The 57248-nt window shown below is 68.3% G+C and carries 47 protein-coding genes (1 of these 47 running past the window's edge); 27 read left to right on the top strand and 20 right to left on the bottom strand.

What is annotated here, in order from left to right; all coding sequences use genetic code 11:
• On the bottom strand, positions 1–1015 hold the beginning of the coding sequence (locus tag BW39_RS11140) for a nitrate reductase (protein WP_043821755.1). 1823 nt of this gene lie to the left of the window's left edge; the window shows 1015 of its 2838 coding nt (coding positions 1–1015); its start codon is at positions 1013–1015; the stop codon falls past the left edge of the window.
• Positions 1016–1065: 50 nt separating this feature from the next.
• Positions 1066–2328 carry an NAD(P)/FAD-dependent oxidoreductase gene (locus tag BW39_RS11135; RefSeq protein ID WP_081816182.1) on the bottom strand — a complete coding sequence of 421 codons (1263 nt, stop codon included), beginning with the start codon at positions 2326–2328 and terminating at the stop codon, positions 1066–1068.
• Positions 2329–2741: 413 nt separating this feature from the next.
• Between BW39_RS11135 and BW39_RS11130 the strand changes: the two genes are divergently transcribed.
• The 3 genes from BW39_RS11130 (at position 2742) to BW39_RS11120 (ending at position 5816) form a co-directional block, all read left to right on the top strand.
• On the top strand, positions 2742–4469 hold the full coding sequence (locus tag BW39_RS11130) for a methyl-accepting chemotaxis protein (RefSeq protein ID WP_043821746.1): 1728 nt from the start codon (positions 2742–2744) through the stop codon (positions 4467–4469).
• A 130-nt stretch (positions 4470–4599) separates the two neighbouring features.
• Positions 4600–5253: a DUF937 domain-containing protein gene (locus tag BW39_RS11125; protein ID WP_012204293.1), complete on the top strand. Its 654-nt coding sequence runs from the start codon at positions 4600–4602 to the stop codon at positions 5251–5253.
• 122 nt (positions 5254–5375) lie between these two features.
• A complete protein-coding gene (locus tag BW39_RS11120; protein ID WP_012204294.1) occupies positions 5376–5816 on the top strand; it encodes a CBS domain-containing protein in 441 nt (146 codons plus the stop codon).
• Between the two features lie 60 nt (positions 5817–5876).
• On the opposite strand, the gene BW39_RS11115 is transcribed toward BW39_RS11120, so the two are convergent.
• The 4 genes from BW39_RS11115 to BW39_RS11100 all read right to left on the bottom strand — a co-directional run bounded on the left by BW39_RS11115 (position 5877) and on the right by BW39_RS11100 (position 10511).
• Positions 5877–6683: an ABC transporter ATP-binding protein gene (locus BW39_RS11115; protein ID WP_013803472.1), complete on the bottom strand. Its 807-nt coding sequence runs from the start codon at positions 6681–6683 to the stop codon at positions 5877–5879.
• Entirely contained in the window at positions 6680–7615 is a 936-nt protein-coding gene (gene ntrB, locus BW39_RS11110; RefSeq protein ID WP_043821747.1) for a nitrate ABC transporter permease, read from the bottom strand. The genes BW39_RS11115 and ntrB (BW39_RS11110) overlap by 4 nt, the downstream gene beginning before the upstream one ends.
• Positions 7616–7655: 40 nt before the next feature.
• Positions 7656–8936: a CmpA/NrtA family ABC transporter substrate-binding protein gene (locus tag BW39_RS11105; RefSeq protein WP_043821748.1), complete on the bottom strand. Its 1281-nt coding sequence runs from the start codon at positions 8934–8936 to the stop codon at positions 7656–7658.
• A gap of 309 nt (positions 8937–9245) precedes the next feature.
• Positions 9246–10511, bottom strand: coding sequence for a nitrate regulatory protein (locus BW39_RS11100; protein WP_043821750.1), 1266 nt, complete (start codon positions 10509–10511; stop codon positions 9246–9248).
• Positions 10512–10841: 330 nt separating this feature from the next.
• Between BW39_RS11100 and BW39_RS11095 the strand changes: the two genes are divergently transcribed.
• Both BW39_RS11095 and tsaD (BW39_RS11090) read left to right on the top strand, forming a co-directional pair.
• The gene (locus BW39_RS11095) at positions 10842–12539 is read left to right on the top strand and encodes a putative bifunctional diguanylate cyclase/phosphodiesterase (protein ID WP_043821752.1); all 1698 of its coding nucleotides are present in this window, start codon (positions 10842–10844) and stop codon (positions 12537–12539) included.
• Between the two features lie 90 nt (positions 12540–12629).
• Complete coding sequence (gene tsaD, locus BW39_RS11090; RefSeq protein WP_012204300.1) at positions 12630–13670, top strand: tRNA (adenosine(37)-N6)-threonylcarbamoyltransferase complex transferase subunit TsaD; 1041 nt, start codon at positions 12630–12632, stop codon at positions 13668–13670.
• Positions 13671–13850: 180 nt separating this feature from the next.
• Here tsaD (BW39_RS11090) and BW39_RS11085 read toward each other — a convergent pair whose 3' ends face one another.
• On the bottom strand, positions 13851–14231 hold the full coding sequence (locus BW39_RS11085) for an Hsp20/alpha crystallin family protein (RefSeq protein WP_034391459.1): 381 nt from the start codon (positions 14229–14231) through the stop codon (positions 13851–13853).
• Positions 14232–14329: 98 nt separating this feature from the next.
• Between BW39_RS11085 and BW39_RS11080 the strand changes: the two genes are divergently transcribed.
• On the top strand, positions 14330–15640 hold the full coding sequence (locus BW39_RS11080) for a branched-chain amino acid ABC transporter substrate-binding protein (RefSeq protein ID WP_043821753.1): 1311 nt from the start codon (positions 14330–14332) through the stop codon (positions 15638–15640).
• 27 nt (positions 15641–15667) lie between these two features.
• Here the strand turns inward: BW39_RS11080 and mltB (BW39_RS11075) are convergent, their stop codons facing one another.
• A complete protein-coding gene (gene mltB / locus BW39_RS11075) occupies positions 15668–16600 on the bottom strand; it encodes a lytic murein transglycosylase B (RefSeq protein ID WP_052155319.1) in 933 nt (310 codons plus the stop codon).
• A gap of 114 nt (positions 16601–16714) precedes the next feature.
• Here mltB (BW39_RS11075) and mltB (BW39_RS11070) point away from each other — a divergent pair, with 114 nt between their 5' ends.
• The gene (gene mltB, locus BW39_RS11070) at positions 16715–17647 is read left to right on the top strand and encodes a lytic murein transglycosylase B (protein ID WP_052155319.1); all 933 of its coding nucleotides are present in this window, start codon (positions 16715–16717) and stop codon (positions 17645–17647) included.
• Positions 17648–17674: 27 nt separating this feature from the next.
• Here the strand turns inward: mltB (BW39_RS11070) and BW39_RS11065 are convergent, their stop codons facing one another.
• Positions 17675–18985: a branched-chain amino acid ABC transporter substrate-binding protein gene (locus tag BW39_RS11065; RefSeq protein ID WP_043821753.1), complete on the bottom strand. Its 1311-nt coding sequence runs from the start codon at positions 18983–18985 to the stop codon at positions 17675–17677.
• Positions 18986–19083: 98 nt separating this feature from the next.
• Between BW39_RS11065 and BW39_RS11060 the strand changes: the two genes are divergently transcribed.
• On the top strand, positions 19084–19464 hold the full coding sequence (locus BW39_RS11060) for an Hsp20/alpha crystallin family protein (RefSeq protein WP_034391459.1): 381 nt from the start codon (positions 19084–19086) through the stop codon (positions 19462–19464).
• 180 nt (positions 19465–19644) lie between these two features.
• Here the strand turns inward: BW39_RS11060 and tsaD (BW39_RS11055) are convergent, their stop codons facing one another.
• On the bottom strand, positions 19645–20685 hold the full coding sequence (gene tsaD / locus BW39_RS11055; protein WP_012204300.1) for a tRNA (adenosine(37)-N6)-threonylcarbamoyltransferase complex transferase subunit TsaD: 1041 nt from the start codon (positions 20683–20685) through the stop codon (positions 19645–19647).
• Positions 20686–20775: 90 nt separating this feature from the next.
• Positions 20776–22473, bottom strand: coding sequence for a putative bifunctional diguanylate cyclase/phosphodiesterase (locus BW39_RS11050; RefSeq protein ID WP_043821752.1), 1698 nt, complete (start codon positions 22471–22473; stop codon positions 20776–20778).
• Positions 22474–22803: 330 nt separating this feature from the next.
• Here BW39_RS11050 and BW39_RS11045 point away from each other — a divergent pair, with 330 nt between their 5' ends.
• From BW39_RS11045 to BW39_RS11030, 4 genes are all read left to right on the top strand, one after another.
• Entirely contained in the window at positions 22804–24069 is a 1266-nt protein-coding gene (locus BW39_RS11045; RefSeq protein WP_043821750.1) for a nitrate regulatory protein, read from the top strand.
• 309 nt (positions 24070–24378) lie between these two features.
• The gene (locus BW39_RS11040; RefSeq protein ID WP_043821748.1) at positions 24379–25659 is read left to right on the top strand and encodes a CmpA/NrtA family ABC transporter substrate-binding protein; all 1281 of its coding nucleotides are present in this window, start codon (positions 24379–24381) and stop codon (positions 25657–25659) included.
• A 40-nt stretch (positions 25660–25699) separates the two neighbouring features.
• Positions 25700–26635, top strand: a complete 936-nt coding sequence (gene ntrB, locus BW39_RS11035; protein ID WP_043821747.1) for a nitrate ABC transporter permease — start codon at positions 25700–25702, stop codon at positions 26633–26635.
• On the top strand, positions 26632–27438 hold the full coding sequence (locus tag BW39_RS11030; RefSeq protein WP_013803472.1) for an ABC transporter ATP-binding protein: 807 nt from the start codon (positions 26632–26634) through the stop codon (positions 27436–27438). Before ntrB (BW39_RS11035) ends, BW39_RS11030 begins: the two co-directional genes overlap by 4 nt.
• Positions 27439–27498: 60 nt before the next feature.
• Here BW39_RS11030 and BW39_RS11025 read toward each other — a convergent pair whose 3' ends face one another.
• From BW39_RS11025 to BW39_RS11015, 3 genes are all read right to left on the bottom strand, one after another.
• A complete protein-coding gene (locus tag BW39_RS11025; protein ID WP_012204294.1) occupies positions 27499–27939 on the bottom strand; it encodes a CBS domain-containing protein in 441 nt (146 codons plus the stop codon).
• Between the two features lie 122 nt (positions 27940–28061).
• Positions 28062–28715 carry a DUF937 domain-containing protein gene (locus BW39_RS11020; RefSeq protein ID WP_012204293.1) on the bottom strand — a complete coding sequence of 218 codons (654 nt, stop codon included), beginning with the start codon at positions 28713–28715 and terminating at the stop codon, positions 28062–28064.
• A gap of 130 nt (positions 28716–28845) precedes the next feature.
• Positions 28846–30573, bottom strand: coding sequence for a methyl-accepting chemotaxis protein (locus BW39_RS11015; RefSeq protein ID WP_043821746.1), 1728 nt, complete (start codon positions 30571–30573; stop codon positions 28846–28848).
• Between the two features lie 413 nt (positions 30574–30986).
• Between BW39_RS11015 and BW39_RS11010 the strand changes: the two genes are divergently transcribed.
• From BW39_RS11010 to BW39_RS10990, 5 genes are all read left to right on the top strand, one after another.
• A complete protein-coding gene (locus BW39_RS11010) occupies positions 30987–32249 on the top strand; it encodes an NAD(P)/FAD-dependent oxidoreductase (protein ID WP_081816182.1) in 1263 nt (420 codons plus the stop codon).
• 50 nt (positions 32250–32299) lie between these two features.
• Positions 32300–35137 carry a nitrate reductase gene (locus BW39_RS11005; RefSeq protein WP_043821744.1) on the top strand — a complete coding sequence of 946 codons (2838 nt, stop codon included), beginning with the start codon at positions 32300–32302 and terminating at the stop codon, positions 35135–35137.
• A gap of 98 nt (positions 35138–35235) precedes the next feature.
• Positions 35236–36150, top strand: a complete 915-nt coding sequence (gene ybiB, locus BW39_RS11000; protein ID WP_043821742.1) for a DNA-binding protein YbiB — start codon at positions 35236–35238, stop codon at positions 36148–36150.
• A gap of 27 nt (positions 36151–36177) precedes the next feature.
• Positions 36178–36990 carry a uroporphyrinogen-III C-methyltransferase gene (gene cobA / locus BW39_RS10995; RefSeq protein WP_013803477.1) on the top strand — a complete coding sequence of 271 codons (813 nt, stop codon included), beginning with the start codon at positions 36178–36180 and terminating at the stop codon, positions 36988–36990.
• A 149-nt stretch (positions 36991–37139) separates the two neighbouring features.
• On the top strand, positions 37140–40181 hold the full coding sequence (locus BW39_RS10990; protein WP_235264192.1) for an ATP-binding protein: 3042 nt from the start codon (positions 37140–37142) through the stop codon (positions 40179–40181).
• On the opposite strand, the gene BW39_RS10985 is transcribed toward BW39_RS10990, so the two are convergent.
• Positions 40168–40671 carry an acyl-CoA thioesterase gene (locus BW39_RS10985; protein WP_013803479.1) on the bottom strand — a complete coding sequence of 168 codons (504 nt, stop codon included), beginning with the start codon at positions 40669–40671 and terminating at the stop codon, positions 40168–40170. The two genes, BW39_RS10990 and BW39_RS10985, sit on opposite strands and share 14 nt — an antisense overlap.
• Positions 40672–40856: 185 nt before the next feature.
• Between BW39_RS10985 and BW39_RS10980 the strand changes: the two genes are divergently transcribed.
• From BW39_RS10980 to BW39_RS10970, 3 genes are all read left to right on the top strand, one after another.
• A complete protein-coding gene (locus tag BW39_RS10980; protein ID WP_034391433.1) occupies positions 40857–42077 on the top strand; it encodes an NAD(P)/FAD-dependent oxidoreductase in 1221 nt (406 codons plus the stop codon).
• Between the two features lie 165 nt (positions 42078–42242).
• A complete protein-coding gene (gene rpsU / locus BW39_RS10975) occupies positions 42243–42455 on the top strand; it encodes a 30S ribosomal protein S21 (RefSeq protein ID WP_012204283.1) in 213 nt (70 codons plus the stop codon).
• Between the two features lie 122 nt (positions 42456–42577).
• Positions 42578–43024 (top strand): GatB/YqeY domain-containing protein, encoded by a 447-nt coding sequence (locus tag BW39_RS10970; protein WP_012204282.1) that lies wholly within the window; start codon positions 42578–42580, stop codon positions 43022–43024.
• Between the two features lie 25 nt (positions 43025–43049).
• Here the strand turns inward: BW39_RS10970 and BW39_RS10965 are convergent, their stop codons facing one another.
• Entirely contained in the window at positions 43050–43964 is a 915-nt protein-coding gene (locus BW39_RS10965; RefSeq protein ID WP_170962064.1) for a LysR substrate-binding domain-containing protein, read from the bottom strand.
• 130 nt (positions 43965–44094) lie between these two features.
• Here BW39_RS10965 and BW39_RS10960 point away from each other — a divergent pair, with 130 nt between their 5' ends.
• A complete protein-coding gene (locus BW39_RS10960; RefSeq protein WP_043821738.1) occupies positions 44095–45183 on the top strand; it encodes a tartrate dehydrogenase in 1089 nt (362 codons plus the stop codon).
• A 3-nt stretch (positions 45184–45186) separates the two neighbouring features.
• On the opposite strand, the gene BW39_RS10955 is transcribed toward BW39_RS10960, so the two are convergent.
• Entirely contained in the window at positions 45187–45843 is a 657-nt protein-coding gene (locus tag BW39_RS10955) for a Vgb family protein (RefSeq protein WP_043821735.1), read from the bottom strand.
• 32 nt (positions 45844–45875) lie between these two features.
• A complete protein-coding gene (locus BW39_RS10950; RefSeq protein WP_043821763.1) occupies positions 45876–47120 on the bottom strand; it encodes a hypothetical protein in 1245 nt (414 codons plus the stop codon).
• Between the two features lie 155 nt (positions 47121–47275).
• On the opposite strand from BW39_RS10950, the gene BW39_RS10945 reads away from it, so the two are divergent.
• Together BW39_RS10945 and gorA are read left to right on the top strand one after the other, a co-directional pair.
• On the top strand, positions 47276–48862 hold the full coding sequence (locus BW39_RS10945) for an alkaline phosphatase D family protein (protein WP_043821734.1): 1587 nt from the start codon (positions 47276–47278) through the stop codon (positions 48860–48862).
• A gap of 112 nt (positions 48863–48974) precedes the next feature.
• The gene (gorA, locus tag BW39_RS10940) at positions 48975–50324 is read left to right on the top strand and encodes a glutathione-disulfide reductase (RefSeq protein ID WP_034391427.1); all 1350 of its coding nucleotides are present in this window, start codon (positions 48975–48977) and stop codon (positions 50322–50324) included.
• Positions 50325–50343: 19 nt separating this feature from the next.
• Here gorA and BW39_RS10935 read toward each other — a convergent pair whose 3' ends face one another.
• Positions 50344–51678: an MFS transporter gene (locus BW39_RS10935; RefSeq protein ID WP_442854783.1), complete on the bottom strand. Its 1335-nt coding sequence runs from the start codon at positions 51676–51678 to the stop codon at positions 50344–50346.
• A gap of 342 nt (positions 51679–52020) precedes the next feature.
• Here BW39_RS10935 and BW39_RS10930 point away from each other — a divergent pair, with 342 nt between their 5' ends.
• On the top strand, positions 52021–53100 hold the full coding sequence (locus tag BW39_RS10930) for a porin (protein WP_052155317.1): 1080 nt from the start codon (positions 52021–52023) through the stop codon (positions 53098–53100).
• Here BW39_RS10930 and BW39_RS10925 read toward each other — a convergent pair.
• Complete coding sequence (locus BW39_RS10925; protein ID WP_052155316.1) at positions 53091–53861, bottom strand: TetR/AcrR family transcriptional regulator; 771 nt, start codon at positions 53859–53861, stop codon at positions 53091–53093. The two genes, BW39_RS10930 and BW39_RS10925, sit on opposite strands and share 10 nt — an antisense overlap.
• A gap of 115 nt (positions 53862–53976) precedes the next feature.
• On the opposite strand from BW39_RS10925, the gene BW39_RS10920 reads away from it, so the two are divergent.
• The 3 genes from BW39_RS10920 to BW39_RS10910 all read left to right on the top strand — a co-directional run.
• Positions 53977–55005, top strand: coding sequence for an aromatic ring-hydroxylating dioxygenase subunit alpha (locus tag BW39_RS10920; RefSeq protein ID WP_034391421.1), 1029 nt, complete (start codon positions 53977–53979; stop codon positions 55003–55005).
• Between the two features lie 10 nt (positions 55006–55015).
• Positions 55016–56068 carry a xylose isomerase gene (locus BW39_RS10915; RefSeq protein ID WP_043821729.1) on the top strand — a complete coding sequence of 351 codons (1053 nt, stop codon included), beginning with the start codon at positions 55016–55018 and terminating at the stop codon, positions 56066–56068.
• Positions 56065–57248 (top strand): NAD(P)/FAD-dependent oxidoreductase (locus BW39_RS10910; protein WP_043821727.1); only part of this gene is annotated, 1184 nt, incomplete at its 3' end. The genes BW39_RS10915 and BW39_RS10910, both read left to right, overlap by 4 nt.

Raw genomic sequence — 57248 nt, 5'->3', positions numbered from 1 at the left:
CCGCGCCCGCGCGCCCGATCTGGCCCGTGGCCAGGTGCAGGCCGATCAGCGCGGCGTTCTTGGCCGTGCCGTTGCTGCTCTGGTTCAGGCCCTGGCAGTACAGGCTCAGCGTGGCGCCACGGGCGGCGCCGTCGCGTGCATCCCCGCCCAGCGCAAACCATTGCGCGGCCTGGAACAGATCGTGCCGGGGCAGGCCGCAGAGCTCGCCCACGCGCTCGGGCGTGGCCTCCCGCACCAGGGCCTGCAGGTCGGCAAAGCCGCTGGTGTGGCGTGCGATGTAGGCCTGGTCCAGCCAGCCTTCCAGTTCCATGATGTGCAGCATGCCGTGGAACAGCAGGGTGTCGCTGCCGGGGCGCAGCGGCAGGAAGAGGTCGGCCATGCCGGCCGTGTCGGTGCGGCGCGGGTCGGCCACGATGATCTTCATCTGCGGCCGCGCGGCACGCGCCTGCTCGATGCGCCGCGTGAGCACGGGATGCGCCCATGCCGCGTTGCTGCCCGCGATGAAAAGGCAGTCCGCATGGTCCACATCCTCGTAGCAGGCCGGTGGCGCGTCGGCGCCCAGCGTGAGCTTGTAGCCGGCCACGGCGCTGCTCATGCACAGGCGCGAATTGGTGTCGATGTTGTTGGTGCCGATCAGGCCCTTGGCCAGCTTGTTGAAGACGTAGTAGTCCTCGGTCAGCAGCTGGCCGCTCACATACAGGCCCACGGCGTCGGGGCCGTGCTCCTGCACGATGGAGGCCAGCCTGCCGGCGGCCAGGTCCAGCGCGGCATCCCAGCCCACATCCTGGGGCGCCGCGCCGCGCGTGGCACGCAGCGCGGGCTGCAGCAGCCGCGTCTGCTGTGCCAGGGCGGGCGAGGCCGTCAGGTGCAGGGTGCTGCCCTTGGTGCACAGGCGGCCGTGGTTGGCGGGGTGCGCCGGATCGCCACGCACGCCCGTGATGCGCGCACCATCGCTTTCAATGAGGACGCCGCAGCCTACGCCGCAATAGGGGCAGGTGGATCGGGTTTCTTGCATGGTGGGCCTGGGGTGGATGAGGGAAGGGCAGGGCACGGGGGCGGGCGCCGTCACGGGCCGCTGGCCGGGTCGGCCTGGCTGGCCTGGCTGGCTTGACTTTCGCCGAACATGAGGCGGTCGCGCAGTTCCTGCACTGCCACGCCATCGCGCAACAGGCGGAAGTACCAGCCACCGTCCTCGGTGTCGCCATACAGGCAGGCGCCGACCAGCCTGTCACCGCGCAGCACAAGCTTGCGGTACACGCCCGCGCCGGGGTCGCTGAGCACGATTTCCTCCGTGCCCTCGTCGCCGCGGAAGTCGCCCGCGCTGAACAGATGGATGCCAGTGACCTTGAGCTTGGCCGAGGTCTGCGAGCCCGGATAGCGGCCGATGCCCATCTCCGCCAGGTGGTTGGCCAGCACCTTGCCCTGCTCGAACAGCGGCGCCACCAGCCCGTAGGCCACGCCCCGGTGCGCCGCGCACTCGCCCACGGCGTAGATGCGCGGGTCGGTCACGGTCTGCAGCGTGTCGCTGACCACGATGCCGCGCTGCACGTGCAGGTGCATCTGCTCGGCCAGCGTGGTCTCGGGCCGGATGCCCACGGCCATGACCACCAGCGAGGCCGGTGCCTCGCGCCCGTCCTGCAGGTGCACGCAGGCCACGCGGCCCTGGCCGTCGCCCGTCAGCGCCCGGGTCTGGGCCTGCATCAGAAAGCGCATGCCGCGCTCGGCCAGCGAGGCCTGCAGCAAGGCAGCGGCGGTCTCGTCCAGCTGGCGGTCCAGCAGGCGCTCGCCCACATGCACCACGGTAACGTCCATGCCGCGCTTCATGAGTCCGTTGGCGGCCTCCAGGCCCAGCAGGCCGCCGCCGATGACCACGGCATGGCGGTGGCTGGCGGCCGCCGCGATCATGGCCTGGGTGTCGGCAATGTCGCGGTAGCCCAGCACGCCTTCCAGCTCGCGCCCGGGCACGGGCAGCATGAAGGGGCGCGAGCCCGTGGCCAGGATCAGCCGGTCGTACTCGGCGCTCACCGGCTGTCCGGCCGCGTCCACGGCGTGCACCACGCGGCGCGCCCGGTCGACTGCGTGCACGCGGCAGCCCGCATGCAGGGTAATGCCGTGCTGCGCATACCAGGACCAGTCGTTGAGGATGATCTCGTCCAGCTGCTGCTCGCCCGCCAGCACGGGCGACAGCATGATGCGGTTGTAGTTGGGGTGGGGCTCGGCCCCGAATACCGTGATCTCGTAGAGGTCGGGCGCGATCTTGAGCAGCTCCTCCAGCGTGCGCACGCCGGCCATGCCGTTGCCCACCATCACCAGCCTGGATTTTTTCATCGTGCCCCCGTTGCGGTTCGGAAAACAAAAAAGGCGTCCCCACGCTGCGCGGCCGATGGCTGCGCGCGGGGTGACGCCTTTGTCCCGGGCCGTGGCACGTCGTTGCGCCTGGCCCTGCGGCCCTTCATGGCCACGCCCGGGATTTAGCAAGCTGCGTGCCAGGCTGCTGCCCTGTGGCGACTGATCGCCCGGGGACGCGAGTCCGCGCGGCCGTGCCAGGCTGGTGCGCCGCATGCATCAAAGCGGTGCGCGTGCTATCGATACGGTCCTATCAGATGTCTGAATCCAATGGAGATTTTGTTTTTATTTGTTTCAAATGTGGCGGTTCGGGGTAAAAACTTTGAACTCCGGCCAGCGGCTCGCTGGGCCGGATGGGGCACGCAGGATTTTTCTTCTTCAAGGGAGGGATGCCTATGAGAGTTAATCTGCCGGTCAGTACGCGCGAGTACTCGTTTCCCAAGGGCCAGACCCTGGTCTCCACCACGGACCTGAAGGGCCGCATCCTCTACTGCAACCCGATGTTCATCGAGGTCAGCGGCTACGAGCGCGAAGACCTGCTGGGCCAGCCCCACAACATGATCCGCCACCCCGACATGCCCGAGGAAGCCTTCCGCGACATGTGGGAGACCATCTCGGCGGGCCTGCCCTGGTCCGCCCCCGTGAAGAACCGGCGCAAGAACGGCGACTTCTACTGGGTCATGGCCAATGTCACCCCGCTGATGGATGGCGACCGGCCCTCGGGCTACATGTCCGTGCGCACCGAGGCCACGCGCGAGCAGACCGATGCGGCCGAGCGCCTCTACGCCACCATGCGCGCCGAAAAGGACGCCGGGCGCCGGGTCCACGTGCTGCGTGCCGGCCACCTGTTGCGCAACAACCTGCGCGGCCGCCTGGCCAACGCATTGAGCCTGGGCCTGGCCGGCAAGCTGGTGCTGATCTTCTTCATGGTGGTGGCTGCGGCCTTTGGCGCGGCGGTGGCCGGTGGGCATACGCTGGACGCATGGTCTGCGCTGGCCTGGCTGGCGGTCTGCATCTTCACGGGCCTGGCCGGGGCCTGGGCCTACCGGCTGACCGTGGCGCCGCTGGCGCAGATGGTGCTGCTGGCCAATCGCCTGGCGGCCGGCGACCTGACGCAGACGATACGCATCACGCGCAAGGACGTGGTGGGCGATCTGCAGAAGGCGCTGAGCCAGCTCAACGTGAACCTGCTGTCCATCGTGCGCGATGCGCGCGAGGAAAGCGACAAGATGCAGATCTCCAGCCGGGAAATCGCGCAGGGCAACCATGACCTGTCCGCGCGCACCGAAACCCAGGCGGGCAACCTGCAGCAGACGGCGGCCTCCATGGAGGAGATCACGGGCACCGTCAAGCACACGGCCGACTCGGCCCGCCAGGCCACGGACCTGGCCGCCCAGGCCAGCGAGGTGGCCGAACGCAGCAGCGGCGCCGTCGATGGCGTGGCCGCCACCATGAAGCAGATCCAGGCCGCGTCGGGGCGCATTGGCGAGATCACGCAGCTCATCGACTCCATCGCCTTCCAGACCAATATCCTGGCGCTGAACGCTGCCGTGGAGGCCGCGCGCGCAGGCGACCAGGGCCGGGGCTTTGCGGTCGTGGCGGCCGAGGTGCGCAGCCTCTCGCAGCGCACGCTGGCGGCGGCCAAGGAGATCCGCGAGCTCATCGACGACTCCGCCGCCAAGGTGCTGGACGGCAACCAGAGGACCGAGGTGGCGCAGAAGACCATGATCGAATCGCTGGATCTGGTGCGGCGCGTGAGCCTGCTGATCGGCGAGATCCACAGCGCCTCCAGCGAGCAGCTCAGCGGCATCTCGCAGGTCAACGCGGCCGTGGCGCATCTGGACAGCATCACGCAGCAGAACGCGGCCCTGGTCGAGCAGAACGCGGCATCGGCCATGGCCTTGCAGGCCCAGGCGCAGACCGTGTCGGAAACCGTGCAGGTGTTCCGGCTGGACGCCACGGGCCGCTCGCCTGCCGCAGCGGGCGATGCCGTGGCCCTGCGCCGGTCCATGAAGGCCCAGGCACAGAGCCAGGCACGCAACCAGGCACGCAGCCAGGTGCAGAGCCCGCCACAGATGCGGCAGGCGCGCGCGCAGCCGCAGAGGGTGCTGACCACGACCTGACCCCTGCGGGGTCCTGCGGCCGCTGGAAAACATCGTTGACACTTGGACGTGGCGCCGTCATGTGCGCTGCGCAGGCTTGCGCATACCATGTGGTTTTGTGTTGACCGGGCGACCGGATGAAGGAACGACCATGAACTCCAGCTCTTCCCTGGCCGCCGAACTGATGGCCCAACTGCAGGGCGCGCCCATGCAGCAGATGGCGGACCAGATCGGCGCCAGCCCCGCCCAGACCGAAAGCGCCGTGGGCGCGGCCCTGCCCGTGCTGCTGGCCTCGCTGGGCCGCAATGCGGCCGATCCGCAGGGCGCGGCCAATCTCTTCGGCGCGCTGCAGCGCGACCATGGCGCGGCCAGCGGCGGCGGCGCCGGTGGCCTGGACCTCGGCGGCCTGCTGGGCTCGCTGCTGGGCGGCGGCGCAGGCGCGGGCGGCAATGCAGGTGGCGGGCTCGATGGCGCGGCCATCCTGGGCCACATCCTGGGTGGCAACCAGCAGCGCGCGCAGGACGGACTGGGCCAGGCCACGGGCCTGGGCAGCGGCGGCGCGGCCCAGCTGCTGCAGCTGCTGGCCCCCATCGTCATGTCCTTTCTTGCGCAGCGCGTGAGCGCAGGCGGCATGGATGCCGGCGGCCTGGGCCAGGTGCTGGGCCGCGAGCATGCGCAGGCGCAGCAGCAGGGCGGTCTGGGTGGTGGTTTGCTGGGCAGCCTGCTCGATCAGGATGGCGACGGCCAGGTAGGTCTCAGCGATCTGATGAAGATTGGTGGCAGCCTGCTGGGCGGCCGCCGCTGAAGGGCCGCATTCACTGAATCGGGCAGGGCCGGTGCGTGTGCATACACGCGCTGGCCCTGTTGCTTTTTGGGCGCAGTTCGGATGACACTAGAACCGAATTGGCGAACGACTGAAAGGCCCCCATGACAGCAGTTGCAGACATTCTCAAGTCCAAGGCCAGCGGCGCGGTGTACAGCATCGCGCCTACCGATTCCGTGCTCGACGCGCTGCGGCTCATGGCCGACAAGGGCATTGGCGCCCTGCTCGTGATGGAGGGCAGCGAGATCGCAGGCATCGTCACCGAGCGCGACTACGCGCGCAAGATCGCGCTGCTGGGGCGCACCTCGGGCGCCACCTTGGTGCGCGACGTGATGACGCGCGACGTGCTCTTCGTCGGCCCCACCCAGACCACGCAGGAATGCATGGCGGTGATGACCGAGAACCGGCTGCGCCACCTGCCCGTGGTGGACGAGGGCGGCAAGCTGCTGGGCCTGATCTCCATCGGAGACCTGGTCAAGGACATCATCTCCGAGCAGAAGTTCATCATCGAGCAGCTGGAGCACTACATCTCGGGCCGGCACTGAACCGGGGCTCGGCCGGCCCGCTCTGTGCAGGGCCTGGAAGGCGGCAGGACCGGCGAAGGTTCAGGCCGCCTTTTCCACATGCCCCTGGCGCGTGTAGAGGAAGTCGATCACCGCCTTGCGGCACTCGCGGTAGCGGTCGTCCTCGGCCAGCGCCACGCGGTTGCGCGGCCGGGCGATGCCGACTTCCAGCACCTCGCCGATGGTGGCTGCCGGGCCGTTGGTCATCATCACGATCTTGTCGGACAGCAGCACGGCCTCGTCCACGTCGTGGGTGACCATGACCACGGTGCTTTGCGTGCGCGCCACGATCTCCAGCAGCTCGTCCTGCAGCTTGGCGCGCGTGAGCGCATCGAGCGCGCCGAAGGGCTCGTCCATCAGCAGCACCTGCGGCTCCATCGACAGCGCGCGCGCAATGCCCACGCGCTGCTTCATGCCGCCCGAGATTTCGCCGGGCCGCTTGTGCGCGGCATGGGCCAGGCCCACCAGCTCCAGCGCGGCCAAGGTGCGTGCCTTGAGCTGGGCGCGGCTTTCCGTGCGGCCATAGACGCGCTCCACGGCCAGGTGGATATTGCCCTCGCAGGTCAGCCAGGGCAGCAGAGAGTGGTTCTGGAAGACCACGGCGCGCTCGGGCCCGGGGCCCTTGATCTCCTTGTTGGCGCACAGCAGCACGCCCGTGGTGGGAGTGGTCAGGCCCGCGATCAGGTTCAGCAGGGTGGACTTGCCGCAGCCCGAGTGGCCGATCAGCGAGACGAATTCGCCCCGCGCAATGGTCAGGTCGATATTGCGCAGCGCCGGAAACAGGCCCTTGGCGGTCTTGAAGCTCTGCTCCACGCCCTGGACCTCGATGAACTTGGACGATGCATTCATGCCTTCACCTCTTCGAACGTAAATGCCGTTGCCAGCTTGACCAGGGCCATCTCCAGCAGCAGGCCCACGATGCCGATCACGAAGATCGCGATGATGATGTTCTTGACGTTGAGGTTGTTCCACTCGTCCCAGACCCAGAAGCCGATGCCCACGCCGCCGGTGAGCATCTCGGCCGCGACGATGACCAGCCAGGCCGTGCCCACGGCCAGGCGCACGCCGGTCAGCATGTAGGGCAGCACGGCGGGGAACAGGATGGTGGTGGCGATCTTCCATTCGCTGAGGTTGAGCACGCGCGCCACGTTCATGTAGTCCTGGGGCACGCGCTGCACGCCCACGGCGGTGTTGATGAGCATGGGCCAGATCGAGCAGATGAAGATGGTCCAGATGGCCGCCGGGTTGGCGCCCTTGAAGACCAGCAGGCCGATGGGCAGCCAGGCCAGCGGCGACACCGGGCGCAGCAGGCTGATCAGCGGGTTGAACATGCGCGACAGGAAGTTGAAGCGCCCGATCACGAAGCCGGCCGGAATGCCGACCAGCGCCGCCAGGCCAAAGCCCACGGCCACGCGCTGCAGCGAAGCGAGCACATTCCAGCCCACGCCCTGGTCATTGGGGCCGTTGCGGTAGAACGGGTCGCTGAAAATCTCCACCGCCTGCTGCCAGGTCGCCAGTGGCCCCGGAATGCTCTGGCCCGAGCCTGCAGCCACCAGGGACCACACGCCCACCAGCAAACCGAGGCCGCACAGCGGCGGCAGCACGGCCAGCCAGAAGGCACGCGAGAGCGCTGCCCAGTCGCGCGGGGCGGCGGGTGCCCGGGCCTGGGGGGCCGGCGCGGCTGGAGCGGCGGGCCCTGAGACCTGCGCGGAGATCTGTGTGGAAGCGGCTGCCGGCGCGGCAGCGGATTCGGCCGGGAAGTGGAAGACGGCGCTGACCATGGTGTGTTCCTCTGTGGGGTGGGGCTTCAAAGGGGATCTCTCAGGCCTTGATGGCAAAGCTGTCTGCGTACTTGCGCGGGTCCTTGCCGTCCCAGACCGTGCCATCCATGAGCTTGCTGCTGCGCATCGCCGCCTTGGGCAGCGGGGCCTTGGCGGCGGTGGCGGCCTGCTGGTAGATGTCCAGGCGGTTGATGGAGCGGGCCACGCCCAGGTAGTCGGGGTGGTCCTTGAGCAGGCCCCAGCGCTTGTGCTGGGTCAGGAACCACATGCCGTCGGACAGGTAGGGGTAGCCCACGCTGCCGTCGCCGTAGAACTTCATGTGGTTGGGGTCGTCCCAGGTCTTGCCCATGCCGTCCTGGTAGCGGCCCAGGATGCGCTGGTTGATGGCATCCACGCCCGTGTTCACATAGGCCTTGCCGGCGATGGTCTCGGCCATGCGGGTCTTGTTGGCCAGGCTCTCGTCGATCCAGCGGCTGGCCTCGATGATGGCCGCCGTCACGGCGCGTGCCGTGTTGGGGTTCTGGCGTGCGAACTCGGCCGTGGTGCCCAGCACCTTTTCGGGGTGGTCCTGCCAGATGGACTGGGTGGTGGCGGCCGTGATGCCGATGCCGTCCATGATGGCGCGGTGGTTCCAGGGCTCGCCCACGCAAAAGCCGTCCATGTTGCCCACGCGCATATTGGCCACCATCTGCGGCGGCGGCACGGTGATGACCTTGGCATCCTTGAGCGGGTGGATGCCGTTGGCCGCCAGCCAGTAGTACAGCCACATGGCATGCGTGCCCGTGGGAAAGGTCTGGGCAAAGGTGTATTCGCGCTTTTCGCTGGCCATCAGCTTGGCCAGGCCCGCGCCATTGACGGCACCCTTGTCGGCCAGTTTCTTCGACAGAGATATGGCCTGGCCGTTGTGGTTGAGCGTCATCAGCACGGCCATGTCCTTCCTGGCGCCGCCCACGCCCAGGTGCACGCCGTAGACCAGGCCGTAGAGCACGTGGGCAAAGTCCAGCTCGCCGTTGACCAGCTTGTCGCGCACGCTGGCCCAGCTCGCTTCCTTGGAGGGAATGATCTTGACGCCGTACTTCTGATCGATCCCCAGCACCGAGGCCATGACCACGCTGGCGCAGTCGGTCAGCGGGATGAAGCCGATGCGCACCTCTTTCTTCTCTGGCGCATCCGAGCCGGCCGCCCAGGCGCCATGGTGGCCCAGCTGGGTGTAGAGCGCCGCACCGCCTGCCAGCGTGCCGGCCTGGCGCAGAAAGTCGCGCCGGGGCAGGGCCGGGCCGGCGGTGAGAGGGCCTGTGGTGGGCTTGGGGCTTGACGCCATGGCGGAACTCCTTCGATCGTCGGGAATGGAACACTTGCAAACGGGCCCTGCTCCAAGCAAAACGGCGTCCTCTCCAGCCGCGCTGCGCGGGGAGAGTGACGCCGTTGTCCTGGGGCCTTGAATCAAGACCGGGGTCCCGGCCGCCTTTGGCCGGGAGTTGCCAGAGTCAATGCAGAAAGCGTGCCAGGCCGTGTTCACAGGGGACCATGCCGTCCATCGGCCTTGCAGTCCTCGCCGGGCCACCTTCTGGTGCGTTCCATGGCACCAAGTCGGTGCTGCACTGCAGCATGGCTCGCACCGGCCCGGCGTTCAAGGCGCAGGTGGCAGGAGATCGGCCATGGAAAGCACGGCCTGCGCCACATCGGCCAGGCGGCGGTTCTGGTTCATGGCGGTCTGGCGCAGCAGCTTGTGGGCCTCGCCTTCGCTGAGCTGGCGCCGCGCCATCAGCAGGCCCTTGGCGCGTTCCAGCAGCTTGCGCTCCGTGAGCGTGGCGCGCACGGTCTCCAGCTCGGCCTGCATGGCCTGCAGGCGCTGCGACTGGTCCTGCACCAGGTCCATCACGGAGCGGTCCAATTGCGGCCCCAGCCGTGCGGCCGGTGGCTGCAGCTCGCCCGGCGCCAGCGTGGCCGAGACCGGCGTGGTCGCCAATGCCTGCGGCGCCTGCAGCAGCGTCTGCAGGGCGGCGCGGGCATCGGCAATGCGGTGCTGGCATTGCTGCTGCAGCTCGGCCGTCAGGCGGGCCTCGACGGTCTGCAGCGCGTCCATGCGCTGCGAGCAGCTGTCGAACCAGGGCTCGGCCATCTCCACGGACAAAGGCGCGCCCGCCGTGGCCGTGCAGCCCACGCGGCGCAGCCGCTCGATCACGGCCAGCGTGGCGTCGGCCGCGCTGCTTTCTTGCCACAGGGCCAGGGAATGGGGCGGCGCGAACTCCGCGAAGACCTGAAAGCAGCGCTCCTGCGAGGCGATCAGGTGCAGCCAGTGCTGCTGGCGCGGCGCATCGCTCACGCCCGCGCCGAACGCCGCCACGCCCGTGGCGCGCTCCTGGCCCGCGAACTCCTTGCCCTGCATGAAGTTGAACAAGGCCACCAGCAGGCGCGAGATGCCGGGCTCGGGTGCGCTGTCCGCCGCCTCGAAGACCACGGCCAGCAGGCCGGCCACCAGATCGATATAGAGGGCCGTGGCCGCCTCCGGCGACAGCGTGCGGCTGGCGACGCGCTCGCGCAGCGCGGGCAGGGCGTCCAGGCACTGCAGTACATGGGCGATGCGGCTGAACAGCCGCGCGCCATGGCCGGGGTGGCCGGTGAGTCCCCCACCACCGGGCTGCATGTCCACCCGCTCGAAGCCGTCGCGCGCCGCAGCGGCCATGCGGTCGCACTCGGCCATCTGCGCCAGCCTGGCCGGGCCGCCGCGCGCGCCTGCGCTGGCCAGAAACACGTTGGACAGGCCGCGCTCCTTTTGCAGCGCATGGATGAGGCGGCTGAGCAGATCCACCAGGGCGCTGGTGCGCTGCAGTTGCTCCAGCTCGCCGATTTCGCACTGCCGCGCGGCCACAAGAAAGTTGAGAGCGGTTTTCATGGGGGCTTGGTCCTGTCTGCCTGCCTTGATGCAGTTTGCCTTCGTGCAAGGGACCTGGATGCAATTCCCATGCCGGGGCGTCGCGCGGTGCTTGCATGGGCACGGGATCGATGATTTGATAGAATTTTTTTAATGATTTGAAATTTTCGATACACAAACTGACGTGTAAGCGTGTCGAATGTTTGCAAAGCGAATGGGGCGGCTTTTTAAGAAAAGCCCCGTTCATCCGGCGCACATGGCAACGCAGACCACGGCATTGGGCTGCGCAATGCGGCAGTGAGGCTGAATCGGCATGAGTTTGAAATATCACGAGAAGATCGGTTTTTCCCCATGCATTCGCTGTTCCTGACCGAGGGGGTGTCCCGGTGGATACCTGCGCGCTGGCGCGGCCCGACATTTGCGTGCTGGCTGGCTTCGCTGCTGCCCTGCATGGCGCAGGGTCAGGTGCCTGCGGCTGCCCAGGATGGCGTCGCGTCGGCGCAATTGGCCGATGAGGGCGTCTGGTTCGCTGGATGGCATGCCCTCGGCCCGTGGGGTGCCGGTGCGTTCGTGGCCTTCCTGCTGGTGTGCTCGGTGCTCTACATCCGCATGCGCTGCAAGGCGCAGCGCCTGACGCAGTCGCTCAAGCAGAGCAATGAGAAATTGCTGCGCGCCAATGTGAAGCTCAAGCGCATCGCCTTCCGAGACCCGTTGACCGGTACGGCCAACCGGGCGCTGTTCGAATACCGGCTGGGCCGCACGATTGCGCGCGCCGACAGCTCGGTGGAGCAGCCGGGGCCCTGCGGGCCGGTGCGCGTGGGCCTGCTGTACATCGACCTGGATGGATTCAAGCCCATCAACGATGTGGAAGGCCATGCCGCCGGTGATGCGCTGCTGTGCCAGGTGGCCGTGCGCCTGGGCCATATGACGCGCAAATCGGACACGCTGGCGCGCGTGGGTGGCGACGAGTTCGTGCTGCTGCTGGGCTGCCTGGCTTCGGTGGACGACGCCGTGGCCATGGCAGGCCGTGTGCAGAAGGCCTTGAGCCAGCCGTTCGACCTGCCAGGAAAGGCGGTCTCCATCAGCAGCTCCATCGGCGTGGCCATCTATCCCGACCATGGCAAGAAGGAAAAGCTCATGGCGGCGGCCGATGCCGCCATGTACACGGCCAAGCGTGCCGGCGGGAACACCTACGCCATCTTCAAGGAAAGCATGCGCCAGGGCGTGGCCGCGCAGTTCGACCTGCAGCAGGCCCTGCGCCGCGCCGTGGCCAGCCAGCAGCTGGTGCTGTTCTATCAGCCCAAGATCGATACCCGCACGGGCCGCATCCGCAGCGTGGAGGCGCTGGCGCGCTGGAACCACCCGCAGTTCGGCCTGATCAGTCCCCGCGTGTTCATCCCGCTGGCCGAGCGCTTCGGCCTGATCAGCGAGATCGGCGACTGGGTCATCGACGAGGCCTGCCGCCAGACCGCGCAATGGGCGCGCGAGCGGCGCTTCATGCGGGTGTCCATCAATATCTCGGGCTACCAGCTCTTTCAGACGCGGCTGGCGCAGTTCATCGCCGAGGCGATCGCAAGGCACCACATCCGGCCCGAGCAACTGGTCTTCGAGATCACCGAGTCCGTGGCCATGGAGGACGACAAGACCACCATGGCCGTGATTGCCGAACTCACGGGCATGGGCGTGCAGATCTCCATCGACGACTTCGGCACCGGCTACTCCAGCCTGGCCCTGCTGCGCCAGCTGTGCGCCGACGAGGTGAAGATCGACCGCAGCTTTGTGCGCGACGTGGCCCTCAAGAGCGATGCGCGGGCGGTGGTCGATGCCATCGTGCGCCTGGCCCATGCGCTGGAGCTGCGCGTGGTGGCCGAAGGCGTGACCAACCAGCAGCAGCGCGAAGTGCTGCAGGCCCTGGGCTGCGACGAGCTGCAGGGCTTTTACTTCGCCCGCCCCATGGATGCCCAGGCACTGATCGCCAGCGAAATCTGGACCTCCGACGGCTTCGAGCCCGTGCGGTTCTCGCGCTCTTCCTACATAGACAACCTGTAGCGGAGCGCCGGCCGTGCAACTGCCCGCCTGCCAGGGGCCATTGAGGCCTGTGGCCGTGCGCCGCGCCCGCAGGTTCTACACTTCAGCCCCATGAGTTTGCTGATTCTGGGGATCGAATCCTCCTGCGATGAAACCGGCGTGGCCCTGGTCGAGGCCCCCGATGGCACGGGCGTGCCCACGCTGCTGTCCCATGCGCTGCACAGCCAGATCGACATGCACCGTGCCTACGGCGGCGTGGTGCCCGAGCTGGCCAGCCGCGACCACATCCGCCGCGTGCTGCCGCTGACCGAAAACGTGCTGGGCGAGTCCGGCCGCTCGCTGGACCAGGTCGATGTGATCGCCTTCACGCGCGGCCCCGGCCTTGCCGGCGCGCTGCTGGTAGGCGCGGGCGTGGCCTGCGCCATGGCTGCGGCATTGAACAAGCCCGTGCTGGGCGTGCACCACCTGGAAGGCCATCTGCTGTCGCCCTTCCTGAGCGCCGATCCCCCCGAATTCCCCTTCGTGGCCCTGCTGGTCTCGGGCGGCCACACGCAGCTGATGCGCGTGGATGGCGTGGGCAGCTACGCCATCCTGGGCGAGACCATCGATGACGCGGCCGGCGAGGCCTTCGACAAATCGGCCAAGCTCATGGGCCTGCCCTATCCGGGCGGTCCCGTGCTCTCGCGCCTGGCCGAAGGCGGCGATGCCCAGGCCTTCAAGCTGCCCCGGCCGCTGCTGCATTCGGGCGACCTGGACTTCTCCTTCGCCGGCCTGAAGACGGCCGTGCTGACCCAGGCGAAGAAGCTGGGCGATGACCTTGAGGCGCGCAAGGCCGACCTGGCCGCCAGCACGCAGGCCGCCATCGTCGAGGTGCTGGTCAAGAAGACCCTGGCCGCGCTGCAGCAGACCGGCATGAAGCGCGTGGTCGTGGCCGGCGGCGTGGGTGCCAACCGGCTGCTGCGCTCGCAGCTGGATGCGGCCTGCGCCAAGCGCAAGCTGCGCGTGCACTACCCCGAGCTGCACCTGTGCACCGACAACGGCGCCATGATCGCCATGGCCGCCGCCATGCGCCTGCAGGCGGGCCGGGAAGTGGCCAACCGGCACTACGCCTTCGACGTCAAGCCGCGCTGGCCGCTCGATTCGCTGGCCTGATTCTTCGGCCGCCTCTGCCTTCCCCATCGCCGCGCTGTGCGGCGGGGCACCTGTGATGCGCAGCCTGCGCACAAAAAAAGCCCGGCATGTGCCGGGCTTTGAAAACGGGCTGTCACCTTGCTAAGAGGAGGGAAGAAAGGATTGGTTGACAGCCCGGGTGCACAAACTCGCTGACCGGATTTACTGGATGCTCAGCGTGGTGGCCTTGCTCTGCGGCTCCAGGCGGGCCAGGGACAGCGTGAGCACGCCGTTTTCCAGCTTTGCGCTGCTGGCGGCAGTGTCGATCTCATGGTCCAGCTCCCAGGCGCGCTGCACCTGGCGGGGCGCACCCTCGACGCTGGACAGACGGACCACGGCGCCCTCGATGCTCAGCTGCAGCTGCTCGCGGGACAGGCCGGGCACGTCCAGCTGCAGCGTCGTGGCCTTTTCATCGCGCTGCACCTGCACCGACGAGGGAGAGTGGGCGGCGTTGCCCAGGGTGCCTTGCAGGAAGCGCTGCAGGGCCAGATCGGCGGCTTGGGGGTTGAAGGCGTTGCGGCGGAGAACAGGCGAGAAGATCATGGTGAAGTGGCTCCTATAAACTGCGCGGCTTCATCGAAGTTGTCGCCGCATGGAGCGTAGTTGAGCGGCGTTGAACGCATTTCAAGAGGGAAAAAGCCATGAATAAATTGCGCCGCAAGGTCTTGAAAAGCGGTGCCATGGCGCTATTTGCGGCGCCCGCGCTGGCGGCCCAGGCCGCAAACGAACGCGGACAGCCCGTGCCCCCGCCGCGCGGCGAGCCCATACGGCTGGCGCTGATCGAAAGCCTGTCCGGCCCCTTTGCCAACACGGGCGAGGCCGTGTTCCGCAACCTGCTGTGGGCCACCGAGCGCGTGAATGCGCGCGGCGGTGTGCCACTGCCGGCCGCGCAGGGCGGCGCCCGGCCCCTGGCCATCGAACGCCATGACAGCAAGGGCCAGAACGAGGAGGCGCTGTCCGCGCTGCGCGCAGCCATCGACGGCGGTGCGCGCGTGGTCATGCAGGGCAATTCATCGGCCGTGGCCGCCGTGCTGGTCGATGCCATTGCCAAGCACAACGAGCGCGATCCGGCCCGGCGCGTGCTGTACCTGAACTACTCGGCCGTCGATCCTGCGCTCACCAACGAGCGCTGCAGCTTCTGGCACTTTCGCTTCGACGCCCATGCCGACATGCGCATGGCCGCGCTGATGCAGGTGCTGCGCGAGGACGCGGCCGTGCGCAGCGCCTACCTGATCGGGCAGGACTACAGCTTTGGCCAGGCCGTGCTGCGCGAGGCACGGCGCCAACTGGCCGCGCAGCGGCCCGATGTGGCCATCGTGGGCGACGAGCTGCACCCCGTGGGCCGCGTCAAGGACTTTGCGCCCTATGCCGCCAAGATCAAGGCCAGCGGCGCCCAGGCCGTGATCACGGGCAACTGGGGCAACGATCTGATGCTGCTGGTCAAGGCCGCGCGGGAGGCGGGTTTTGACGGCCGCTTCTACACCTTCTACGGCAATGCGCTGGGTGCACCCGCCGCTTTAGGCGAGGCCGGCGTGGGCAAGGTGCTGGCCGTGGCCGACTGGCTGCCCAACGTGCCGGGCCCCGACAGCCAGGCCTTCTACAAGGCATTCCGCGAGCGCTTTCCCAGGCCTGCCGATGACTATGTGCACATGCGCATGCAACTGATGATCGAGGCCCTGGCCCAGTCCATGGCGCGTGCGGGCAGCACCGACACGGTGGCCGTGGCGCAGGCGCTGGAAGGCGCCGAGGTGGCGCTGGCCGGGCGCAAGGGCCGCATGCGCGCGGCCGACCACCAGTTCCAGCAGGCGCTGGTGGTCGGCGTCATGGACAGGCAGGGCGCGCCCGGCGTGCCCTTCGATGTGGAGGGCTCGGGCTACGGCTTCCGCGTGGTGCGAGAGATCGAGGCGGCGCGTGCCGAGCAGCCTGCGATGTGCCGTATGCGCCGTCCCTGACCGCCTCGACGGTTTGGATGGCCAGGATCAGCGGCCCATGGCAGCAGCGACTTCCTGGCCCAGTTCGATCACGGACAGCGCGTAGTAGCTGGACCAGTTGTAGCGCGTGATGGCATAGAAGTTCTCCGTGCCCGCGATGTACAGCGGCTGGCCCTGCGCGCCGTTTTCCAGCTTGACCAGGGCCAGCGGCCCTTGATGCGCCGCGCCGCTGCCCGGCAGCTGTACGCCGCGCGCAGCCATCTCGTCGGCCGTGAACTGGGGCAGGATGTCGGGCGCCAGCAGGGCGGCCAGGTCGGCGCCCTGGGCCTGCATGATCACAGGGTAGTGGGTGGGCATGCCGCTTTTCCAGCCATGCGCGACAAAGTAGTTGGCCACCGAGCCGATGGCGTCGGCCGCGCTGCCGAACAGGTCGATGCGGTCGTCGCCGTCGAAGTCCACCGCCCACTTCACCCAGCTGCTGGGCATGAACTGGCCCATGCCCATGGCGCCCGCGTAGCTGCCGCGCAGCGAGAACGGGTCCGTTGCGGCGCGGTGCGTGAAGCGCAGGAACTGCTCCAGCTCGCCGCGGAAGTACTCGGTGCGTGCCTGCGCGCGGGGGTGGGCTGCGGGGAAGTCGAAGCTCAGCGTGGCCAGGGCGTCGATCACGCGGAAGTTGCCCATCTGCTGGCCGTAGATGGTCTCCACGCCGATGATGCCGACGATGATTTCGGCCGGCACGCCGTACTGCTTTTCGGCACGCGCCAGCGCGGCGGCATTGGCCTGCCAAAAGCGGGTTCCGGCGCGTATGCGCACGGGCTCGACAAAGCGGCTGCGGTAGACGCCCCAGTTCTTGGCCGTGCCCTGGGCAGCCGGCGTCATCAGGCGGGGAACCTGGGGCAGAAAGCGCGCCTGGGCGATGGTGTCGCGCACCCAGTCCACCGGCAGGTCGTGGCGCATCGCAATGTCGGCGGCCATCTGCATGGCATCAGGCCGTTCGCCGTAGGGCGTGCTGCCTTGCACGGTCCTGGCCACGGCGGCGCCGCCGTGGCCAGGACCGTGCAAGGCAGCACGCCCTACGGCGAACGGCCTGATGCCATGCAGATGGCCGCCGACATTGCGATGCGCCACGACCTGCCGGTGGACTGGGTGCGCGACACCATCGCCCAGGCGCGCTTTCTGCCCCAGGTTCCCCGCCTGATGACGCCGGCTGCCCAGGGCACGGCCAAGAACTGGGGCGTCTACCGCAGCCGCTTTGTCGAGCCCGTGCGCATACGCGCCGGAACCCGCTTTTGGCAGGCCAATGCCGCCGCGCTGGCGCGTGCCGAAAAGCAGTACGGCGTGCCGGCCGAAATCATCGTCGGCATCATCGGCGTGGAGACCATCTACGGCCAGCAGATGGGCAACTTCCGCGTGATCGACGCCCTGGCCACGCTGAGCTTCGACTTCCCCGCAGCCCACCCCCGCGCGCAGGCACGCACCGAGTACTTCCGCGGCGAGCTGGAGCAGTTCCTGCGCTTCACGCACCGCGCCGCAACGGACCCGTTCTCGCTGCGCGGCAGCTACGCGGGCGCCATGGGCATGGGCCAGTTCATGCCCAGCAGCTGGGTGAAGTGGGCGGTGGACTTCGACGGCGACGACCGCATCGACCTGTTCGGCAGCGCGGCCGACGCCATCGGCTCGGTGGCCAACTACTTTGTCGCGCATGGCTGGAAAAGCGGCATGCCCACCCACTACCCTGTGATCATGCAGGCCCAGGGCGCCGACCTGGCCGCCCTGCTGGCGCCCGACATCCTGCCCCAGTTCACGGCCGACGAGATGGCTGCGCGCGGCGTACAGCTGCCGGGCAGCGGCGCGGCGCATCAAGGGCCGCTGGCCCTGGTCAAGCTGGAAAACGGCGCGCAGGGCCAGCCGCTGTACATCGCGGGCACGGAGAACTTCTATGCCATCACGCGCTACAACTGGTCCAGCTACTACGCGCTGTCCGTGATCGAACTGGGCCAGGAAGTCGCTGCTGCCATGGGCCGCTGATCCTGGCCATCCAAACCGTCGAGGCGGTCAGGGACGGCGCATACGGCACATCGCAGGCTGCTCGGCACGCGCCGCCTCGATCTCTCGCACCACGCGGAAGCCGTAGCCCGAGCCCTCCACATCGAAGGGCACGCCGGGCGCGCCCTGCCTGTCCATGACGCCGACCACCAGCGCCTGCTGGAACTGGTGGTCGGCCGCGCGCATGCGGCCCTTGCGCCCGGCCAGCGCCACCTCGGCGCCTTCCAGCGCCTGCGCCACGGCCACCGTGTCGGTGCTGCCCGCACGCGCCATGGACTGGGCCAGGGCCTCGATCATCAGTTGCATGCGCATGTGCACATAGTCATCGGCAGGCCTGGGAAAGCGCTCGCGGAATGCCTTGTAGAAGGCCTGGCTGTCGGGGCCCGGCACGTTGGGCAGCCAGTCGGCCACGGCCAGCACCTTGCCCACGCCGGCCTCGCCTAAAGCGGCGGGTGCACCCAGCGCATTGCCGTAGAAGGTGTAGAAGCGGCCGTCAAAACCCGCCTCCCGCGCGGCCTTGACCAGCAGCATCAGATCGTTGCCCCAGTTGCCCGTGATCACGGCCTGGGCGCCGCTGGCCTTGATCTTGGCGGCATAGGGCGCAAAGTCCTTGACGCGGCCCACGGGGTGCAGCTCGTCGCCCACGATGGCCACATCGGGCCGCTGCGCGGCCAGTTGGCGCCGTGCCTCGCGCAGCACGGCCTGGCCAAAGCTGTAGTCCTGCCCGATCAGGTAGGCGCTGCGCACGGCCGCGTCCTCGCGCAGCACCTGCATCAGCGCGGCCATGCGCATGTCGGCATGGGCGTCGAAGCGAAAGTGCCAGAAGCTGCAGCGCTCGTTGGTGAGCGCAGGATCGACGGCCGAGTAGTTCAGGTACAGCACGCGCCGGGCCGGATCGCGCTCGTTGTGCTTGGCAATGGCATCGACCAGCACGGCGGCCACGGCCGATGAATTGCCCTGCATGACCACGCGCGCACCGCCGTCGATGGCTGCGCGCAGCGCGGACAGCGCCTCCTCGTTCTGGCCCTTGCTGTCATGGCGTTCGATGGCCAGGGGCCGGGCGCCGCCCTGCGCGGCCGGCAGTGGCACACCGCCGCGCGCATTCACGCGCTCGGTGGCCCACAGCAGGTTGCGGAACACGGCCTCGCCCGTGTTGGCAAAGGGGCCGGACAGGCTTTCGATCAGCGCCAGCCGTATGGGCTCGCCGCGCGGCGGGGGCACGGGCTGTCCGCGTTCGTTTGCGGCCTGGGCCGCCAGCGCGGGCGCCGCAAATAGCGCCATGGCACCGCTTTTCAAGACCTTGCGGCGCAATTTATTCATGGCTTTTTCCCTCTTGAAATGCGTTCAACGCCGCTCAACTACGCTCCATGCGGCGACAACTTCGATGAAGCCGCGCAGTTTATAGGAGCCACTTCACCATGATCTTCTCGCCTGTTCTCCGCCGCAACGCCTTCAACCCCCAAGCCGCCGATCTGGCCCTGCAGCGCTTCCTGCAAGGCACCCTGGGCAACGCCGCCCACTCTCCCTCGTCGGTGCAGGTGCAGCGCGATGAAAAGGCCACGACGCTGCAGCTGGACGTGCCCGGCCTGTCCCGCGAGCAGCTGCAGCTGAGCATCGAGGGCGCCGTGGTCCGTCTGTCCAGCGTCGAGGGTGCGCCCCGCCAGGTGCAGCGCGCCTGGGAGCTGGACCATGAGATCGACACTGCCGCCAGCAGCGCAAAGCTGGAAAACGGCGTGCTCACGCTGTCCCTGGCCCGCCTGGAGCCGCAGAGCAAGGCCACCACGCTGAGCATCCAGTAAATCCGGTCAGCGAGTTTGTGCACCCGGGCTGTCAACCAATCCTTTCTTCCCTCCTCTTAGCAAGGTGACAGCCCGTTTTCAAAGCCCGGCACATGCCGGGCTTTTTTTGTGCGCAGGCTGCGCATCACAGGTGCCCCGCCGCACAGCGCGGCGATGGGGAAGGCAGAGGCGGCCGAAGAATCAGGCCAGCGAATCGAGCGGCCAGCGCGGCTTGACGTCGAAGGCGTAGTGCCGGTTGGCCACTTCCCGGCCCGCCTGCAGGCGCATGGCGGCGGCCATGGCGATCATGGCGCCGTTGTCGGTGCACAGGTGCAGCTCGGGGTAGTGCACGCGCAGCTTGCGCTTGGCGCAGGCCGCATCCAGCTGCGAGCGCAGCAGCCGGTTGGCACCCACGCCGCCGGCCACGACCACGCGCTTCATGCCGGTCTGCTGCAGCGCGGCCAGGGTCTTCTTGACCAGCACCTCGACGATGGCGGCCTGCGTGCTGGCGGCCAGGTCGGCCTTGCGCGCCTCAAGGTCATCGCCCAGCTTCTTCGCCTGGGTCAGCACGGCCGTCTTCAGGCCGGCGAAGGAGAAGTCCAGGTCGCCCGAATGCAGCAGCGGCCGGGGCAGCTTGAAGGCCTGGGCATCGCCGCCTTCGGCCAGGCGCGAGAGCACGGGACCGCCCGGATAGGGCAGGCCCATGAGCTTGGCCGATTTGTCGAAGGCCTCGCCGGCCGCGTCATCGATGGTCTCGCCCAGGATGGCGTAGCTGCCCACGCCATCCACGCGCATCAGCTGCGTGTGGCCGCCCGAGACCAGCAGGGCCACGAAGGGGAATTCGGGGGGATCGGCGCTCAGGAAGGGCGACAGCAGATGGCCTTCCAGGTGGTGCACGCCCAGCACGGGCTTGTTCAATGCCGCAGCCATGGCGCAGGCCACGCCCGCGCCTACCAGCAGCGCGCCGGCAAGGCCGGGGCCGCGCGTGAAGGCGATCACATCGACCTGGTCCAGCGAGCGGCCGGACTCGCCCAGCACGTTTTCGGTCAGCGGCAGCACGCGGCGGATGTGGTCGCGGCTGGCCAGCTCGGGCACCACGCCGCCGTAGGCACGGTGCATGTCGATCTGGCTGTGCAGCGCATGGGACAGCAGCGTGGGCACGCCCGTGCCATCGGGGGCCTCGACCAGGGCCACGCCGGTTTCATCGCAGGAGGATTCGATCCCCAGAATCAGCAAACTCATGGGGCTGAAGTGTAGAACCTGCGGGCGCGGCGCACGGCCACAGGCCTCAATGGCCCCTGGCAGGCGGGCAGTTGCACGGCCGGCGCTCCGCTACAGGTTGTCTATGTAGGAAGAGCGCGAGAACCGCACGGGCTCGAAGCCGTCGGAGGTCCAGATTTCGCTGGCGATCAGTGCCTGGGCATCCATGGGGCGGGCGAAGTAAAAGCCCTGCAGCTCGTCGCAGCCCAGGGCCTGCAGCACTTCGCGCTGCTGCTGGTTGGTCACGCCTTCGGCCACCACGCGCAGCTCCAGCGCATGGGCCAGGCGCACGATGGCATCGACCACCGCCCGCGCATCGCTCTTGAGGGCCACGTCGCGCACAAAGCTGCGGTCGATCTTCACCTCGTCGGCGCACAGCTGGCGCAGCAGGGCCAGGCTGGAGTAGCCGGTGCCGAAGTCGTCGATGGAGATCTGCACGCCCATGCCCGTGAGTTCGGCAATCACGGCCATGGTGGTCTTGTCGTCCTCCATGGCCACGGACTCGGTGATCTCGAAGACCAGTTGCTCGGGCCGGATGTGGTGCCTTGCGATCGCCTCGGCGATGAACTGCGCCAGCCGCGTCTGAAAGAGCTGGTAGCCCGAGATATTGATGGACACCCGCATGAAGCGCCGCTCGCGCGCCCATTGCGCGGTCTGGCGGCAGGCCTCGTCGATGACCCAGTCGCCGATCTCGCTGATCAGGCCGAAGCGCTCGGCCAGCGGGATGAACACGCGGGGACTGATCAGGCCGAACTGCGGGTGGTTCCAGCGCGCCAGCGCCTCCACGCTGCGGATGCGGCCCGTGCGGGTATCGATCTTGGGCTGATAGAACAGCACCAGCTGCTGGCTGGCCACGGCGCGGCGCAGGGCCTGCTGCAGGTCGAACTGCGCGGCCACGCCCTGGCGCATGCTTTCCTTGAAGATGGCGTAGGTGTTCCCGCCGGCACGCTTGGCCGTGTACATGGCGGCATCGGCCGCCGCCATGAGCTTTTCCTTCTTGCCATGGTCGGGATAGATGGCCACGCCGATGGAGCTGCTGATGGAGACCGCCTTTCCTGGCAGGTCGAACGGCTGGCTCAAGGCCTTCTGCACACGGCCTGCCATGGCCACGGCGTCGTCCACCGAAGCCAGGCAGCCCAGCAGCAGCACGAACTCGTCGCCACCCACGCGCGCCAGCGTGTCCGATTTGCGCGTCATATGGCCCAGGCGCACGGCCACCTGGCACAGCAGCGCATCACCGGCGGCATGGCCTTCCACATCGTTGATGGGCTTGAATCCATCCAGGTCGATGTACAGCAGGCCCACGCGCACCGGCCCGCAGGGCCCCGGCTGCTCCACCGAGCTGTCGGCGCGCGCAATCGTGCGGCCCAGCCGGTATTCGAACAGCGCCCGGTTGGCCGTACCGGTCAACGGGTCTCGGAAGGCGATGCGCTTGAGCTTCACATTGGCGCGCAGCAATTTCTCATTGCTCTGCTTGAGCGACTGCGTCAGGCGCTGCGCCTTGCAGCGCATGCGGATGTAGAGCACCGAGCACACCAGCAGGAAGGCCACGAACGCACCGGCACCCCACGGGCCGAGGGCATGCCATCCAGCGAACCAGACGCCCTCATCGGCCAATTGCGCCGACGCGACGCCATCCTGGGCAGCCGCAGGCACCTGACCCTGCGCCATGCAGGGCAGCAGCGAAGCCAGCCAGCACGCAAATGTCGGGCCGCGCCAGCGCGCAGGTATCCACCGGGACACCCCCTCGGTCAGGAACAGCGAATGCATGGGGAAAAACCGATCTTCTCGTGATATTTCAAACTCATGCCGATTCAGCCTCACTGCCGCATTGCGCAGCCCAATGCCGTGGTCTGCGTTGCCATGTGCGCCGGATGAACGGGGCTTTTCTTAAAAAGCCGCCCCATTCGCTTTGCAAACATTCGACACGCTTACACGTCAGTTTGTGTATCGAAAATTTCAAATCATTAAAAAAATTCTATCAAATCATCGATCCCGTGCCCATGCAAGCACCGCGCGACGCCCCGGCATGGGAATTGCATCCAGGTCCCTTGCACGAAGGCAAACTGCATCAAGGCAGGCAGACAGGACCAAGCCCCCATGAAAACCGCTCTCAACTTTCTTGTGGCCGCGCGGCAGTGCGAAATCGGCGAGCTGGAGCAACTGCAGCGCACCAGCGCCCTGGTGGATCTGCTCAGCCGCCTCATCCATGCGCTGCAAAAGGAGCGCGGCCTGTCCAACGTGTTTCTGGCCAGCGCAGGCGCGCGCGGCGGCCCGGCCAGGCTGGCGCAGATGGCCGAGTGCGACCGCATGGCCGCTGCGGCGCGCGACGGCTTCGAGCGGGTGGACATGCAGCCCGGTGGTGGGGGACTCACCGGCCACCCCGGCCATGGCGCGCGGCTGTTCAGCCGCATCGCCCATGTACTGCAGTGCCTGGACGCCCTGCCCGCGCTGCGCGAGCGCGTCGCCAGCCGCACGCTGTCGCCGGAGGCGGCCACGGCCCTCTATATCGATCTGGTGGCCGGCCTGCTGGCCGTGGTCTTCGAGGCGGCGGACAGCGCACCCGAGCCCGGCATCTCGCGCCTGCTGGTGGCCTTGTTCAACTTCATGCAGGGCAAGGAGTTCGCGGGCCAGGAGCGCGCCACGGGCGTGGCGGCGTTCGGCGCGGGCGTGAGCGATGCGCCGCGCCAGCAGCACTGGCTGCACCTGATCGCCTCGCAGGAGCGCTGCTTTCAGGTCTTCGCGGAGTTCGCGCCGCCCCATTCCCTGGCCCTGTGGCAAGAAAGCAGCGCGGCCGACGCCACGCTGGCCGTGATCGAGCGGCTGCGCCGCGTGGGCTGCACGGCCACGGCGGGCGCGCCTTTGTCCGTGGAGATGGCCGAGCCCTGGTTCGACAGCTGCTCGCAGCGCATGGACGCGCTGCAGACCGTCGAGGCCCGCCTGACGGCCGAGCTGCAGCAGCAATGCCAGCACCGCATTGCCGATGCCCGCGCCGCCCTGCAGACGCTGCTGCAGGCGCCGCAGGCATTGGCGACCACGCCGGTCTCGGCCACGCTGGCGCCGGGCGAGCTGCAGCCACCGGCCGCACGGCTGGGGCCGCAATTGGACCGCTCCGTGATGGACCTGGTGCAGGACCAGTCGCAGCGCCTGCAGGCCATGCAGGCCGAGCTGGAGACCGTGCGCGCCACGCTCACGGAGCGCAAGCTGCTGGAACGCGCCAAGGGCCTGCTGATGGCGCGGCGCCAGCTCAGCGAAGGCGAGGCCCACAAGCTGCTGCGCCAGACCGCCATGAACCAGAACCGCCGCCTGGCCGATGTGGCGCAGGCCGTGCTTTCCATGGCCGATCTCCTGCCACCTGCGCCTTGAACGCCGGGCCGGTGCGAGCCATGCTGCAGTGCAGCACCGACTTGGTGCCATGGAACGCACCAGAAGGTGGCCCGGCGAGGACTGCAAGGCCGATGGACGGCATGGTCCCCTGTGAACACGGCCTGGCACGCTTTCTGCATTGACTCTGGCAACTCCCGGCCAAAGGCGGCCGGGACCCCGGTCTTGATTCAAGGCCCCAGGACAACGGCGTCACTCTCCCCGCGCAGCGCGGCTGGAGAGGACGCCGTTTTGCTTGGAGCAGGGCCCGTTTGCAAGTGTTCCATTCCCGACGATCGAAGGAGTTCCGCCATGGCGTCAAGCCCCAAGCCCACCACAGGCCCTCTCACCGCCGGCCCGGCCCTGCCCCGGCGCGACTTTCTGCGCCAGGCCGGCACGCTGGCAGGCGGTGCGGCGCTCTACACCCAGCTGGGCCACCATGGCGCCTGGGCGGCCGGCTCGGATGCGCCAGAGAAGAAAGAGGTGCGCATCGGCTTCATCCCGCTGACCGACTGCGCCAGCGTGGTCATGGCCTCGGTGCTGGGGATCGATCAGAAGTACGGCGTCAAGATCATTCCCTCCAAGGAAGCGAGCTGGGCCAGCGTGCGCGACAAGCTGGTCAACGGCGAGCTGGACTTTGCCCACGTGCTCTACGGCCTGGTCTACGGCGTGCACCTGGGCGTGGGCGGCGCCAGGAAGGACATGGCCGTGCTGATGACGCTCAACCACAACGGCCAGGCCATATCTCTGTCGAAGAAACTGGCCGACAAGGGTGCCGTCAATGGCGCGGGCCTGGCCAAGCTGATGGCCAGCGAAAAGCGCGAATACACCTTTGCCCAGACCTTTCCCACGGGCACGCATGCCATGTGGCTGTACTACTGGCTGGCGGCCAACGGCATCCACCCGCTCAAGGATGCCAAGGTCATCACCGTGCCGCCGCCGCAGATGGTGGCCAATATGCGCGTGGGCAACATGGACGGCTTTTGCGTGGGCGAGCCCTGGAACCACCGCGCCATCATGGACGGCATCGGCATCACGGCCGCCACCACCCAGTCCATCTGGCAGGACCACCCCGAAAAGGTGCTGGGCACCACGGCCGAGTTCGCACGCCAGAACCCCAACACGGCACGCGCCGTGACGGCGGCCATCATCGAGGCCAGCCGCTGGATCGACGAGAGCCTGGCCAACAAGACCCGCATGGCCGAGACCATCGCCGGCAAGGCCTATGTGAACACGGGCGTGGATGCCATCAACCAGCGCATCCTGGGCCGCTACCAGGACGGCATGGGCAAGACCTGGGACGACCCCAACCACATGAAGTTCTACGGCGACGGCAGCGTGGGCTACCCCTACCTGTCCGACGGCATGTGGTTCCTGACCCAGCACAAGCGCTGGGGCCTGCTCAAGGACCACCCCGACTACCTGGGCGTGGCCCGCTCCATCAACCGCCTGGACATCTACCAGCAGGCCGCCACCGCCGCCAAGGCCCCGCTGCCCAAGGCGGCGATGCGCAGCAGCAAGCTCATGGATGGCACGGTCTGGGACGGCAAGGACCCGCGCAAGTACGCAGACAGCTTTGCCATCAAGGCCTGAGAGATCCCCTTTGAAGCCCCACCCCACAGAGGAACACACCATGGTCAGCGCCGTCTTCCACTTCCCGGCCGAATCCGCTGCCGCGCCGGCAGCCGCTTCCACACAGATCTCCGCGCAGGTCTCAGGGCCCGCCGCTCCAGCCGCGCCGGCCCCCCAGGCCCGGGCACCCGCCGCCCCGCGCGACTGGGCAGCGCTCTCGCGTGCCTTCTGGCTGGCCGTGCTGCCGCCGCTGTGCGGCCTCGGTTTGCTGGTGGGCGTGTGGTCCCTGGTGGCTGCAGGCTCGGGCCAGAGCATTCCGGGGCCACTGGCGACCTGGCAGCAGGCGGTGGAGATTTTCAGCGACCCGTTCTACCGCAACGGCCCCAATGACCAGGGCGTGGGCTGGAATGTGCTCGCTTCGCTGCAGCGCGTGGCCGTGGGCTTTGGCCTGGCGGCGCTGGTCGGCATTCCGGCCGGCTTCGTGATCGGGCGCTTCAACTTCCTGTCGCGCATGTTCAACCCGCTGATCAGCCTGCTGCGCCCGGTGTCGCCGCTGGCCTGGCTGCCCATCGGCCTGCTGGTCTTCAAGGGCGCCAACCCGGCGGCCATCTGGACCATCTTCATCTGCTCGATCTGGCCCATGCTCATCAACACCGCCGTGGGCGTGCAGCGCGTGCCCCAGGACTACATGAACGTGGCGCGCGTGCTCAACCTCAGCGAATGGAAGATCGCCACCACCATCCTGTTCCCCGCCGTGCTGCCCTACATGCTGACCGGCGTGCGCCTGGCCGTGGGCACGGCCTGGCTGGTCATCGTCGCGGCCGAGATGCTCACCGGCGGCGTGGGCATCGGCTTCTGGGTCTGGGACGAGTGGAACAACCTCAACGTCAAGAACATCATCATCGCGATCTTCGTGATCGGCATCGTGGGCCTGCTGCTGGAGATGGCCCTGGTCAAGCTGGCAACGGCATTTACGTTCGAAGAGGTGAAGGCATGAATGCATCGTCCAAGTTCATCGAGGTCCAGGGCGTGGAGCAGAGCTTCAAGACCGCCAAGGGCCTGTTTCCGGCGCTGCGCAATATCGACCTGACCATTGCGCGGGGCGAATTCGTCTCGCTGATCGGCCACTCGGGCTGCGGCAAGTCCACCCTGCTGAACCTGATCGCGGGCCTGACCACTCCCACCACGGGCGTGCTGCTGTGCGCCAACAAGGAGATCAAGGGCCCCGGGCCCGAGCGCGCCGTGGTCTTCCAGAACCACTCTCTGCTGCCCTGGCTGACCTGCGAGGGCAATATCCACCTGGCCGTGGAGCGCGTCTATGGCCGCACGGAAAGCCGCGCCCAGCTCAAGGCACGCACCTTGGCCGCGCTGGAGCTGGTGGGCCTGGCCCATGCCGCGCACAAGCGGCCCGGCGAAATCTCGGGCGGCATGAAGCAGCGCGTGGGCATTGCGCGCGCGCTGTCGATGGAGCCGCAGGTGCTGCTGATGGACGAGCCCTTCGGCGCGCTCGATGCGCTCACGCGCGCCAAGCTGCAGGACGAGCTGCTGGAGATCGTGGCGCGCACGCAAAGCACCGTGGTCATGGTCACCCACGACGTGGACGAGGCCGTGCTGCTGTCCGACAAGATCGTGATGATGACCAACGGCCCGGCAGCCACCATCGGCGAGGTGCTGGAAGTCGGCATCGCCCGGCCGCGCAACCGCGTGGCGCTGGCCGAGGACGACCGCTACCGCGAGTGCCGCAAGGCGGTGATCGACTTCCTCTACACGCGCCAGGGGCATGTGGAAAAGGCGGCCTGAACCTTCGCCGGTCCTGCCGCCTTCCAGGCCCTGCACAGAGCGGGCCGGCCGAGCCCCGGTTCAGTGCCGGCCCGAGATGTAGTGCTCCAGCTGCTCGATGATGAACTTCTGCTCGGAGATGATGTCCTTGACCAGGTCTCCGATGGAGATCAGGCCCAGCAGCTTGCCGCCCTCGTCCACCACGGGCAGGTGGCGCAGCCGGTTCTCGGTCATCACCGCCATGCATTCCTGCGTGGTCTGGGTGGGGCCGACGAAGAGCACGTCGCGCGTCATCACGTCGCGCACCAAGGTGGCGCCCGAGGTGCGCCCCAGCAGCGCGATCTTGCGCGCGTAGTCGCGCTCGGTGACGATGCCTGCGATCTCGCTGCCCTCCATCACGAGCAGGGCGCCAATGCCCTTGTCGGCCATGAGCCGCAGCGCGTCGAGCACGGAATCGGTAGGCGCGATGCTGTACACCGCGCCGCTGGCCTTGGACTTGAGAATGTCTGCAACTGCTGTCATGGGGGCCTTTCAGTCGTTCGCCAATTCGGTTCTAGTGTCATCCGAACTGCGCCCAAAAAGCAACAGGGCCAGCGCGTGTATGCACACGCACCGGCCCTGCCCGATTCAGTGAATGCGGCCCTTCAGCGGCGGCCGCCCAGCAGGCTGCCACCAATCTTCATCAGATCGCTGAGACCTACCTGGCCGTCGCCATCCTGATCGAGCAGGCTGCCCAGCAAACCACCACCCAGACCGCCCTGCTGCTGCGCCTGCGCATGCTCGCGGCCCAGCACCTGGCCCAGGCCGCCGGCATCCATGCCGCCTGCGCTCACGCGCTGCGCAAGAAAGGACATGACGATGGGGGCCAGCAGCTGCAGCAGCTGGGCCGCGCCGCCGCTGCCCAGGCCCGTGGCCTGGCCCAGTCCGTCCTGCGCGCGCTGCTGGTTGCCACCCAGGATGTGGCCCAGGATGGCCGCGCCATCGAGCCCGCCACCTGCATTGCCGCCCGCGCCTGCGCCGCCGCCCAGCAGCGAGCCCAGCAGGCCGCCGAGGTCCAGGCCACCGGCGCCGCCGCCGCTGGCCGCGCCATGGTCGCGCTGCAGCGCGCCGAAGAGATTGGCCGCGCCCTGCGGATCGGCCGCATTGCGGCCCAGCGAGGCCAGCAGCACGGGCAGGGCCGCGCCCACGGCGCTTTCGGTCTGGGCGGGGCTGGCGCCGATCTGGTCCGCCATCTGCTGCATGGGCGCGCCCTGCAGTTGGGCCATCAGTTCGGCGGCCAGGGAAGAGCTGGAGTTCATGGTCGTTCCTTCATCCGGTCGCCCGGTCAACACAAAACCACATGGTATGCGCAAGCCTGCGCAGCGCACATGACGGCGCCACGTCCAAGTGTCAACGATGTTTTCCAGCGGCCGCAGGACCCCGCAGGGGTCAGGTCGTGGTCAGCACCCTCTGCGGCTGCGCGCGCGCCTGCCGCATCTGTGGCGGGCTCTGCACCTGGCTGCGTGCCTGGTTGCGTGCCTGGCTCTGTGCCTGGGCCTTCATGGACCGGCGCAGGGCCACGGCATCGCCCGCTGCGGCAGGCGAGCGGCCCGTGGCGTCCAGCCGGAACACCTGCACGGTTTCCGACACGGTCTGCGCCTGGGCCTGCAAGGCCATGGCCGATGCCGCGTTCTGCTCGACCAGGGCCGCGTTCTGCTGCGTGATGCTGTCCAGATGCGCCACGGCCGCGTTGACCTGCGAGATGCCGCTGAGCTGCTCGCTGGAGGCGCTGTGGATCTCGCCGATCAGCAGGCTCACGCGCCGCACCAGATCCAGCGATTCGATCATGGTCTTCTGCGCCACCTCGGTCCTCTGGTTGCCGTCCAGCACCTTGGCGGCGGAGTCGTCGATGAGCTCGCGGATCTCCTTGGCCGCCGCCAGCGTGCGCTGCGAGAGGCTGCGCACCTCGGCCGCCACGACCGCAAAGCCCCGGCCCTGGTCGCCTGCGCGCGCGGCCTCCACGGCAGCGTTCAGCGCCAGGATATTGGTCTGGAAGGCGATGGAGTCGATGAGCTGCGTGATCTCGCCAATGCGCCCCGACGCGGCCTGGATCTGCTTCATGGTGGCGGCCACGCCATCGACGGCGCCGCTGCTGCGTTCGGCCACCTCGCTGGCCTGGGCGGCCAGGTCCGTGGCCTGGCGGGCCGAGTCGGCCGTGTGCTTGACGGTGCCCGTGATCTCCTCCATGGAGGCCGCCGTCTGCTGCAGGTTGCCCGCCTGGGTTTCGGTGCGCGCGGACAGGTCATGGTTGCCCTGCGCGATTTCCCGGCTGGAGATCTGCATCTTGTCGCTTTCCTCGCGCGCATCGCGCACGATGGACAGCAGGTTCACGTTGAGCTGGCTCAGCGCCTTCTGCAGATCGCCCACCACGTCCTTGCGCGTGATGCGTATCGTCTGCGTCAGGTCGCCGGCCGCCAGGCGATTGGCCAGCAGCACCATCTGCGCCAGCGGCGCCACGGTCAGCCGGTAGGCCCAGGCCCCGGCCAGGCCCGTGAAGATGCAGACCGCCAGCCAGGCCAGCGCAGACCATGCGTCCAGCGTATGCCCACCGGCCACCGCCGCGCCAAAGGCCGCAGCCACCACCATGAAGAAGATCAGCACCAGCTTGCCGGCCAGGCCCAGGCTCAATGCGTTGGCCAGGCGGCCGCGCAGGTTGTTGCGCAACAGGTGGCCGGCACGCAGCACGTGGACCCGGCGCCCGGCGTCCTTTTCGGCGCGCATGGTGGCGTAGAGGCGCTCGGCCGCATCGGTCTGCTCGCGCGTGGCCTCGGTGCGCACGGACATGTAGCCCGAGGGCCGGTCGCCATCCATCAGCGGGGTGACATTGGCCATGACCCAGTAGAAGTCGCCGTTCTTGCGCCGGTTCTTCACGGGGGCGGACCAGGGCAGGCCCGCCGAGATGGTCTCCCACATGTCGCGGAAGGCTTCCTCGGGCATGTCGGGGTGGCGGATCATGTTGTGGGGCTGGCCCAGCAGGTCTTCGCGCTCGTAGCCGCTGACCTCGATGAACATCGGGTTGCAGTAGAGGATGCGGCCCTTCAGGTCCGTGGTGGAGACCAGGGTCTGGCCCTTGGGAAACGAGTACTCGCGCGTACTGACCGGCAGATTAACTCTCATAGGCATCCCTCCCTTGAAGAAGAAAAATCCTGCGTGCCCCATCCGGCCCAGCGAGCCGCTGGCCGGAGTTCAAAGTTTTTACCCCGAACCGCCACATTTGAAACAAATAAAAACAAAATCTCCATTGGATTCAGACATCTGATAGGACCGTATCGATAGCACGCGCACCGCTTTGATGCATGCGGCGCACCAGCCTGGCACGGCCGCGCGGACTCGCGTCCCCGGGCGATCAGTCGCCACAGGGCAGCAGCCTGGCACGCAGCTTGCTAAATCCCGGGCGTGGCCATGAAGGGCCGCAGGGCCAGGCGCAACGACGTGCCACGGCCCGGGACAAAGGCGTCACCCCGCGCGCAGCCATCGGCCGCGCAGCGTGGGGACGCCTTTTTTGTTTTCCGAACCGCAACGGGGGCACGATGAAAAAATCCAGGCTGGTGATGGTGGGCAACGGCATGGCCGGCGTGCGCACGCTGGAGGAGCTGCTCAAGATCGCGCCCGACCTCTACGAGATCACGGTATTCGGGGCCGAGCCCCACCCCAACTACAACCGCATCATGCTGTCGCCCGTGCTGGCGGGCGAGCAGCAGCTGGACGAGATCATCCTCAACGACTGGTCCTGGTATGCGCAGCACGGCATTACCCTGCATGCGGGCTGCCGCGTGCACGCAGTCGACCGGGCGCGCCGCGTGGTGCACGCCGTGGACGCGGCCGGACAGCCGGTGAGCGCCGAGTACGACCGGCTGATCCTGGCCACGGGCTCGCGCCCCTTCATGCTGCCCGTGCCCGGGCGCGAGCTGGAAGGCGTGCTGGGCTACCGCGACATTGCCGACACCCAGGCCATGATCGCGGCGGCCGCCAGCCACCGCCATGCCGTGGTCATCGGCGGCGGCCTGCTGGGCCTGGAGGCCGCCAACGGACTCATGAAGCGCGGCATGGACGTTACCGTGGTGCATGTGGGCGAGCGCCTGCTGGACCGCCAGCTGGACGAGACCGCCGCTGCCTTGCTGCAGGCCTCGCTGGCCGAGCGCGGCATGCGCTTTCTGATGCAGGCCCAGACCCGGGCGCTGACGGGCGACGGCCAGGGCCGCGTGGCCTGCGTGCACCTGCAGGACGGGCGCGAGGCACCGGCCTCGCTGGTGGTCATGGCCGTGGGCATCCGGCCCGAGACCACGCTGGCCGAGCAGATGCACCTGCACGTGCAGCGCGGCATCGTGGTCAGCGACACGCTGCAGACCGTGACCGACCCGCGCATCTACGCCGTGGGCGAGTGCGCGGCGCACCGGGGCGTGGCCTACGGGCTGGTGGCGCCGCTGTTCGAGCAGGGCAAGGTGCTGGCCAACCACCTGGCGGAGATGGGCATCGGCCGCTATCCGGGCTCGCAGACCTCGGCCAAGCTCAAGGTCACTGGCATCCATCTGTTCAGCGCGGGCGACTTCCGCGGCGACGAGGGCACGGAGGAAATCGTGCTCAGCGACCCCGGCGCGGGCGTGTACCGCAAGCTTGTGCTGCGCGGTGACAGGCTGGTCGGCGCCTGCCTGTATGGCGACACCGAGGACGGTGGCTGGTACTTCCGCCTGTTGCGCGATGGCGTGGCAGTGCAGGAACTGCGCGACCGCCTCATGTTCGGCGAAAGTCAAGCCAGCCAGGCCAGCCAGGCCGACCCGGCCAGCGGCCCGTGACGGCGCCCGCCCCCGTGCCCTGCCCTTCCCTCATCCACCCCAGGCCCACCATGCAAGAAACCCGATCCACCTGCCCCTATTGCGGCGTAGGCTGCGGCGTCCTCATTGAAAGCGATGGTGCGCGCATCACGGGCGTGCGTGGCGATCCGGCGCACCCCGCCAACCACGGCCGCCTGTGCACCAAGGGCAGCACCCTGCACCTGACGGCCTCGCCCGCCCTGGCACAGCAGACGCGGCTGCTGCAGCCCGCGCTGCGTGCCACGCGCGGCGCGGCGCCCCAGGATGTGGGCTGGGATGCCGCGCTGGACCTGGCCGCCGGCAGGCTGGCCTCCATCGTGCAGGAGCACGGCCCCGACGCCGTGGGCCTGTATGTGAGCGGCCAGCTGCTGACCGAGGACTACTACGTCTTCAACAAGCTGGCCAAGGGCCTGATCGGCACCAACAACATCGACACCAATTCGCGCCTGTGCATGAGCAGCGCCGTGGCCGGCTACAAGCTCACGCTGGGCGCCGACGCGCCACCGGCCTGCTACGAGGATGTGGACCATGCGGACTGCCTTTTCATCGCGGGCAGCAACGCGGCATGGGCGCATCCCGTGCTCACGCGGCGCATCGAGCAGGCGCGTGCCGCGCGGCCGCAGATGAAGATCATCGTGGCCGACCCGCGCCGCACCGACACGGCCGGCATGGCCGACCTCTTCCTGCCGCTGCGCCCCGGCAGCGACACCCTGCTGTTCCACGGCATGCTGCACATCATGGAACTGGAAGGCTGGCTGGACCAGGCCTACATCGCACGCCACACCAGCGGCTTTGCCGACCTGCAGGCCCTGGTGCGGGAGGCCACGCCCGAGCGCGTGGGCGAGCTCTGCGGCCTGCCCCGGCACGATCTGTTCCAGGCCGCGCAATGGTTTGCGCTGGGCGGGGATGCACGCGACGGCGCCGCCCGTGGCGCCACGCTGAGCCTGTACTGCCAGGGCCTGAACCAGAGCAGCAACGGCACGGCCAAGAACGCCGCGCTGATCGGCCTGCACCTGGCCACGGGCCAGATCGGGCGCGCGGGCGCGGGGCCGTTCTCGCTCACGGGCCAGCCCAATGCCATGGGCGGGCGCGAGGTGGGCGGGCTGGCCAATCTGCTGTCGGCCCACCGCGACCTGGCCAACCCGGCCCACCGCGCCGAAGTGGCCGCACTGTGGGGCGTGGACGACGTGCCGCCCCGCCCCGGCAAGACCGCCGTGGAGATGTTCGAGGCCGCCGCCGAGGGCGAGATCCGCGCGCTGTGGATAGCCTGCACCAACCCTGCGCAAAGCATGCCCGACCAGGCCCTGGTGCGGCGCGCGCTGCAGCGGGCCGAATTCGTCATCGTGCAGGAGGCCTTTGCCACCACCGCCACCTGCGCCTACGCCGACCTGCTGCTGCCTGCCACCACCTGGGGCGAGAAGATCGGCACGGTGACCAACAGCGAAAGGCGCATCTCGCGCGTGCGCCCCGCCGTGGCCGCACCCGGTGCCGCGCGCCATGACTGGCGCATTGCCGTGGACTGCGCGCGGCGCATGGAGGCACGGCTGCGCCCGGGCCGGCCCAGCCTATTCCCCTACGACACCGAAGACGCCGCTGCCGGCGCCCAGGCCATCTGGAACGAGCACCGCGAGAGCACGCGCGGGCGTGACCTGGACATCACCGGCCTGTCCTGGGATCTGCTGGACGCGCAAGGCCCCCAGCAATGGCCGCTGCCCGAAGGCGCAGCCCAAGGCCGCGCACGGCTCTACGAAGACGGCCGCTTTCCCACGCCCGATGGCCGCGCACGCTTTGCCCTGCTGCCCTGGCAGCCGCTGGCCGAGCCGCCCGATGCGCACTATCCTTTCAGCCTGACCACGGGCCGGCTGCGCGACCAGTGGCACGGCATGAGCCGCACGGGCCAGCTGGGCCGTTTGTTCGGCCATGCGGCCGAGCCCTGCCTGCAAATGCACCCGCGGGACATGGCCGAGCGCGGCCTGCGCGCGGGCGACCTGGTGCAGATGAGCAGCCGGCGCGGCGCCCTGCTGGTGCCGGTGCAGCCCGATGACACGCTGACGCCCTCCCAGCTCTTCATGGCCATGCACTGGGGCGGCGAGTATCTGGGCGGCACTTCAATGGGCGGCGTCAATGCCCTGACCACACCGGCCTTGTGCCCCGGCTCCAAGCAGCCCGAACTCAAGCACACGGCCGTGAAGCTGCAAAAGGCCGAACTGCCCTGGACCCTGCTGGCCATGGCCTGGCTGCCCAAGGACCGGGTGCTGGCCGCGCGCGAGCAGTTGTCCGCCCTCATGCCGCACTTCGGCTTTGCCAGCTGCGTGCCCTTCGGCAATGCCGTCCCGCTGCAGGACGCCGCCCGGGCCCGGCACGGCGTGCTGCTGCGCGCCGCCGCCCATGAGGCGCCGGGCGAGGCCGTCCTCGCACGGATCGAATCCCTGCTGGGCCTGGATGCCGCCGACACCCTGCGCTACACCGACCGCCGCCGCCAGCACAGCCGCGCGCTGCGGCTGGACCGCCACAGCCTGTCCACCACGGTCGAGGCCCTGCTGCTGGCCGGCGACACGCGCGCGGGCAGTTGGCTGTCCACCCTGCTGCAGGACCAGATGCCGGCACAGGACTATGGCCGCCTGCTGCTCATGCCCTCGGGCTCGGCGCCGCTGGCCATCCAGCCGCGTGCGCGCCAGGTCTGTACCTGCTTCGATGTGGACGAGACCGCCATCGCAGGCGCGCTTGCGCGCTGCGAGGGCAGCGACGACGCGCGCCTGGCCGCGCTGCAGGGCCAGTTGCGATGCGGCACCAATTGCGGCTCCTGCCTGCCGGAGCTCAAGCGCCTGGTGCGCCACATCCCCCTGGCGAAGAGCCAGGAGACCGCATGAAAGAGGCGATGGAACAACGGGTTTGCATATATAGCGAAAAGTAATGAAACCTGCGGGAAAATATGCCCCCACAGGATTCCACCCACGATTGCAACGCCATGGGCATCAGCCAATACATCAAGGAAATAGGCCGCGGCGCACGCGGAGCCAAGGCGCTGGAGCGCCCGCAGGCGGCCGACCTGTTCGGCCAGGTGCTGGACGGCGGCGTCAGCGACCTGGAGATCGGGGCCTTTTGCATCGCCATGCGCATCAAGGGCGAGACCGTTGAGGAGATGAGCGGCTTCCTGGACGCCGTGCATGCGCGCGTCGCCCGTTTTCCCGCCTCGGCCAATGGCCGCCCCGTGATCGTGCTGCCCAGCTACAACGGCGCGCGCCGCCTGCCCGTGCTCACGCCCCTGCTGGCCCTGCTGCTGGCGCGCGAAGGCCTGCCCGTGCTGCTGCACGGCATGCGCACCGAGGCGCGCCGCATCCTGGCCAGCGATGTGCTGCAGGCACTGGGCATTGCGCCGCTGCCATCTCCCCAGGCCCTGGCCGACGGCCAGGTGGCCCATATCCATACCGAACATCTGCACCCGGCCCTGGCGCGCCTGCTGTCCGTGCGCGAGGTCATCGGCCTGCGCAACCCGGGCCACAGCGTGGTCAAGCTGCTGGCGCCCTGCGAGGGCCCCTGCCTGCTGGTGACGGCCTACACCCATCCCGAGTACCTGCCCATGCTGCACGGCACCTTCGGGATGCTGGGCATGAATGTCCTGCTCTCGCGCGGGCTGGAAGGCGAGGTCGCGGCCGACCCGCGCCGGCTGCCGCGCTACGACGGCTTTGTGGCAGGCGCCCACCAGCTGCTGGCCGAGCAGCAAAGCGGCACTGCTTCCGAGGTGCCGGGCCTGCCCGCCGAGATCGACGTGGACACCACGGCGCGCTACACCGAAGACGTGCTCGCGGGCCGGCTGCCCGTGCCGCCCGCGCTCACACGCCAGGTGGAACACATCGTCCACCTTGCCGATCAGATTCGCTGAATACCCCAGAAAAAACGGAGCCCCGCCATGACGACCCCGTCCCACACCCCCGCGAACACCGCCCGGCGCGGCACCTGCACCCTGGTCGGCGCAGGCCCCGGCGACCCGGAGCTGCTGACCATCAAGGCCCTCAAGGCCATACAGGCGGCCACCGTGCTGCTGGTCGATGACCTGGTCAGCGACGCCATCGTGGCCCATGCCGCGCCCACGGCGCGCATCGTCTACGTGGGCAAGCGCGGCGGCTGCAAGAGCACGCCCCAGGCCTTCATCGAAAAGCTCATGCTGAGCGCCGTGCAGGAGGGCGAGACCGTGGTGCGCCTGAAGGGCGGCGACCCCTTCATCTTCGGGCGCGGCGGTGAAGAGGTGGAGCACCTGCGCGAAGCGGGCGTCGAGGTCCAGGTCATCAACGGCATCACCGCTGGCCTGGCCGGGCTCACCAGCCTGGGCGCCCCGCTCACGCACCGCGACCGGGCGCACGGCGTGGTCTTCATCACGGGCCACGCCAAGCCCGGCGACAGCGGCACCGACTGGCGCCAGCTGGCCGCCACCGCGCGCGATGCGCGGCTCACCCTGGTGATCTACATGGGCGTGAGCAGCGTGGAGCACATCCGCGCCGAGCTGCTCAATGGCCTGCCCGCAGCCACGCCCGTGGCCGTGATCCAGCACGCCAGCCTGCCACAACAGCGCCACGCGCTGACCACGCTGGGCGCACTGGTGGAGTGCATTGCCGACACAGGCCTGGGCAGCCCCAGCGTCATCGTCGTTGGCGATGTGGTCCATGGCGTACGGGCAATGGCCGAACCTCAGACGCAGCTCACCGCTGCGGTTGCAGCCGCCTGAGTGCGAGATTGCTGCAATCAAAAATCTATCGATTCATAAAAGTCATTAGTTTTCATTAAAAATCCCCTGTTGGCTGCCGAAACGGCGTTTAGACCGTTTTGGCAGACCGTCAGCTCCGCCAGGCGGCGGTAGCGCCATCGGGGGATTCCATGAAAACACCAGGCCTTACTTTCACTTCCACAGCTGCGCAGATACGGCTGTCCGCATGGCGGCGCACGTGGTCGCCGCTGCTGGCCGGCTGCGCGCTTGGCATGGCCCTGCTCATGCCCGGCCTGGCTGGAGGCGCCGACATGGTGCTGGCCACGCGCGTCACGGCCGCTGCAAAACCCTGGCTCACGCCCGCGCACCGCCAGTGGCTGCAGGCGCGCGGGCCGCTGACCGTGGGCATTTCCCTGCCCGACCATCCTCCCCTGGAAATGATCGATGGCGAGCGCTTCCAGGGCATCACGGCCGACCACCTGGGCCTGCTGTTTCCCGCGCCGGTGCGCTTCAAGACCTATGGATCGCGCGTGGCCGTGCTCGATGCGCTGCGGCGCGGCGAGATCGACCTGGCCTGCGAGGGCACCGAGCTGGAGGCCGAACGCGCCGACCTGGCCCTGAGCGTGCCCTACCTGCCCAGCCAGCCCGTGCTGGTGTCGCTCTCGCATGCGCCCTTCGACGCGGAGCGCCGGGGCGCGCGGCTGGCCATGACGCGCGACCAGCTGTTGCGCTCCCAGGTTGCGGCCGCCTATCCTCTCAGCGAGCTGCTGACCTATGAAACACCCCGCCGCGCGCTGGAGGCGCTGAGCCTGGGCGAGATCGATGGCTTCATCGGCGACACGGTCACGGTGCACTACCTGATCCAGGCCAACTACCTGCTCAACCTGCGCGTGCAGGGCTTTGCCCCCATAGAGAGCCGGGGCTTCGGCATGCTGGTGCGGCATGACGATACGCAGTTGAAGGCCTATCTGGACCAGGCCCTGCCCGCCATCACCTTGCAGCATGGCGACGACATTCTGCACAGCTGGAGCGGCAGCCGCCGTCCGCTGCTGGGAAGCGACCGCGTGGCCCTGACACCCTCGGAAAAGCAGTGGCTGGATGCCCATCCCCGCATTCCCGTGGTGCTCAACAGCTCGCTGGGATCACTGGGAAAGCTGAATGCCGACCGCCAGGCCGAGGGCATAGGACCCGACTACCTGGACCTGATCAGCCACCGCGCCGGCCTGCAGTTCGACTACGTGACCGCACGCAACTACACCGAACTCGAGGCCATTCTGGGCTCGGGCAAGGCCCTGCTCACCCCCGTCTACACCTCGCCGCCGATTGCATCGCCCGATATCAAGCTGCTGCCGCCCTACCTGCGCAGCGCGGTGGTGGTGCTGGCCCGGCCCGAGGCGAACGCGGGCACACAGCGTGACAAGGGCATACACCACCTGCAGGGACTGGAGGGCAAGCGCGTGGCCATGGTGGCTGGCTTCTTCCTGGAGGACACGGTGCGCCGCGAGCATCCGCGCATACGGCTGCAGCTGTATCCCGACCTGGCCCAGGCCCTGGCCAGCGTGGCGGCCGATGACAGCGATGCCTTCGTCGGCAACGACTACGCAGCGCGCTATGCCAACGCCCAGCAATTGGGCAACCAGCTGCAGCTCACCGGCATCCTGGAGGACTACACCCGCCCCGTGAGCCTGGCCGTGCATGCCGCCGAGCCCGAGCTTCTGAGCATTCTGGAGAAGGCCCAGCTGTCCATCTCACCCGAAGAAATGGCCGAAATCGTGCGCCTGTGGGCGCCGCGCGATAGCGGCAGCGGCACGCGCTTTTGGCGCGAGCACCGCCAGCGCCTGCTGCTGCTGCTGGCAGCGCTGGCGCTGGCCACGGCCACCTCCCTGGTCTGGGGCTTTTACCTGAGCCGCCAGATGCGCAGGACGCGCCGTGCCGAGCGGCGCGCCGAGGCCGCCAACAGGGCCAAAAGCCTGTTCCTGTCCACCACCAGCCACGAGATACGCACGCCGCTGAGCGCCATCATCGGCCTGCTGGAGCTGGCGCAGGACCGCGAAAAACTCGGCCTGCCCCACCGCGATACGCTGGCCGCGGCCCACAAGGCCTCACAGGGCATGCTGCTGCTGCTGGGCAATGTGCTGGACCTGCACCGCATCGAGTCGGGCCACATCGACTCCACGCCCCAGCCCGTGGCGCTGCGGCCGCTGATCGAAGACATGGCCCCGCTGCTGCAGGGCCTGGCGCACGGCAAGCGGCTGTCGCTGCGCACCCAGGTTGGCAAGGGCGTGGACCACAGCGTGACGGCCGACCCGCTGCACCTCAAACAGGTGCTGTTCAACCTGCTGAGCAATGCCATCAAATTCACCGAACGCGGCAGCGTCACCCTGCGCGCGCAAGGCACCCGCCGCCATGACCGCCTGCTGCTGCAGATGGAGGTGGAGGACACCGGCATCGGCATTGCGCCGCAGGACCAGGCCCGGCTGTTCAAGCCCTTTTCGCAGGTGCCGGGAGCCCATCAGGACCAGGCCTTCGGCAGCGGCCTGGGCCTGAGCATCACGCGCCGCCTGCTGGAGCACATGGGGGGGACCATCACCCTGGAGAGCGTGCCGGGCCGGGGCTCACGCTTCACGGTCAGGTTGAGCCTGCCGCTGGTGGAGCCGGACGACAGGCTGTCGGCCGAAGAGGTATTGCCCCGGATCATGCCCGCGCCCCTGGAGCTGCGTGCAAAGGCCGATACAGGCACCGAGCCCCTGCCCGAAGTCCCGGCCGAGCCGGAACTCAGAATCCTGGCCGTGGAAGACTATATGTTCAATCGCGAGCTGCTCAAGAGCCAGCTCACCGCGCTGGGCCACGGCATCTCGCTGGCCGGCGATGGACAGGAGGCCTGGGCGCGTTGCCTGGTCGAGTCCTTTGATCTCATCATCACCGACGGCCGCATGCCGATCATGGACGGCTTCGAGTTCATCCGGCGCCTGCGTCGGCGGGAAGCCGAAAACCAGCTGCGCCGCTGCCGCGTGATTGCGCTGACCGCCAGTCCCGAGGCCTCCGAGGCCCTGCGCTACCTGCAGGCCGGTGCCGACGAGGTGCTGTCCAAGCCGGCCTCCATGGAAGACCTCAGGCGCGTCATCGAGCAGGTGCGGGACGAGTTGCAGGGCAGCGCGCCCGGCACCTGGCATCGGCCACCGGCCGCACCCTCCACGCTCAGCCCGGCTTGACCGAGCTGCTGGCCGTCACGCGGCTTTGCTCGAAGCGCTGGGCCAGCTCGCGGCGCAGGTCCTTGCGGATCAGCGCGGCCTGCCAGCGGCGCTTTTCCTCGTCGGTGGCCGGCACCAGCGTGGGCACGGGCGCAGGTTGCTTGTTCTCGTCCACCGCCACCATGGTGAAAAAGCAGCTGTTGACATGGCGCACCACCTGGGTGCGGATGTCCTCGGCCACCACCTTGATGCCGATCTCCATCGACGACTTGCCCGTGTGGTTGACGCTGGCCAGGAAGGTCACCAGCTCGCCCACGTGGATGGGCTGCAGGAACATCACCTGGTCCACGCTCAGCGTGACCACATAGCGGCCCGCGTAGCGGCTGGCGCAGGCATAGGCCACCTGGTCGAGCTGCTTGAGAACGGCGCCGCCATGGACGTTGCCCGAAAAGTTCGCCATGTCGGGCGACATGAGCACGGTCATGCTCAGCTGGTGCGATGGGAAATTCATCGCTGGATTTTAGGTCCCCCCTGAGTCGCTGCGCGCCTTCCCCCAGAGGGGGACGACACCCTCGGTGCGGGGCGGCCCTTCCTCGGTGTCCCTGGCTTCAGGACACGCCAGTTTCACAGGGCACGCGAAGGGCTGGCACAAGTGCGCGAGAATGGGCGCCCTTTTGCCCCCCGAGTGACGTTTTTGTGACCTCTTCCCTCTCTTTCGACGCCATCGTCATCGGCGCCGGCGCGGCCGGTCTGTTCTGTGCGGCCCAGGCCGGGCAGCGTGGCCTGTCGGTGCTGCTCCTGGACCACGCGGAGAAGGTGGCCGAGAAGATCCGCATCTCGGGCGGCGGCCGTTGCAACTTCACCAACCGCGATCTGGACGTGCGTGCGCCGCACAAGCACTTCGTGGGCGGCAACCCGCAGTTCTGCCGCTCGGCCCTGTCGCGTTACACGCCGGCCGACTTCATCGCGCTGATGGACAGGCACGGCATTGCCCACCATGAAAAGCACAAGGGCCAGCTGTTCGCCGACCGCTCGGCCGAGGACATCATCGCCATGCTGCTGGCCGAATGCCAGGCCGGCGGCGTGCAGCGCTGGCAGCCCTGCAAGGTTGATTCCGTCGTTCATGCGGATGGCCAGTACCGCCTGCAGACCAGCCGTGGCGCCGTGCAGGCGCCCAGCCTGGTCATCGCCACGGGCGGGCTGTCCATTCCCAAGATCGGCGCCACCGACTTCGGCTACCGCCTGGCCCAGCAGTTCGACCTGCCCCTGGTCGAGCGCGTGCCGGGCCTGGTGCCGCTGACCTTCGACGGCGAGGCCTGGGCCCCCTACGCCCAGCTCGCCGGCTTGGCCCTTCCGGTCGAGATCAGCACCGGCAGCAAGAAGGAACGCATGGCCTTCATGGAAGACCTGCTGTTCACGCACCGCGGCCTGTCCGGCCCCGCCGTGCTGCAGATCTCGAGCTACTGGAAGCCCGGCACGCCCCTGTGCATCAACCTCGCCCCCGAGGTGGACCTGCAGGACGAATTGCTCAAGGCCAAGTCGCGCTCGCGCAAGCTCATCGCCAACGAACTGGCGCAGTGGCTGCCCTCGCGCCTGGCCGATGCCTGGGTGCAGCAGGACGCGGCCTGGCAGCGCCCCATTGCCGAAGCCTCGGACAAAGCCCTGAACCAGCTGGCCGAGCGCCTGTCGCGCTGGGAGATCGTGCCCACCGGCACCGAAGGCTACAAGAAGGCCGAAGTGACGCTGGGCGGCGTGGACACGCGTGCGCTTTCGCAACAGACCATGGAATGCAAGACCCAGCCCGGCCTGTACTGCATCGGCGAGGTGGTGGACATCACCGGCTGGCTGGGCGGCTACAACTTCCAATGGGCCTGGGCCAGCGGGTATGCGTGCGCGCAGGCATTGCCTTGTGCGTGATTTGTCAGATCGCTTTCGTCTCGCGTATAATCGCCCGCTTTGCTGGCAATTGCCCCGTCGGCCAATACTAGTTAACTATTGACGGGGACCAACCGCTGAACATGGCTCTCAGGCCCGATCTTCCCGAGAACCCGCTGTCAGCACAGATATCTGGAAATCTAGCTAATGACCACCATCCGCGTAAAAGAAAACGAGCCCTATGAAGTTGCCCTGCGCCGCTTCAAGCGCACCATCGAAAAGCTCGGCCTGCTGACCGACCTGCGCGCTCGCGAGTTCTACGAGAAGCCCACATCCGAACGCAAGCGCAAGAAGGCTGCCGCCGTCAAGCGTCACTACAAGCGCGTTCGCAGCATGCAGCTGCCCAAGAAGCTGTACTGATCAGCCCTTGACCAGCCGGCTCTCGTCAGCCGCAAAACCCGCGCTCGGGACGCCAGGCGCGGGTTTTTTGTTTTTGTTTTTTGGTTTTTGTTTTCCGACGCCACTACCTCAGGAGAAATGCCATGAGCCTCAAGGCCCAGATCACCGAAGACATGAAGACCGCCATGCGCGCCAAGGACAGCGAACGCCTGGGCACCATCCGCCTGCTGCTGGCCGCGATGAAGCAAAAGGAAGTCGATGAGCGCGTCGAGCTCGACGACGCCGCCGTCATCGCCATCGTGGACAAGCTGATCAAGCAGCGCAAGGACAGCATCGCCGCCTTCGAGGGCGCGGGCCGCCAGGACCTGGCCGACAAGGAAAAGGCCGAAATGGCCGTGCTGACCGCCTACCTGCCCGCACGCATGTCGGCCGAGGAAGTGGCCACCGCCGTGAAGGCCATCGTGGCCGAGCTGGGTGCCTCCGGCCCCGGCGACATGGGCAAGGTCATGGGCGCGGTCAAGGCGCAACTGGCTGGCAAGGCCGACATGGGCCAGGTGTCCGCTGCCGTCAAGGCCGCCCTGGCAGGTTGAGCCTGCTGCGGCAGCCGCGCCCTTTTCAGGACGCTGCTGCCGCCCACTCCTGCTGAAAGTGCTCCTGCAGGAATTCAACACACACCCGCACCTTGGCCGACAGCTGCAGCCGCGTCGGATAGACCGCCCAGACATTGGCCTCCTGCCGCCATTCGGGCAGCAGCTGCACCAGGCGCCCGGCCTGCAGATGGGCGCCCACATCCCACAACGAGCGCAGCGCAATGCCGCGCCCGTCCACGGCCCACTGCACCACCATCTCGCCGTTGTTGGCCGACAGCGGCCCCGTGACCTTCACCGATTGCTCGGCGGCGCCCGCGCGCAGCCGCCACACGCCAAAGGCCTGGTCGCGCTCCTTGATGGCCAGGCAGTCGTGGGCCGACAGCTCGGCCGGCGTGCGCGGCGTGCCACGGCGCGCCAGGTAGGCAGGCGCCGCGCACAGCACGCGGTGGTTGTCGGCCAGCCGCCGCGCAATCAGGTGGGGCGCGATCTCGTCGCCCACGCGCACATCCAGATCGAAGCCCTCCCCCGCCACATCCACCAGCCGGTCGAACACATCCAGCCGCACCTGCAGCCCCGGATGGCGCTCCACCAGCCGGGACAGCGCCGGCGCGATCACATGCCGCCCGAAGCCGAAGCTGCTGCTCACGCGCAGCAGGCCGCGCGGCTCGCTGCGCGTGATGGCCACCTCCTGCATCAGCTGGTCCATGTCGTCGAGGATGCGCTGCGCCCAGTGGAATACGCGCTCGCCCTCCTCGGTCACGGCCACGCGGCGCGTGGTGCGGTGCAGCAGCTTCACGCCCAACTCCTGCTCCAGCAGGCGGATGCGCTTGCTCACATAGGCGGGCGATGCACCCAATTCCTCGGCCGCAGCGGCAAAGCCGGATTTGCGGGCCACCACGGTGAAGACACGCAGGTCTTCGGGAGCCGGTTGTTTATTCACGATCTGTAAACAATGGAACCACAGTTGGCCGATTGTATTTAGCCCTGGCGCAGCCAACAATGCCATGCATGCGGCCAGGCTGTCAGCGGCGCCGCTTCATATCCATCCATTCGATCCAAGGACAGACACCATGCAAGACACATTCAAGATCGCCGTCATCGCCGGTGACGGCATTGGCAAGGAAGTCATGCCCGAAGGCCTGCGCACGCTGGAGGCCGCCGCCAGCCGCTTTGCGATCAAGCTCGAATTCCACCATTTCGACTGGGCCCACTGCGACTACTACCTGGCCCACGGAAAAATGATGCCCGACGACTGGAAGGCGCAGCTCTGCGGCATGGACGCCATCTTCTTCGGCGCCGTGGGCTGGCCCGCCACCGTGCCCGACCATGTCTCGCTGTGGGGCTCGCTGCTCAAGTTCCGCCGCGAGTTCGACCAGTACATCAACCTGCGCCCCGTGCGCCTGTTCGAGGGCGTGCCCTGCCCGCTGGCCGGCCGCAAGCCCGGCGACATCGACTATTACGTGGTGCGCGAGAACACCGAAGGCGAATACACCTCGCTGGGCGGCATCATGTACGAGGGCACGGACCGCGAAATCGTGATCCAGGAATCGGTCTACTCGCGCAAGGGTGCCGAGCGCCTGCTCAAGTACGCCTTCGACCTGGCCCAAAGCCGCGAGCGCAAGCACGTCACCCTGGCCACCAAGAGCAACGGCATCGCCATCAGCATGCCCTGGTGGGACCAGCGCGCCGAGGACGTGGCCAAGGCCTACCCGGACGTCACGCTGGACAAGCAGCACATCGACATCCTGACCGCGCGCTTCGTGCTGCAGCCGGGCCGCTTCGACGTGGTGGCCGCCACCAACCTGTTCGGCGACATCCTCAGCGACCTGGGACCGGCCACCACGGGCACCATCGGCCTGGCCCCCTCGGCCAACCTCAACCCCGACCGCAGCTTCCCCAGCCTGTTCGAGCCCGTGCACGGCTCGGCGCCCGACATCTACGGCAAGAACATCGCCAACCCCATCGCCATGGTCTGGTCGGCAGCGCTGATGCTGGACTTCCTGACCCACGGCCATGGCGCAGGCCGCGCGGCGCACGACGCCATCGTTTCGGCCATCGAGGAAGTCATCAAGAACGGCCCCCGCACGCCCGACCTGGGCGGCACGGCCAGCACCACCGAAGTGGGCCAGGCCATCGCGGCACAGATCGCGGGCAGGTAGGCCTCAGGGCTGCTGCGCCTGCCGGGGCCGGCGCACGGCCCTGATGCGGCCGCTTTCTCCGCCGCCGCAGAAGAAGCGGTCGCCGCCGTCGGACTCCAGCCCCGACACGCCGGTGCCGGCCGGCATCTCCAGCCGCTGCAGCACGGCACCGCTGTCCGGGTCCAGGCGCCGCAGATCGCTCTGGCCCTCTTCCCAGGTGCCGTGCCACAACTGGCCGTCCACCCAGGTGACGCCGGTGACGAAGCGGTTGGACTGCAGGGTGCGCAGCACCGCCCCGGTGTCGGGATCGATCTGATGGATCTTGCGGCCGTGGTACTGCCCCACCCACAGCGAGCCCTCGGCCCAGGCCATTCCCGAATCGCCGGCATCACCACCGCCCCCGGGTGCAGGAATGGTGGCCAGCACATGGCCGGTGGACAGGTCGATCTTCTGGATACGGTCATTGGCGATCTGGAACAGATGCCGGCCATCGAAGGCCGTGCCGGCATCGCCCGGCACAGGGATGCTGCGCACGATCCGGCCGCTGTCGGGGTCCAGCGCCTGCAATTGGGTGCCGGTGGCGAACCAGACCTGGCTGCCGTCGTAGGACACCCCGTGCACGCAATCGATGCCGGGAAAGGGACCGTACTCGCGGATGATTTCTGCAGCTTCTGTCTTCATGCGGAACTCCTGGTTGCGTTGGTCGGCCCATGCTAGCCAGCCGGCAGCACAGCGGGGAGTAACAAAGTCGTCGTGAATCCCGGCGCAGGCCGGGCCACCCAGCGGCGGGCGCGTCCCCGGCCCACGGGCTGCGCCAGCGCGTCGCGCTCCAGCGCCTCCAGGGTCCTCTGGACGCTGCGCTGGCTCGCGCCCAGTGCCAGGGCCAGCGCCGAACTGGCCCAGGCCTCGCCATCGGAGAGCAGCGCCAGCACCGGCCCGCACAGCACGCCCGGCGCACCTTCCAAGGGCCGTGCCAGCACGGCCACCCGGGCCTGCCGGGGCGCCAGCACAAATCCCAGGGGCGTGGCGTGAACTTCTGCCAGCGGCCGCAGCAGGCGGCGCAGGCGGCCGATCTCGACACGCAGACGCGCACGGTACGAATCATCGGCCTGCCGGGCGCGAAATACCTGCGCCACCAGCGCCTCGCGTGAGACATCGCCGGGCCAGGCCTCGCCCAGCGCGCGCGCCAGCGCGAACAGCACCGGGCGCCCCGCCAGCGAGACCGCCACCGCTCCGGCGCGCACCGCATGACGGCAGGCATCCACCACCAGCGCGCCCGAGGCCAGCAGGGTCCCGGCCTCATCCAGCGACAGCAGCTTCTGAGCCTGCGATCCGGCCGGCTCCCGCTCCAGCAGCACCGCAGCAGGCGCGTGCAGGGCCTGGGCGGCCTGCCCCACCTCGGCGGCCAGTGCTGCAATGCCGGCGGCGCCGGCCGCCTGCGCGGCATCGGCCAGCGCACTGTGCGACGCACGGATGTCCAACCGGCGCATGGCGATACCCGCCAGGGCCAGGGCATGGAACGCCTGCAAGGCGGCAGGCAGCAGCGCGGGCCGCAGTCCGCCCAGCAGACCCTCGGCCTCGCCCAGGCGGCCCAGCAGCAGGCAACGGCGTATTTCCAGATAGCCTGCATGCGCGGCGTTCACAGCATCGCCATGCGCCTGCAGCACCGCTCGCGCCGCAACCAACCTGCGGGCCGGCCATGCCAGCTCGCGCAGGGCCAGTGCAATCTCGGCCTCGGCCACTACGCAGCGGGCGCGGGCCACGGCCTCATGGGCGCCGAAGGCGCGCGCAGCGCTGCGCAGCAAGGCCCTGGCCCGCACCAGATCGCCCAGTTGCGCCATGGCGATGCCACGCAGTGCCAGCGCGGGCGCATCGTCGCGCAGCGCCACCCGGTTCAGCGCGCCAAGGGGGTCGCCAACCGCGAGCGCACGGGCCGCCGCCGTGATCAGAGAATCCATGCCCATCCCATCCATCGTGTGCGGCACGGCTGTGCCTGCAATTCATCCCGGGCCAACGCACGGTCACGGCCCGGTCATCGGTGGGCGCTAGGCTGGGTCGCCAAACGCCCTGCCAAACGCTCTGCCAAACGCTTTGCCACACCCACTCCCCCGCCATGATGCTCCGCCGCCATCTTCTGCTGTCCACGGCTGCCGGCTCGCTGCTGCCCTCCATCCTCCGGGCCCAGTCCGCACCCGCCGCCATCACGCGCGACGCGGCGCGGCCGCTGCTGCCCTCGGGCCTGCAAAGCGGCGATGTGCTGGCTGACCGCGCCATCGTCTGGGCGCGCGCCAGCCGCGATGCGCGCATGTGGATCGAATGGTCCACCACCTCCGGCTTTGCCAACCCCACGCGCGTGCGCGGGCCGGATCTGCTGATGGACAGCAGCGACGGCACGGGCCGCATCGACCTGCAGGGCCTGCCTGCGGGCCAGGACATCTTCTACCGCGTGGTGCTGGAGGACTTTGCCAGCGCCAATGTGCGCTCGCCCGCCGTGCAGGGACACTTTCGCACGCCGCTGGCGGCGGGCATGCCCGCCACTCGGCCGCTGCGCCTGGTGTGGAGCGGCGACACGGCGGGCCAGGGCTTCGGCATCAACGAAGCCTTTGGCGGCATGCGCATCTACGAGGCCATGCGCAGGACCGACCCCGACGTGTTCCTGCACAGCGGCGACACCATCTATGCCGACGGCCCCATTGCCGCGCAGATGAAGCTGCGCGACGGCACGCTGTGGAAGAACCTGGTCACGCCCGAGGTCGCCAAGGTGGCCGAGACGCTGGACGAATTCCGGGGCCGCCACCGCTACAACCTCATGGACGCCAACGTGCGCGCGCTGGGCAGCGAGGTTGCCCAGATCTGGCAGTGGGACGACCACGAGGTCACCAACAACTACTCGGACAGCAAGAGCGTGGCCAACGACGCGCGCTACACAGAAAAGAACGTGCAGCTGCTGGCGGCGCGCGGCCAGCGCGCCTTCATGGAATACGCGCCCATGCGTCCCTTCGGCGCGGCCATGCACCAGCGCCTGTACCGCCGCCTGCCCCAGGGCCCGCTGGCCGACATCTTCGTGATCGACATGCGCAGCCACCGCGGCCCCAACAGCCACAACCTGCAGGCGGCCGAAGGCCCGGACACCGACATGCTGGGCCGCCCCCAGGTGCAGTGGCTGCTGGACGGCCTCAAGCGCAGCCGCGCCACCTGGAAGCTGATCGCCAGCGACATGCCCATCAGCCTCTTCGTGCCCGATGGCAAGGATGCCGAGGGCCGCGCCCAGTGGGAGGCCGTGGCCAATGGCGAGCATGGCGCACCCCGGGGCCGCGAGCTGGAGATGGCGCGCCTGCTCAAGGGCATCAAGGACGCGGGCATCCACAACGTGGTCTGGCTCACGGCCGACGTGCACTACACGGCGGCCCACCATTTCAGCCCCGAGCGCGCCAGCTTCCAGGACTTCGACCCGTTCTGGGAATTCGTCTCCGGCCCGCTGAATGCGGGCGGCTTCGGACCCAACGAGATGGACAAGACCTTTGGCGGCGAAGTCGTTTTCCAGAAAAGCGCGGGCCACGCCAACTCGGCGCCCAGCGAAGGCTTCCAGTTCTTCGGCCAGCTCGACATAGACCCCCGCAGCCAGGCGCTGACCGTGGTGCTCAAGGACCTGGACGGCAAGGCGCTGTACACGAAGACGCTGGAGCCTCAGCGCAGCTGAGCCTGCCGCCTGGAGATCACGGCATTGCCCCCGCCGCAGGCCCCTGGCCGGCGAACAGGGCAAGATGGCCGGCTGCGGCATTCGGGCCGCTCAGACACAGCACGGAATCTCCATGAAGCACTACGACTACATCGTCATCGGCGGCGGCAGCGGCGGCATTGCATCGGCCAACCGCGCCGCCATGCACGGGCGCCACTGCGCGCTGATCGAAGCCGGCGAGATCGGCGGCACCTGCGTCAACGTGGGCTGCGTGCCCAAGAAGGTCATGTGGCATGCGGCCCAGATCGGCGAGGCCATGCACCGCTACGGCCCCGACTACGGCTGGGATGCCACCGTCGACCGCCTGGACTGGCAGCGCCTGCTGGACAGCCGCAGCGCCTACATCGACCGCATCCATGCCTCGTATGAAAGCGGCCTGGCGCGCAACAAGGTCGAGCTGATCCAGGGCTTCGGCCGCTTCGTGGATGCGCGCACCGTGGAGGTGGGCGGCCAGCGGCTCAGTGCCGATCACATCCTCATCGCCACGGGCACGCGCCCGGCACGGCCCGACATTCCGGGCGCCGAGCTGGGCATTGACTCCGACGGCTTCTTCGCCCTCAAGGCCCTGCCTGCACGCACGGCCGTGGTGGGTGCCGGCTATATCGCCGTGGAGATTGCCGGCGTACTGCACGCGCTGGGCTCGCAGACCCATCTGTTCCTGCGCCAGAACTCGGCACTGCGCGGGTTCGATCCGCTGCTGAGCCAGACCCTGATGGAGATCATGGAGGCCGAAGGCCCCGCCGTGCACCGCCAGGCCACCCCGAAGGCCGTGGTCCGCAACGCAGACGGCAGCCTGGACCTGCAACTGCAGGACGGCAGCAGCCACACCGTGGACTGCGTGGTCTGGGCCGTGGGCCGCCGACCCGACACCTCGGGCCTGAACCTGGAGGCCGCGGGCGTGGCGCTGCAGGACAGCGGCCACATCGCGGTGGACAAGTTCCAGGACACCAATGTGCCCGGCATCCACGCCGTGGGCGACATCACGGGCCGCATCGAACTCACGCCCGTGGCCGTGGCCGCCGGCCGGCGCCTGTCCGAGCGCCTGTTCAACGGCAAGACCGGCGAGCACCTGGACTACGACAACGTGCCCACCGTGGTCTTCAGCCACCCGCCCATAGGCACCGTGGGCCTGACCGAGCCGCAGGCACGCGAGCGCTTTGGCGACGATCAGGTCAAGGTCTACCAATCGGCCTTCACGGCCATGTACACGGCCGTCACGCGCCACCGCCAGCCCGCGCGCATGAAGCTGGTCTGCGTGGGCCCCGAGGAACGCATCGTGGGCATACACGGCATCGGCCTGGGGATGGACGAGATGCTGCAGGGCTTTGCCGTGGCCCTGAAGATGGGTGCCACCAAGCGCGACTTCGACGACACCGTGGCCATCCACCCCACGGCGGCCGAGGAGTTCGTGACCATGCGCTGAACAGGCGCACAGCCTGACCTCAGCGGTTGACCACGGCCTTGGGCAGGGCCAGCGTCAAGAGGCTGCCGGCCACCAGGCAGGCGGCGAACAGCAGCAGGCCTGCGCTCGACGAGTGCGTGAGATCCTTGAGCCAGCCCAGCAAATAGGTGGCCGCAAAGCCTCCCAGGTTGGCAATGGAGGCGATCAGCGCAATGCCTGCGGCCGCCGCCGGCCCCGTCAGGAACGTGGCGGGCAGGCACCAGAACACGGGAAAGGCTGCCATGATGCCCGCCGTCGCCAGAGAGAACAGCAGCACGGTGGCGAACACATGGCCGGTGTACAGCGTGCTCAGAGCCATGGCGGCCGCGCCCGCCAGTGCCGGCAGCACGATGTGCCAGCGCCGCTCGCGGCGCCGGTCGGAGCTGATGCCGTTGAGCAGCAGCGCAGCGATGGCAAAGGCATTGGGAACGGCCGTGAGCAGGCCGATCTCGGCCGTGCTCCTGACCCCGGCCTCGCGGATGATGGTGGGCAGCCAGAAGCTGATGGCATAGGTGGACATCATCAGGCTCAGGTCGATCAGGCCCAGCAGCCAGACCCGGCCGCTGGACAACGCCGCCCACAGCGAATGGTGGGACTCGGCCAGCCTGTCGCTGTCGAGGTTGGCGCGCAGCACGCCCTTGTCGCGCGGCGACAGCCATTGGGCCGACTCGATGCTGTTGGGCAGGTAGACGAAGACCAGCAGGCCCAGCACCACCGAGGGAATCGCCTCCAGGAAGAACAGCCACTGCCAGCCCGCATGGCCACGCACGCCGGCAAAGGCCGTCATGATCCAGCCCGACAGCGGCGCCCCGACCAGGCTGGCCAGCGGCAGGCCGATCAGGAACAGCGCCATGATCTTGCTGCGCATGCGCGTGGGATACCAGTAGGTCAGGTACAGCATGACGCCGGGAAAGAACCCCGCCTCGGCCACACCCAGCAGAAAGCGCAGCACATAGAACTGCATGGGCGTGCTCACGAACATGGTCGCGCCCGAGATCAGGCCCCAGGTGATCATGATCCGCGCGATCCACAGCCGCGCGCCCATGCGCGCCAGCACCAGGTTGCTGGGCACCTCGAAGAGGATGTAGCCCACGAAGAACAGGCCCGCACCCAGGCCGTAGACCGTCTCGCTGAAGCCCAGGTCCTGCTGCATCTGCAGCTTGGCCAGCCCCACGTTGATGCGGTCCAGATAGGCGGCCAGGTAGCACAGGCAGAAGAAGGGCACGAGCCGCCACGTCACGCGCCCGTACAGCTGCCGCCGCTCCTTCTCCTGCTCCCGCAAGTGGACCCCCTGCCCCTGCATACCGCCAATGCCTGCATTGCTGTGAACTGACATTTCAGCTCCTTGCTGTGTTGACCATTGCCACCGTTCATGGCCCTGCGTCGCCGCGTTGGCGCACTGCAGCCGGATCCGGCGGAAACATCTGTCTGCAGTGGAAATTTCAAGTGCCTACGCTCAATGCTACGCACGATAGTCAAAAACAAATCAAGTAGTTTCCCGATAGTCATCATCCATCAATGCGCACAAAAATCCCTGTACGCAAAGGAAACAAGGGGCATCAACTCACGCAATACCTTGGTGCTCCTTTGCAGTGAACCCGACTCAATTCAAGTGCATACGCTTCAAAAGCCCGAACCCGCGGAATGACATCCGTGATCAGAACCAAGGAGACACCCCATGCCCAGACTGCATTCAAGGACAGGACACGCCATTGCCCTGGCCACCCCGGCACTTGCCCTGCTCCATGCCATCGCCCCGCTGCCGGCGGGCGCGCAGGTCACGCTGCAGGGTCAGATCGATGCCTTCGCGGGGTTCTCGCGCCCGCTGGGCGCGGACAAGGGCACGGGCGTTCTCACGCCAGGCGGCATGCAGACGAATTTCTGGGCCTTGCGCGGAACGGAGGACCTGGGTTCTGGATTGAAGGCCGTGTTTGCACTGGAGGCCTTCTACCGCGCGGACAGCGGCGCCGAAGGGCGTTTTGCCAATGACGCCTTCTTTGCGCGCAGCGCCTATGTGGGCCTGAGCGGCGGCTGGGGCACGCTGCAACTGGGGCGCAACACCACCCCCTACTGGCTGGCCACCATCGCATTCAACCCGTATGCAGGGTCCTTTTCGTTCTCACCCGCGGTGCTGCACAGCTTCGGGCCCAACGGCACGGCCGCCGCGCCGCTGCGGGGCGACTCAGGCTGGAGCGACAGCCTGCTCTACAACAGCCCGTCCTGGGGCGGATTCACGGCACGGCTGCAGTACTCGTTCGAGCCGCCGGCCGGCACGCCCGCATCCCAGCGCCGCGATGCGGACAAATACGGCGCCAGCCTCAGCTATGCGGGCGGCGCATTCGCCGCCGCCCTCGCCTACCAGAGCGTGGCCTATCCCAATGCCGCCACCACCGCTACCGCCACCGGCTTTGACCGCCAGAGCGCCTGGCTGCTGGGCGGCTCCTACGATCTGGGCATGGTCAAGCTGTTCGCCCAGTACCAGCGGCTGGCCGACACCGTGGCCGGCGCGGACCGCCGCAGGAACAGCGGCCAGTTCGGCCTGTCCATTCCCGCAGGCCCGGGCGCCGTGCTGGCCTCATATGGCCATGCGCGCACCTCGGGCGCCGAAGACGCCAGGCGCAACACCTGGGCCGTGGGCTATGACTACCCACTGTCCAAGCGCACGGACATCTACCTCAACAGCCTGCACGACCGCATCACGGGCACGGGCGCCGGCAGCGGCCAGACCTGGGGCCTGGGCCTGCGCCACTATTTCTGAGTCCTGGGCTGGGGCTGGGCCGGTGGCTGCTGCACCACGCGCAACACCGTCTCCACCATGTGGTCGCCCCAGCGCTGCAGCTCGGCCTGCTGCAGCAGCTCCTTGTCGAAGAAGGCGCTCAGCGTGTGGCGATTGGAGAGGTAGAAGTAGCCCAGTCCCATGACCGTGATGTAGAGATCGTCGATGTGCACATCGGGACGGAACAGGCCCTGGGCCATTCCCGATTCCACGGCCTTGCGCAGCAGCGTGATGGCGTTGGGAAAGAAGTCGCGTATGCCCGAAGCCTTCTTCAGGTGCTTGCCCTTGAGCAGGTTTTCGGTGTTGAGCAGGAAGATCAGTTCCGGGTGCTCCTGGTAGTAGCGCCACATGAAGCGCACCACGGCCTCCAGCGCCGCGCGCGGATCGTCGAAGTCCACCAGCAGCTTCGCCTCGGCCTCCACCAGCTTGCGGTAGGCGTTCTCCAGCACGGCGGCGAACAGCTTGTCCTTGCTACCGTAGTGGTAGTAGAGAAGGCTCTCGTAGCACTTGGCCTGCTTGCCGATGCGCTGCACGCTGGCGCCGTCGTAGCCACTTCTGGCGAACTCGATCTCGGCCGCCAGCAAGATGGCCTCCTTGGTCGTCTTGCCGGTCTTGGCAGTCCGCTTGCGCCCCGCAGACGCCTTGGCAGGGGCCTTGGAAGGGGCCGACTTCGCAGCGGCTTTCCTGGCGGGCGCAGCCTTGCGCTTCGGGGTGGCGGGAACTTCCTCGGGATCAGTGGTCATGGGCACGGCGTCAGGTGAAGGGGCGTTGCGTCGGCCATTCTAGGGAAAAACGCCATATTGAAATTGAGTGTTCACTCAAACAAAATTGAGTGAACACTCAATAAGGAGAGTCCCCATGGAAACCTATGTACTCGATACCTGGTACCCGCTGACCTGGTCGCGCAACGTGGGCCGCCAGCTGTCGGCGCACCGCATCGTCGAACGCGACGTGGTGCTCTACCGCACCGAGGCCGGCGCCGTCGTGGCCATGGAGGACGCCTGCCCCCACCGCCTGCTGCCGCTGTCCATGGGCAAGCTCAAGGGCGATGCCATCGAATGCGGCTACCACGGCCTGACCTTCGACTGCAGCGGCCGCTGCACGCGCGTGCCGGGCCAGGACATGATCCCGGGCAACGCCGTGGTGACCACCTATCCGGTCAAGGAGAACATGGGCCTGGTCTGGATCTGGATGGGCGATCCCTCGCGCGCCGACAGCGTGCCGGTGTTCGACCTGCCCCAGTACCACGACCCGGCGTGGAGCGCCGTCGAAGGCGATGCGCTGCGCATAGAGGCCAACTACCTGAACCTGGCCGACAACCTCTGCGACCCCGCCCATGTGAGCTTCGTGCACCTGAGCACGCTGGGCAACGCGGCCAGCGAGGACATCCCCGTGCACCACGAGGAGCTGGACGGCCGCATCGTCACCTGGCGCTGGATCATCGATGCGCCGGCCATTCCGCTGTTCGCCAAGTACGGCAATTTCAGCGGCAACGTGGACCGCTGGCACTACTACCACTACCACGCGCCCAGCATCGCCATCATCGACTTCGGCAGTGCCGCCACGGGCACGGGCGCACCCGAGGGCCGGCGCGACAACTGCATGCAGATCTATGCCTGCCACTTCATGACGCCCGTGGACCGGAACACCTCCATCGACCACTGGCTGCACGTCAAGAACTTCACGGCCGATGCCGACACCAATGCGGCCCTCTCTGCCGACTTCCGCGTCGCCTTCGCCGAGGACAAGGCCATCCTCGAAGCCATAGAGCGCAACGAAAAGCGCTTTGCCACGCGCAAGACCATCAAGATCGCCATCGATGCGGCCCCCCGGCGCATGCGCCGCATGGTGGACCGCATGATCGAGGGCGCACCCACGGGCGGCTGAGGAGCGGGCCATGCACGACGATACCCACCCGACCCTCCCGCCGATCGGCTGCAACGGCCGTGGCGTGCAGCGCTCCTCGCGCCACCAGCCCATCGGCCTTCAGGAGCTGCCCATACGCGAGCAGTTCCGCCTGGTCAGTGAAACCGGCGCCTTCGACTGCTTCGACCGCCTGCCTCTGCGCACGCAAATGGCCGAGTACGAGGCCGCCATCGCCGAGTTCAACCTGCCCGTGCACACGGCCAGCTGGTTCTACCGCCTGGGCGAGGACGAGGCCCTGCTGGCCCACAACCTGCGCATCTGCCAGGCCATAGGCGCGCGCTGCCACAACATCATGACCTTCAAGCACCACCGCGACGGCCATGTGCTGGACGATGCCGAGATCACCGACCACTACCTGCGCGTCTACGACGACGCCATGTCTCTGGGCGTGGAGCCCAGCTTCGAGCTGCACGTCAACATGTGGACCGAGGATTTCCTGCGCGTACGCGAGGTGGCCCGGCGCGTGCAGGCGCATGGCGTGCCCTTCCACTTCACGCTGGACTACAGCCATGTGAACTTCAAGATCGGCAACCCGGCCGAGCAGGAACTGTCGGGCGTGCGCGAACTGGTCGAGAGCGGCGAACTGGTGCTGGACCCCTTCGAGCCCGGCTCGCTGTGCGAACAATGGCTGGACATGGGCATCGTGCGCTGGGCCCAGCTGCGCGCAGCCGGCCCCAACCAACCCCTGAACCTGTGGCACCACAACGAGGACGGCAGCCCGGGCCGGGGCATCCAGTACCCCATGCTGCGGCCCGGCCCCGGCGAATGGCATTCGCCCTGGCACGCCTATCTGCTGGAGCCCTCCAAAGAGGCCATCCGCAAGGTGCTGGCCTACCACCACGCGCACCCGCACAGCCCGCTGCGCCACCTCACCACCGAATTCATCAACCTGCCCGACTACGGCCTGGGCGCACGCTATGACCTGCTGGCGCAGAACGTGGCGGCCGCACGCTTCATGCGGCAAGCCTGGGACGAGATCTGCGCCCGCCCCGCAGTCCAGGCCTCGTGCAAAGGTGCATCATGACCCCCGCACAACACCCCCAAGGCCACGCCGTCATCATCGGCGCCGGGCATGCCGGCGGCACCCTGGCCGCCCTGCTGCGCCAGTACGGCCACCCGGGTCCCATCACCCTGGTCGGCGGCGAAGACCTGCCGCCCTACCAGCGCCCGCCGCTGTCCAAGGCCTGGCTGCAGCAGGCCATGGGCCCGGACGATCTGCTGCTGCGGCCCGCCAGCGCCTATGCCGACCAGGCCATTGCCTTGCGCCTGGGCGTGCGCGCCATGGCCATAGAGCCGGGCTCGCGGCAGGTAGCGCTGAACGACGGGTCGGCACTGCACTACGACCACCTGGTCATTGCCACAGGCGCCGCACCGCGCTGGCTGGCCCTGCCCGGGGGTGAGCGGCCCGGCGTGACCTACCTGCGCACCATGGAAGACGCGCAGGCGCTGCGGGGCCACCTGCAGACCGCCCGCTGCCTGGCCATCATCGGCGGCGGCTATGTGGGTCTCGAAGTCGCGTCCACGGCCCGCAAGCTGGGGGTGCAGGTCCGGGTCATCGAGCGCGAAGGCAGGCTGCTGTCGCGCAGCGCCTCGCCCCAGATGGCCGCACATCTGCACGGCCTGCATGCAGGCCAGGGCGTGGAGGTGCATTTCAACGCCTCGGTCACCGCCATCCAGGGCGACAGCCCCACCGGCATCACGGGCCTGAGGATGGCCGATGGCTCCCGCCTGGAGTGCGATGCCGTGCTCATCGGCGTGGGCGCAGCGCCCAGCGTGGAGCTGGCGCAGTCCCTCGGCCTGGACTGCGCGGGCGGCATTGCCGTGGACGGCGAAGGCCGTACCGCCATGGCCGGCATCTACGCCATAGGCGATGCCACGCGCCGCCCCCTGGCCGGCTACCCCGGGCTGCACCGGCTAGAAAGCGTGCCCAGCGCGCTCGAACAGGCCCGGCGCGCAGCCTGCGCCATCACGGGCCGCGCACTGCCCGCCCATGAAGCGCCCTGGTTCTGGTCCGATCAGTACGACACCAAGCTGCAGATCGCCGGCCTGCCCGGCCATGGCGACCAGACCGTGCTGCGCGGCGACCCGGCCAGCGGCAGGTTCGCCGTCCTGCACCTGCGAGGTGGCCAGCTGTGCGCCGCCGAATGCGTGAACTCACCGGGCGAATTCATGGCAGCGCGCAAGGCCATCGCCGCCACGGACTG

Source organism: Delftia sp. RIT313 (assembly GCF_000632165.1).
Taxonomy (GTDB): Bacteria; Pseudomonadota; Gammaproteobacteria; order Burkholderiales; family Burkholderiaceae_C; genus Comamonas; species Comamonas acidovorans.
This window is presented reverse-complemented; position numbering and strand designations above follow the sequence as displayed.

Coding starts and splice junctions, on each gene's coding strand:
- BW39_RS11135 (WP_081816182.1), bottom strand. CDS start 2,328: ATGAAAAAATCCAGGCTGGTGATGGTGGGCAACGGCATGGCCGGCGTG.
- BW39_RS11130 (WP_043821746.1), top strand. CDS start 2,742: ATGAGAGTTAATCTGCCGGTCAGTACGCGCGAGTACTCGTTTCCCAAG.
- BW39_RS11125 (WP_012204293.1), top strand. CDS start 4,600: ATGAACTCCAGCTCTTCCCTGGCCGCCGAACTGATGGCCCAACTGCAG.
- BW39_RS11120 (WP_012204294.1), top strand. CDS start 5,376: ATGACAGCAGTTGCAGACATTCTCAAGTCCAAGGCCAGCGGCGCGGTG.
- BW39_RS11115 (WP_013803472.1), bottom strand. CDS start 6,683: ATGAATGCATCGTCCAAGTTCATCGAGGTCCAGGGCGTGGAGCAGAGC.
- ntrB (WP_043821747.1), bottom strand. CDS start 7,615: ATGGTCAGCGCCGTCTTCCACTTCCCGGCCGAATCCGCTGCCGCGCCG.
- BW39_RS11105 (WP_043821748.1), bottom strand. CDS start 8,936: ATGGCGTCAAGCCCCAAGCCCACCACAGGCCCTCTCACCGCCGGCCCG.
- BW39_RS11100 (WP_043821750.1), bottom strand. CDS start 10,511: ATGAAAACCGCTCTCAACTTTCTTGTGGCCGCGCGGCAGTGCGAAATC.
- BW39_RS11095 (WP_043821752.1), top strand. CDS start 10,842: ATGCATTCGCTGTTCCTGACCGAGGGGGTGTCCCGGTGGATACCTGCG.
- tsaD (WP_012204300.1), top strand. CDS start 12,630: ATGAGTTTGCTGATTCTGGGGATCGAATCCTCCTGCGATGAAACCGGC.
- BW39_RS11085 (WP_034391459.1), bottom strand. CDS start 14,231: ATGATCTTCTCGCCTGTTCTCCGCCGCAACGCCTTCAACCCCCAAGCC.
- BW39_RS11080 (WP_043821753.1), top strand. CDS start 14,330: ATGAATAAATTGCGCCGCAAGGTCTTGAAAAGCGGTGCCATGGCGCTA.
- mltB (WP_052155319.1), bottom strand. CDS start 16,600: ATGCAGATGGCCGCCGACATTGCGATGCGCCACGACCTGCCGGTGGAC.
- mltB (WP_052155319.1), top strand. CDS start 16,715: ATGCAGATGGCCGCCGACATTGCGATGCGCCACGACCTGCCGGTGGAC.
- BW39_RS11065 (WP_043821753.1), bottom strand. CDS start 18,985: ATGAATAAATTGCGCCGCAAGGTCTTGAAAAGCGGTGCCATGGCGCTA.
- BW39_RS11060 (WP_034391459.1), top strand. CDS start 19,084: ATGATCTTCTCGCCTGTTCTCCGCCGCAACGCCTTCAACCCCCAAGCC.
- tsaD (WP_012204300.1), bottom strand. CDS start 20,685: ATGAGTTTGCTGATTCTGGGGATCGAATCCTCCTGCGATGAAACCGGC.
- BW39_RS11050 (WP_043821752.1), bottom strand. CDS start 22,473: ATGCATTCGCTGTTCCTGACCGAGGGGGTGTCCCGGTGGATACCTGCG.
- BW39_RS11045 (WP_043821750.1), top strand. CDS start 22,804: ATGAAAACCGCTCTCAACTTTCTTGTGGCCGCGCGGCAGTGCGAAATC.
- BW39_RS11040 (WP_043821748.1), top strand. CDS start 24,379: ATGGCGTCAAGCCCCAAGCCCACCACAGGCCCTCTCACCGCCGGCCCG.
- ntrB (WP_043821747.1), top strand. CDS start 25,700: ATGGTCAGCGCCGTCTTCCACTTCCCGGCCGAATCCGCTGCCGCGCCG.
- BW39_RS11030 (WP_013803472.1), top strand. CDS start 26,632: ATGAATGCATCGTCCAAGTTCATCGAGGTCCAGGGCGTGGAGCAGAGC.
- BW39_RS11025 (WP_012204294.1), bottom strand. CDS start 27,939: ATGACAGCAGTTGCAGACATTCTCAAGTCCAAGGCCAGCGGCGCGGTG.
- BW39_RS11020 (WP_012204293.1), bottom strand. CDS start 28,715: ATGAACTCCAGCTCTTCCCTGGCCGCCGAACTGATGGCCCAACTGCAG.
- BW39_RS11015 (WP_043821746.1), bottom strand. CDS start 30,573: ATGAGAGTTAATCTGCCGGTCAGTACGCGCGAGTACTCGTTTCCCAAG.
- BW39_RS11010 (WP_081816182.1), top strand. CDS start 30,987: ATGAAAAAATCCAGGCTGGTGATGGTGGGCAACGGCATGGCCGGCGTG.
- BW39_RS11005 (WP_043821744.1), top strand. CDS start 32,300: ATGCAAGAAACCCGATCCACCTGCCCCTATTGCGGCGTAGGCTGCGGC.
- ybiB (WP_043821742.1), top strand. CDS start 35,236: ATGGGCATCAGCCAATACATCAAGGAAATAGGCCGCGGCGCACGCGGA.
- cobA (WP_013803477.1), top strand. CDS start 36,178: ATGACGACCCCGTCCCACACCCCCGCGAACACCGCCCGGCGCGGCACC.
- BW39_RS10990 (WP_235264192.1), top strand. CDS start 37,140: ATGAAAACACCAGGCCTTACTTTCACTTCCACAGCTGCGCAGATACGG.
- BW39_RS10985 (WP_013803479.1), bottom strand. CDS start 40,671: ATGAATTTCCCATCGCACCAGCTGAGCATGACCGTGCTCATGTCGCCC.
- rpsU (WP_012204283.1), top strand. CDS start 42,243: ATGACCACCATCCGCGTAAAAGAAAACGAGCCCTATGAAGTTGCCCTG.
- BW39_RS10970 (WP_012204282.1), top strand. CDS start 42,578: ATGAGCCTCAAGGCCCAGATCACCGAAGACATGAAGACCGCCATGCGC.
- BW39_RS10960 (WP_043821738.1), top strand. CDS start 44,095: ATGCAAGACACATTCAAGATCGCCGTCATCGCCGGTGACGGCATTGGC.
- BW39_RS10955 (WP_043821735.1), bottom strand. CDS start 45,843: ATGAAGACAGAAGCTGCAGAAATCATCCGCGAGTACGGTCCCTTTCCC.
- BW39_RS10950 (WP_043821763.1), bottom strand. CDS start 47,120: ATGGATTCTCTGATCACGGCGGCGGCCCGTGCGCTCGCGGTTGGCGAC.
- BW39_RS10945 (WP_043821734.1), top strand. CDS start 47,276: ATGATGCTCCGCCGCCATCTTCTGCTGTCCACGGCTGCCGGCTCGCTG.
- gorA (WP_034391427.1), top strand. CDS start 48,975: ATGAAGCACTACGACTACATCGTCATCGGCGGCGGCAGCGGCGGCATT.
- BW39_RS10935 (WP_442854783.1), bottom strand. CDS start 51,678: ATGTCAGTTCACAGCAATGCAGGCATTGGCGGTATGCAGGGGCAGGGG.
- BW39_RS10930 (WP_052155317.1), top strand. CDS start 52,021: ATGCCCAGACTGCATTCAAGGACAGGACACGCCATTGCCCTGGCCACC.
- BW39_RS10925 (WP_052155316.1), bottom strand. CDS start 53,861: ATGACCACTGATCCCGAGGAAGTTCCCGCCACCCCGAAGCGCAAGGCT.
- BW39_RS10920 (WP_034391421.1), top strand. CDS start 53,977: ATGGAAACCTATGTACTCGATACCTGGTACCCGCTGACCTGGTCGCGC.
- BW39_RS10915 (WP_043821729.1), top strand. CDS start 55,016: ATGCACGACGATACCCACCCGACCCTCCCGCCGATCGGCTGCAACGGC.